37 protein-coding genes, 2 tRNA genes and 3 pseudogenes (1 of these 42 only partly in view) are annotated in these 44,002 nt (G+C 37.7%); 24 read left to right on the top strand and 18 right to left on the bottom strand.

The features are described 5' to 3' along the window. Positions 1-657: amidohydrolase family protein (locus REI64_RS06925; protein ID WP_308849378.1), on the top strand; the 657-nt coding region annotated here is incomplete at its 5' end. Beyond that, positions 650-1,957: an amidohydrolase family protein gene (locus tag REI64_RS06920; protein ID WP_308849377.1), complete on the top strand. Its 1,308-nt coding sequence runs from the start codon at positions 650-652 to the stop codon at positions 1,955-1,957. The genes REI64_RS06925 and REI64_RS06920, both read left to right, overlap by 8 nt. Positions 1,958-2,357: 400 nt before the next feature. On the opposite strand, the gene REI64_RS06915 is transcribed toward REI64_RS06920, so the two are convergent. Both REI64_RS06915 and REI64_RS06910 read right to left on the bottom strand, forming a co-directional pair. Beyond that, positions 2,358-2,502, bottom strand: a tRNA-Asp gene (locus REI64_RS06915). A 75-nt stretch (positions 2,503-2,577) separates the two neighbouring features. After that, a tRNA-Asp gene (locus REI64_RS06910) sits at positions 2,578-2,687 on the bottom strand. 212 nt (positions 2,688-2,899) lie between these two features. Between REI64_RS06910 and REI64_RS06905 the strand changes: the two genes are divergently transcribed. From REI64_RS06905 to REI64_RS06865, 9 genes are all read left to right on the top strand, one after another. Further along, a complete protein-coding gene (locus tag REI64_RS06905; RefSeq protein ID WP_308849376.1) occupies positions 2,900-3,376 on the top strand; it encodes an Lrp/AsnC ligand binding domain-containing protein in 477 nt (158 codons plus the stop codon). Positions 3,377-3,487: 111 nt separating this feature from the next. Then, a complete protein-coding gene (locus REI64_RS06900) occupies positions 3,488-3,868 on the top strand; it encodes a response regulator (protein ID WP_308849375.1) in 381 nt (126 codons plus the stop codon). A gap of 10 nt (positions 3,869-3,878) precedes the next feature. Then, entirely contained in the window at positions 3,879-4,952 is a 1,074-nt protein-coding gene (locus REI64_RS06895; protein WP_308849374.1) for a sugar transferase, read from the top strand. Positions 4,953-4,963: 11 nt separating this feature from the next. Beyond that, the gene (locus REI64_RS06890; protein ID WP_308849373.1) at positions 4,964-5,644 is read left to right on the top strand and encodes a TolC family protein; all 681 of its coding nucleotides are present in this window, start codon (positions 4,964-4,966) and stop codon (positions 5,642-5,644) included. Between the two features lie 3 nt (positions 5,645-5,647). After that, positions 5,648-7,807 (top strand): lipopolysaccharide biosynthesis protein, encoded by a 2,160-nt coding sequence (locus REI64_RS06885; RefSeq protein ID WP_308849372.1) that lies wholly within the window; start codon positions 5,648-5,650, stop codon positions 7,805-7,807. Positions 7,808-7,810: 3 nt separating this feature from the next. Next, entirely contained in the window at positions 7,811-9,268 is a 1,458-nt protein-coding gene (locus REI64_RS06880) for an O-antigen ligase family protein (protein ID WP_308849371.1), read from the top strand. Continuing rightward, positions 9,252-10,451, top strand: coding sequence for a glycosyltransferase family 2 protein (locus tag REI64_RS06875; RefSeq protein ID WP_308849370.1), 1,200 nt, complete (start codon positions 9,252-9,254; stop codon positions 10,449-10,451). Before REI64_RS06880 ends, REI64_RS06875 begins: the two co-directional genes overlap by 17 nt. 103 nt (positions 10,452-10,554) lie before the next feature. Next, a complete protein-coding gene (locus REI64_RS06870) occupies positions 10,555-11,751 on the top strand; it encodes a glycosyltransferase (RefSeq protein WP_308849369.1) in 1,197 nt (398 codons plus the stop codon). A gap of 95 nt (positions 11,752-11,846) precedes the next feature. After that, positions 11,847-12,764, top strand: a complete 918-nt coding sequence (locus REI64_RS06865; RefSeq protein ID WP_308849368.1) for a glycosyltransferase family 2 protein — start codon at positions 11,847-11,849, stop codon at positions 12,762-12,764. Here the strand turns inward: REI64_RS06865 and REI64_RS06860 are convergent. Together REI64_RS06860 and REI64_RS06855 are read right to left on the bottom strand one after the other, a co-directional pair. After that, on the bottom strand, positions 12,761-13,717 hold the full coding sequence (locus tag REI64_RS06860) for a Fic family protein (RefSeq protein WP_308849367.1): 957 nt from the start codon (positions 13,715-13,717) through the stop codon (positions 12,761-12,763). The two genes, REI64_RS06865 and REI64_RS06860, sit on opposite strands and share 4 nt — an antisense overlap. A 48-nt stretch (positions 13,718-13,765) precedes the next feature. Then, complete coding sequence (locus REI64_RS06855) at positions 13,766-14,515, bottom strand: glycosyltransferase family 2 protein (RefSeq protein ID WP_308849366.1); 750 nt, start codon at positions 14,513-14,515, stop codon at positions 13,766-13,768. 111 nt (positions 14,516-14,626) lie between these two features. Between REI64_RS06855 and REI64_RS06850 the strand changes: the two genes are divergently transcribed. Next, positions 14,627-16,153 carry an MATE family efflux transporter gene (locus REI64_RS06850; RefSeq protein ID WP_308849365.1) on the top strand — a complete coding sequence of 509 codons (1,527 nt, stop codon included), beginning with the start codon at positions 14,627-14,629 and terminating at the stop codon, positions 16,151-16,153. Next, positions 16,150-16,878, top strand: a complete 729-nt coding sequence (locus REI64_RS06845) for a glycosyltransferase (RefSeq protein WP_308849364.1) — start codon at positions 16,150-16,152, stop codon at positions 16,876-16,878. The genes REI64_RS06850 and REI64_RS06845 overlap by 4 nt, the downstream gene beginning before the upstream one ends. A gap of 121 nt (positions 16,879-16,999) precedes the next feature. On the opposite strand, the gene REI64_RS06840 is transcribed toward REI64_RS06845, so the two are convergent. Further along, complete coding sequence (locus REI64_RS06840; protein ID WP_308849363.1) at positions 17,000-17,587, bottom strand: hypothetical protein; 588 nt, start codon at positions 17,585-17,587, stop codon at positions 17,000-17,002. Positions 17,588-17,711: 124 nt separating this feature from the next. Continuing rightward, positions 17,712-20,024, bottom strand: coding sequence for a Tex family protein (locus REI64_RS06835; RefSeq protein ID WP_308849362.1), 2,313 nt, complete (start codon positions 20,022-20,024; stop codon positions 17,712-17,714). Positions 20,025-20,510: 486 nt separating this feature from the next. Here REI64_RS06835 and hflX point away from each other — a divergent pair, with 486 nt between their 5' ends. The 5 genes and pseudogenes from hflX (at position 20,511) to REI64_RS06805 (ending at position 24,232) form a co-directional block, all read left to right on the top strand. Next, the gene (hflX, locus tag REI64_RS06830; protein ID WP_308849361.1) at positions 20,511-21,710 is read left to right on the top strand and encodes a GTPase HflX; all 1,200 of its coding nucleotides are present in this window, start codon (positions 20,511-20,513) and stop codon (positions 21,708-21,710) included. A gap of 96 nt (positions 21,711-21,806) precedes the next feature. After that, positions 21,807-22,187: a 30S ribosome-binding factor RbfA gene (gene rbfA / locus REI64_RS06825; RefSeq protein ID WP_308849360.1), complete on the top strand. Its 381-nt coding sequence runs from the start codon at positions 21,807-21,809 to the stop codon at positions 22,185-22,187. Further along, positions 22,180-22,816: pseudogene (locus REI64_RS06815) on the top strand (hemolysin III family protein). Before rbfA ends, REI64_RS06815 begins: the two are co-directional and overlap by 8 nt. A gap of 364 nt (positions 22,817-23,180) precedes the next feature. Next, positions 23,181-23,837, top strand: coding sequence for a TonB family protein (locus REI64_RS06810; protein WP_308849357.1), 657 nt, complete (start codon positions 23,181-23,183; stop codon positions 23,835-23,837). Positions 23,838-23,839: 2 nt separating this feature from the next. Beyond that, complete coding sequence (locus tag REI64_RS06805; RefSeq protein WP_308849356.1) at positions 23,840-24,232, top strand: hypothetical protein; 393 nt, start codon at positions 23,840-23,842, stop codon at positions 24,230-24,232. Here the strand turns inward: REI64_RS06805 and REI64_RS06800 are convergent. Continuing rightward, positions 24,222-25,097: a YegS/Rv2252/BmrU family lipid kinase gene (locus REI64_RS06800; RefSeq protein ID WP_308849355.1), complete on the bottom strand. Its 876-nt coding sequence runs from the start codon at positions 25,095-25,097 to the stop codon at positions 24,222-24,224. The two genes, REI64_RS06805 and REI64_RS06800, sit on opposite strands and share 11 nt — an antisense overlap. 51 nt (positions 25,098-25,148) lie before the next feature. Between REI64_RS06800 and REI64_RS06795 the strand changes: the two genes are divergently transcribed. From REI64_RS06795 to aat, 4 genes are all read left to right on the top strand, one after another. Beyond that, positions 25,149-26,126, top strand: a complete 978-nt coding sequence (locus REI64_RS06795) for an App1 family protein (RefSeq protein WP_308849354.1) — start codon at positions 25,149-25,151, stop codon at positions 26,124-26,126. 2 nt (positions 26,127-26,128) lie between these two features. Next, positions 26,129-26,527 (top strand): META domain-containing protein, encoded by a 399-nt coding sequence (locus REI64_RS06790; RefSeq protein ID WP_308849353.1) that lies wholly within the window; start codon positions 26,129-26,131, stop codon positions 26,525-26,527. A gap of 94 nt (positions 26,528-26,621) precedes the next feature. Beyond that, positions 26,622-26,981, top strand: coding sequence for a hypothetical protein (locus REI64_RS06785; RefSeq protein WP_308849352.1), 360 nt, complete (start codon positions 26,622-26,624; stop codon positions 26,979-26,981). 40 nt (positions 26,982-27,021) lie between these two features. Continuing rightward, positions 27,022-27,657: a leucyl/phenylalanyl-tRNA--protein transferase gene (aat, locus tag REI64_RS06780; RefSeq protein ID WP_308849351.1), complete on the top strand. Its 636-nt coding sequence runs from the start codon at positions 27,022-27,024 to the stop codon at positions 27,655-27,657. A gap of 106 nt (positions 27,658-27,763) precedes the next feature. Here aat and REI64_RS06775 read toward each other — a convergent pair whose 3' ends face one another. The 11 genes and pseudogenes from REI64_RS06775 to REI64_RS06730 all read right to left on the bottom strand — a co-directional run bounded on the left by REI64_RS06775 (position 27,764) and on the right by REI64_RS06730 (position 42,715). Further along, complete coding sequence (locus REI64_RS06775; RefSeq protein ID WP_308849350.1) at positions 27,764-28,336, bottom strand: TlpA disulfide reductase family protein; 573 nt, start codon at positions 28,334-28,336, stop codon at positions 27,764-27,766. Positions 28,337-28,674: 338 nt separating this feature from the next. Beyond that, positions 28,675-29,586 carry a M28 family peptidase gene (locus tag REI64_RS06770; RefSeq protein ID WP_308849349.1) on the bottom strand — a complete coding sequence of 304 codons (912 nt, stop codon included), beginning with the start codon at positions 29,584-29,586 and terminating at the stop codon, positions 28,675-28,677. After that, positions 29,586-30,041 (bottom strand): annotated as a pseudogene (locus tag REI64_RS18300) (outer membrane beta-barrel protein); the annotation flags it as partial. The gene REI64_RS06770 and the pseudogene REI64_RS18300, both read right to left, overlap by 1 nt. 369 nt (positions 30,042-30,410) lie before the next feature. Beyond that, a pseudogene (locus REI64_RS06765) lies at positions 30,411-32,450 on the bottom strand (outer membrane beta-barrel protein); the annotation flags it as partial. Positions 32,451-32,695: 245 nt separating this feature from the next. Beyond that, positions 32,696-33,409 carry a DUF4397 domain-containing protein gene (locus REI64_RS06760; protein WP_308849347.1) on the bottom strand — a complete coding sequence of 238 codons (714 nt, stop codon included), beginning with the start codon at positions 33,407-33,409 and terminating at the stop codon, positions 32,696-32,698. A gap of 134 nt (positions 33,410-33,543) precedes the next feature. Then, on the bottom strand, positions 33,544-34,656 hold the full coding sequence (locus REI64_RS06755) for an ATP-binding protein (protein ID WP_308849346.1): 1,113 nt from the start codon (positions 34,654-34,656) through the stop codon (positions 33,544-33,546). A 126-nt stretch (positions 34,657-34,782) separates the two neighbouring features. Further along, positions 34,783-36,000, bottom strand: a complete 1,218-nt coding sequence (locus REI64_RS06750) for a metallophosphoesterase (protein WP_308849345.1) — start codon at positions 35,998-36,000, stop codon at positions 34,783-34,785. Between the two features lie 230 nt (positions 36,001-36,230). Next, on the bottom strand, positions 36,231-38,117 hold the full coding sequence (gene htpG / locus REI64_RS06745; RefSeq protein ID WP_308849344.1) for a molecular chaperone HtpG: 1,887 nt from the start codon (positions 38,115-38,117) through the stop codon (positions 36,231-36,233). Between the two features lie 836 nt (positions 38,118-38,953). Next, on the bottom strand, positions 38,954-39,694 hold the full coding sequence (locus tag REI64_RS06740) for a DUF4197 domain-containing protein (RefSeq protein WP_308849343.1): 741 nt from the start codon (positions 39,692-39,694) through the stop codon (positions 38,954-38,956). A 134-nt stretch (positions 39,695-39,828) separates the two neighbouring features. Continuing rightward, positions 39,829-41,784 (bottom strand): von Willebrand factor type A domain-containing protein, encoded by a 1,956-nt coding sequence (locus REI64_RS06735; RefSeq protein WP_308849342.1) that lies wholly within the window; start codon positions 41,782-41,784, stop codon positions 39,829-39,831. A gap of 34 nt (positions 41,785-41,818) precedes the next feature. Continuing rightward, positions 41,819-42,715, bottom strand: coding sequence for a DUF4349 domain-containing protein (locus REI64_RS06730; protein ID WP_308849341.1), 897 nt, complete (start codon positions 42,713-42,715; stop codon positions 41,819-41,821). 168 nt (positions 42,716-42,883) lie between these two features. Here REI64_RS06730 and REI64_RS06725 point away from each other — a divergent pair, with 168 nt between their 5' ends. Both REI64_RS06725 and REI64_RS06720 read left to right on the top strand, forming a co-directional pair. Next, complete coding sequence (locus REI64_RS06725) at positions 42,884-43,471, top strand: sigma-70 family RNA polymerase sigma factor (protein WP_308849340.1); 588 nt, start codon at positions 42,884-42,886, stop codon at positions 43,469-43,471. Then, a protein-coding gene (locus tag REI64_RS06720; RefSeq protein WP_308849339.1) for a carboxypeptidase-like regulatory domain-containing protein crosses the window boundary here: on the top strand, positions 43,449-44,002 show its start. 739 nt of this gene lie beyond the right edge of the window; only the first 554 of its 1,293 coding nucleotides appear in the window; it begins with the start codon at positions 43,449-43,451; the stop codon falls past the right edge of the window. The genes REI64_RS06725 and REI64_RS06720 overlap by 23 nt, the downstream gene beginning before the upstream one ends.

Genomic DNA, 44,002 nt, shown 5'->3' with positions numbered 1-44,002 from the left:
CACGTTGCCGATAGTTTAGGTTTCAAAATCAACACTTTTACCCACATTTTAGAAGGTTATAAAGTGGCCGATAAAATGAAAGCGCATGGGATTGCAGCATCAACTTTCTCAGATTGGTGGGCTTACAAATTTGAGGTGGCAGAAGCTATTCCTTACAACGGCAAAATCATGCACAACGTTGGTATCACTACTGCATTTAACTCTGATGATGCTGAAATGGCTCGTCGTTTAAATCAGGAAGCTGGTAAAGCGGTATTGTACGGCGGTGTTTCGGAAGAAGATGCTTTAAAGTTTGTAACCTTAAATCCTGCTAAAATGCTTCATATTGATGATAAAGTAGGAAGTTTAAAAGCAGGTAAAGATGCCGACGTAGTCGTTTGGTCTGATAATCCACTTTCAATTTATGCAAAAGCAGAAAAAACTTTTGTTGATGGTGTTTTATACTGGGATATCGAAAAAGATGCTCAAAAATTGAAGCAACAACAAGTGGAAAGAGCTAGGCTTATCCAAAAAATGTTAGATAGTAAAAATAAGGGAGGAAGAACTCAGCGTCCAATGGGTAACACTTCTACACTATACAATTGCGAAACTGCGAGCGATTACTCAAACGGTTTCGAAGCAATTCACTCAGAAGAAGGAGGACACCACCATGAATAAGAAAATTTTAACCTTGTTTTTAGCACTTGCAGCAAGTGCATCTGCATTTGGGCAAGCCAATATTTCTCCTGCAAAAGCACAAGCTAAAAAGGCAATTTTGATGGGTGCTGTTATCCATATCGGCAACGGACAAGTTATCCAGAATGGATATATGACCTTCGAGAAAGGCAAAATTACTGGCGTTGGCGATGCTACTGTGGTAAAATTGGCACTTACAGATGCTGATGTGATTGATGGGAACGGCAAACACGTTTACCCAGGTTTTATTGCTCCGGTAAATACCTTAGGTTTGGTAGAGTATGAATCGATTAAAGCAACTTTAGACTTTCAAGAGATTGGAAATTTAAATCCGCACATCAGGTCGTTAGTAGCTTACAATACCGACTCTAAAGTGCCTGCAACGTTACGTAGTAATGGTGTTTTGATGGCACAAATTAGACCAAGCGGTGGTGCTATTTCTGGAAGTTCCTCTATCGTTCAGTTAGATGCTTGGAACTGGGAAGATGCGGCTATAAAAACCGATGATGGTATGCACGTAAATTGGCCTGCAACTCCTCGCTTTAGAGGTTTCGGTGGTTTTAGACCAGGTTTTTCTGCGGAATCAATGGCTGAGCGTACCCAAGCTGCAATTGCAGAGCTGAACAGTTTCTTTGCAGAAGCAAAAGCGTATAACGAAGGTGCTAAACCTGCTGAAACGAATACTCGTATGGCAGCAATGGCGAAGTTGTTTAAAGACGAGCAGAAATTATACATCAGTGCAAATACGCAAAAGGATATTGTAGCTGCGGTTAATTTTGCAAAGAAATTTAATATCACGCCAATAATTATTGGTGGTAGCGATGCTTATTTAGTAACGGATTTCTTGAAGCAAAACAATGTGCCTGTAATTGTGAACCAACCACACTCTTTGCCAGGAAACATAGATGATGATGTGAATATGCCTTACAAAAACACAGCAATTTTATTCAATGCAGGTGTGACAGTAGCGGTAAGCATCAACGATTTTTGGCAGCAACGTAACTTGCCGTTTATGGCAGGTACCGTAGCAACGTGGGGCTTAGATAAAGAAAAGGCTTTGCAAACCATTACCTTAAATACCGCTAAAATTTTAGGTATTGATAAAACTACAGGAAGCCTAGAAGTGGGCAAAGATGCGACTTTCTTTATTTCTACCGGTGATGCTTTAGATATGAAAACCAATAAAATCGAAAAGGCTTTTATTCAAGGTAGAGATATCAATTTAGATAACTTGCACAAACAATTGGATAAGAAGTTTAGTGATAAGTATACGATTAAGTAATTGGTTTACGTTGGCGGGGACGCCAACGTGTGCTTCCATTGCCGATGTTGGCGTCCTCGCCAACGTTGAAAAAATTAAGTTAAAGGCGGGTGTTTATCACCCGCCTTTTTTTGTTAAAATGATTTTATACTTCAATATGTTTTGAAATATTATCAGAGTTTTACCTAAAAAAATATATAAATGATTATTTCGTACATTTGACACTGCGTTTGTATATGCTTCACGTCATTGCGAGGCACGAAGCAATCTCTAGATAAAATACAACGCTTTAAGATTGCTTCGTGCCTCGCAATGACGAATTTAGTTTAAACGCAAAGTTTGGTCTTTGAAAAAATAATAGAAATAAAAAAAGCGATTCAATCCAGAACCGCTTCCTTAACTAACTTATTATTTATAAAAATGGCTGTTGGGGAAGGAGTCGAACCTTCAAGGGGTAGTTAGCTACAGTTCAAAAATTAATTTGTGGTCAACCCATAAACTGCGTTTGTCCCATGATCCCCACCACCGAGACAAGGAGGTGTGTCTGCCAATTTCACCACCCAACATTGTTTAATTTTCAATTTTCAAGTTTTCAATCGGCAGTTAGGAACTGCAAACTGTTTACTGAGAACTGCAAATTGCTGTAGGGGAAGGAGTCGAACCTTCATAGAGTGGTTGTACCGTTACCGGATTTCCCATTTCCTCTACCACCGAGACAAGGAGGTGTGTCTGCCAATTTCACCACCCTACATTGTTTTGTAATTTCAAGTTTTCAGTTTCCAATTGGCAGCTGTCAAGACTGCAAATGATTTGTTGGTAACTGTAAATCGCTTATGCCCTCCGGCGTTTGCTTGAAACAAATATAGAACAATTAAATAATTTGTTGCAAATTTTTTAATGATTTAATTTTATTTTTATTATATTTTCATTTATTTTTATAAATGATTAACAAAAATGTAATTTATGCTTAAAAAGGAAACTCAAAATTTAGAAATTGATAACCTCGACATTCAGATACTTACCCAGCTGATGCACGACGCTACTAAACCTTATACCGAAATTGCGAAAGAATTGATTGTTTCTGGCGGTACGGTACACGTAAGAATGAAGAAGCTTGCAGATATGGGCATCATTCGAGGATCACATTTAATTATAGACCCAAGAAAAGCGGGGTATGATATTACTGCATTTTTAGGGATCTATTTAGAAAAAGGATCTCTTTATAAAGATGCCGTTGACCAACTCAGTAGAATTAAGGAAGTGGTAGAACTACATTACACTACTGGAGCTTACAGTATGTTTGCCAAAATTACTTGTAGAGATACAGATCATTTGCGACATGTATTGAACGAAGAAATACAAGCTGTTAAAGGTATTCAGCGCACAGAAACCCTCATTTCTTTGGAAGAAAGTATTAAGCGCCAAATTGAGCTTATTTAGTGCAAAAACTACTGTAATATCACAAAAAGGAGTAAAAATTGAGTTTTTATTAATAGATTAGTTCCGTACTAAGTTATTGTAGAAATTAGCCCAAGCAATGCATTTCTAGGTATGAGGATAGGCCAAGATAAAAAACTGATTTTACTCGTTGATGATGAGATAACCGTATTGAAGCTTTTGGAGTTCATCCTTAAGAAAGATTACGAGTTGGTTATCCATAATAATGGGTTGGAAGCCATCAGCTGGATGGATGAAGGAAACATGCCAGATTTGATTATATCAGATTTGGAAATGCCTTACGTAGATGGACTTGATTTTGTACGTAGTTTAAAAACCAGCGGCTATTATCGAGATATTCCAATCATATTGCTTTCTGCTGCCTACTCTTTAGAAGACTTAGTTGAAAAACTACCTTACAACTTCAATTTATTAATGCCAAAACCTTTTAACCCAACAAAGTTGAAAGAGAGTATTCAAAACCTACTAAACTAGCCAAGCCGATATGCAAGAAAACAGCTCATTTGGTATGCCGCAGTCTAGAGTTAATGTAATCTATTACGCCAATTTATACGATACAGATATTGTTTCTGAATTTGGAAGTGGTGGAACGGCAAAAAAGGCAAGTAGCTTTATTAACCTTTACGAAATTGTAAGCAAGCTGTCGGTTTACGAGCTCGATGTAAGTATTTTGTTAGAAGTGCAACCAGGCCAAATTAGCGAAGCACTTGGATTGGTAGAAACGCTGAGGAAAAACTGGCTGAGTAGAAACTTGGTGGTTATCTTCTTGTTAACAGAAAAAGATCCTGCGGCAACAGCAGCAGCTTTCGAAGCAAGAGTTGCAGATTGCTATTCTCCAGCTATTTCTTTTGCCGATGTAAAACTGCGTATCCAATTCTTGTCTGCCTATAAGATTTTGAACGAGCAACTAAAGAATTTGCCAGAAGCTCCTTTAAAGCAATATAAGGCGCCTTTCTTAAAGCGTTTTCTAGATTTAGCAATTTCGGTTACTGCGCTTATCTTTCTAAGTCCATTCTTTTTAATTATAGCTATCCTAATTAAGCTAGATTCTAAAGGTCCTATTTTTTACACCAGCAAGCGTGTAGGTACTGGCTATAAAATATTCGATTTCTATAAATTCAGATCCATGCGTGCCAATGCCGATAAAGAAGTAGAAGCTTTAAAAGCAACAACGGCAAACCAATACGGCGACTCGGCATTTTTCAAAATGAAAGATGATCCTAGGGTAACCAAACTCGGAAATTTTTTAAGAAATTCGAGCATAGACGAGCTTCCTCAGCTATTTAATGTGGTTAAAGGCGATATGTCTATTGTAGGTAATAGACCTTTGCCGTTATACGAGGCAGAGCAGTTAACCACCAACGAATGGTCAATGAGGTTTTTAGGCCCTGCTGGAATTACTGGGCTTTGGCAAATTATTAAAAGGGGGAAAAGCGATATGTCTGATCGTGAGAGAAAAAAACTGGATAACTTCTACAATAAGAAGTTTTCGGTTTGGCTAGACTTGAAAATTATTTTTATGACTGTGCCTGTGCTTTTCCAAAAAGAAAAGGTATAAATAAGAAATCAATGACAATAAAAAGGCTGACAATCTTATTACTTCTTTTAGTGATTAACGTGAGTGTTAATGCACAAGACGATATCACAAGCCAAATTAATACACCCTTGCTGCAAAAGTATATAGATCTCGCAAAGGAATATTACCCTAAAAAGAAGATGTATAAAGCGAGCGAGTTGAGTGCAAAAGCTAAAATTGGCGTAGCTAAAGCAGGATATTTAGAAGCACTTAATGTTTCTTATTTTTATAGACCGGGTAATGCAGCAATTATAGACGCTACAAACCCCTACTCTATAAATGGATTTCAATTTGGGGTTTACCTCAACCTCGGGATGTTTTTTCGTACGCCATCATTGGTTAAGCAGGCACGGGAAGAGTACAATTCTGCATCTTACTTAACAAAAGAATATGATATTTTGCTTGAAACAGAGGTAAAACAGCTTTATTTTGAGTACTTGCAATGGTTTAGCGATCTTAAGGTGCGAAACCAAGCATATTATGATAACAAAACTTCGAGCGATGGACTGCGTTATAAGTTTGAGAAGGGCGAGGTTTCGCTAGATGTTTATAGCAAAGCGAAATCCTTAACATCACAATCTAATTCTGAGAAACTGACTGCAGAGTTGAATATGTTAAGAGCCAAAAGCTCATTGGAGGCTTTAATTGGGAAAAAACTGGAAGAAGTGAAGTAGCGTATGAATATCAAGGAGTTTTTAAGTTTGGTTGCTAAGTATAAATGGCTAATTATCGCTATCCCAACGATAACGCTTTTTATTACCTATCTTTTTGTTAGAAATCTTCCAAAACAGTATAAATCTCAAGCTAAACTATCTACGGGTTTACTAGATCCATCTAGGCAAGTTGCTCCAGAAGTACCTAATTATTCTGGACCAGATTTGTTGATCAAGATTAACCAGCAGTTCACCAACATCATGGATATCATGGCAATGCCGAAAAACATGAGTATTCTTTCTTATCGATTGATATTACACGATTTGAAAAACCCTCATGATCCTTTTCAGGTACAAAGTGATGATATGAAGGCCCTAAGCGCCGAGCAACGAAAACGAGCGATTGAAGGATTTGAAGAACGATTGATAAAGAAACAAGTGTTGACACCATTTGATAACTATGCAGATGTAAAGTATTATAACCTAGTAAAGTCGATGGGTTATGACGCAGCTACAATTAGCAAAAAACTATCAATTAGTCACGAAGATAATAGCGATTTCATTACCGTTGAATTTACCTCAGAAAATACTTTTATGTCAGTTTTCGTCGTAAATACTTTATCAAACGATTTCATCAATAATTACAGCTTAGACTTAATCAGCAATAAAAATAAATCGATTTTGGTGCTCGACTCTTTGGTGAAAAAGGCAGAAGCGGTGATGAACGCAAAAAATCAAGAACTGAAGGAGTACAAAATTAGTAATCGGGTACTTAATCTGGATAAGCAATCGCAAATCGTATATCAACAGATCATAGACTACGAAAACAAGAAATCGCAAGCTTTGATTGATTTGCAGTCGCTACAATCTGCGTTAAACAATGTAAATAACACACTTAACAACACCTCGCTAGACCGATATTTAGGTGCAGAGCTATCGAGCGATAATCAGGCTGTCATCGCTCTGCGCAACAAACTACAAACAGCAACAGATAAGTATTTGGATGGTGGATTTAATCCGACAGATAAAAGAAAGGTAGACTCGCTTCAGCAATTGCTCACAGAACAGTTAATAAAAACGAACGACCAATATGTGGCAGATCCGGTAATTGCCAAGCAAACTTTAGTACAACGTAGAATTGGTTTAGGTATCGATTTGGAAAAAACTAGAGCTAGTATACAGGATATTGACAAGGAACTAAATAAGCTGAATGCTAAGTTTTCTACCATGGTGCCGTTTGATGCCGGCGTGCAAAAATTTGAGCGTGACGCCGATGTGGCAACTAAAGAGTATTTGGATTTGCTGAACCGCTACAATCAAAACAACCTCGATAAAAATATTGGCTTACGTTTGCAATTAGAGCAAGAGGGTGTGCCTACATTAGCAGAACCTTCTAAAAAATTGATTTTTATGGCGCTTAGTGCCATTGCAAGTTTTGTAATTTGCTTTTGCGTACTGTTTGTCATTCATGTTTTAGATCGTTCTATCAATAATAAAAAACAGCTTGCTGCAGCTACAAAAGGAAAAGTGATAGGTGAGCTCAACTACATTAAGTCCAATAATAGAGATATCGACGAGATTTGGAAAAATGCCGAGCATAGCAGGGAAACGTTAACCTACAAGAATTTACTGCGTGAAGCTCGCTTTGAAATTGATCAATCTTTGGCCAATGGAAAACATAAGATTTTAGGTTTAACAAGATTACATCCCGAACATTTTACTGTTTTTTCTGCCGTAAGTTTAGCCTACGCTTTCGCCAGGTTAGATAAGCAGATTTTGTTAATTGGTAATTCGGAAATAGCCGAAGAAATCCAAAAGTGGAATATACCAACTAACCAATCGTTAAAAACTGTTTTAAAAACGCTTAGTCTCCAAAAAAATAATCTCATTACTTTTTTAAATAAAGATTTGGAAGGTGTTTCCCTACTGGAGAACAAAGATAATTCGAGTGTTAATCAGATTTTCAATAGTTTAAAGAACGAATTTGATTTGATTATTGTTTACCTAGATGCGGTAAATAGTGTTTCTGATGTTAAAGAGTGGATCCAATTTACAGAAAAATACGTTGCCACCTTTATGGCGGGTAATTCCCTAAATGAAAAGGACAAAGAGGCTATTCATTTGCTTAACAAGGATGAGAAATTCATCGGTTGGTTGGTAAATGGTGTAAAAAGAACCAAGTAGGCTATGCTTAAAAATCTGCAACTACATATTGCCGATTCCAAACAGAAAGTGCTGTTTATCCTAATAGCTTTAAGTCTTTCTATTTTGGTGGCAAGCTCTACAGCTAGGTACGGATTTTTAGGTCCCGCTTTTGTTTTGGCAGCCGCTGGTGTTGGCGCATTTCTGATCGCTACTTTCAATAACCCTCGTATAGCTTTTGTGGTCTACTTTGCCTACTGTTTTTTCCTCGGCTTTGTTGGCAAAACTTTCCTTAATATACCTGTAGGCTTAGCAATGGATGCTACTTTACTACTCACTTGGGCTAGTATTTTAGTGAACATGAACCGCTTTAATTGGAAAGCCTTAAAAAACGAACATGTCTTACTTTCCTTAATTTGGTTTGGGATAAGTGTGCTACAGGTACTAAATCCTTATGGCGGCAGTATTACTGGTTGGTTTAACGAATTGCGGTTTACCGCATTAAGTTGGTTGCTCATTGCCCCAATCGTGTTTTTGCTATTTAACCGAATGGCAGATCTTAATCGTTTTATTGCCTTTATTTTCTTTTTTTCTGCTGTGGCTACATTGTATGGCGTGAAGCAGCTGTATGTTGGCTTAACCAACGGCGAGCAGCAATGGCTAGATCTGGGAAATAGTGTTACCCATATTTTAGGCGGCAAGTTAAGGGTGTTCTCTTTTTTTACCGATGCAGGGCAATTTGGTGCTTCTCAGGCAATTATGGCGGTAATGGCAATGGTTTTGGCAATGGGTCCATTTTCGTTATTTAAAAAACTCATATTTGGTGTGCTTGCATTGGTTATGCTTTACGGAATGGGCATTTCTGGAACTAGGGGCGCTTTATTTGCCTTGGTTGCTGGTTTAGCCTTTGCACTTTTTTTAAGTAAGAATTTTAAGGTTTTGATTATAGGTAGTGCTTTTGCTTTAAGTGGCTTAGGAGTATTAAAGTATACAAAAATAGGTGATGAAATTTTCCAAGTAAGGCGCTTGCGCAGTGCCCTAGATCCAAAAGATGCATCCTTTAACGTAAGAATGATCAATCAGAAGAAATTGGCGTATTTACTGAAAGATGCTCCTTTTGGTGCTGGTTTGGGAATGAGCGGTATGAATGGAACCACCTACAATGCAGATAAGCCTATAGCTAATATCCAGCCAGACAGTTACTGGGTAAAAGTTTGGGTAATGTATGGTGTGGTTGGGCTAATTATTTGGTTCGGGATTAACTGTTATATGATAGGCAAATGCAGCGGTATTGTTTGGCAGTTAAAAGATCCGAAGCTTAAAACCAAAATGATAGCACTTACTTCCGGAACAGTAGGTTGTTTTGTTTGCAGTTATGGCAACGAAGTAATGAATGCTGTGCCCTCTTCTGTAATTATGTTTATGTCATGGTCATTTATATTTATCGCCCCTTGGCTAGATACACAAAGAAAACAATTGGAAACCGATGGAGATAGTATATAGCATTATTGATATCTTGTTTTGGGTGTTGGGCATTTATTTAGTGTTTAACTGTGTCTATCTGGCATTTTTCGCCATAGTTGGATTGTTTCCTTTGCCCAAATCAAAAAAACAAGCAGTGCATTATAGAAAGATCGCTGTTTTGTTTCCTACTTATCAAGAAAATGTGGTGATCATCGACAGCGTGAAGACAGCTTTAAAACATCAATATAATGGAAATTTTGAAGTGGTTGTTATCGCCGATGGTTTGCAACAGGAAACACTTTTGACCCTAAGGGAACTAGGAGCGAGGGTAATTGAAGTTTTTTTTGAGAAGAGCACCAAAGGAAAAGCCATGCAATTTGCAATGAACCAATTGGAAGGCGAAGGTTTTGAATTTGCTGTGGTGTTGGATGTAGACAATATCATGGGAGATGATTACTTAAACTACATCAACGGTGCTTTTGAGCAAGGCAGACGAGTGGTACAGGCACATCGGGTAGCGAAGAATATGGACAGCAGTTTTGCCTTTTTAGATGCTTGCAACGAGGAAGTTAATAACCACCTTTTCCGTAAAAGCCATGCTGTTTTGGGCTTATCTCCAGCACTAATTGGTTCTGGAATGGCATTTGAATTTGCTTACTTCCGTAATTTGCTAAACAATATCGGTGAAACGGTTGGAGAAGATAAGCAGTTAGATTTTATGATTGCGAAGGATAAAGTGAACATCGCTTACTTAAATGATGTTTATGTTTATGATGAAAAAATAGAGAATGCAAAGGTATTCACCAAGCAACGCACCAGATGGATTGCCTCGCAAGTAGAGTTCTTGAAAAAATATGCTTTCGAAGGATTTGTGCAGCTTTTTAAAGGTAATGTGGAGTTCTTTAATAAAACCTTGCTGACTTTTTTAGGCCCAAGAATGTTGTTGCTGGCGCTGCTATTTTTATTAGTTGCGCAATCATTTTTTAACCCTTTCGGTCCATCAAAGGAATTTTGGATAGGCCTATTCATCAGCCTTTGCTTAACATTAATTATTTCTATACCAAGAAGATTTTACGCAGATAAAAGAATGTATGTTGCGCTGTTTCAAATACCGAGAGCAATGTGGGGAATGGTAGTTGCTTTACTGAGTATTGGCAAAGCAAAAAAGTCTTTTATGGCAACACCGCACAGTAGTAAACCTGTAGAAAAAGAAAATAGATAGTTATGCCTTTAGAATTATTGATCATCCCTGCTTTAGTTTTCGGTATCCTAGGTTTTGTTAGGGGTGTAAGTGCTTATAAACGAGTTCAAGATAAATCGTAACCATGGCAATTATTAAAAACAGAGATATTATTGTAGTTGGGCAACAACCTTGGGATACTCCTATTGGAAGTAATTGCAAAGATATTGCTGTCGAGTTTAGCAAGCACAATCGAGTGCTCTACATCAATGCGCCTTTAGATCGTAGAACGAAGTTTCAGCAGGCAGAAACAGAAGGTGTTAAAAAACGTGTGAGAGTAATTAAGGGTGAGGAAGATGGTTTGGAGCAAATTGCGCCTAATTTTTGGGTTTTTTATCCTAATGTGATCAATGAATCTATCAACTGGATGCCTACTGCGATCTTTCGTTTGTTCAATAAAATCAATAACAAAAGGTTTGCGAAGTCTATCAAAAAAGCAGTTCAGCGATTAGATTTTAAGAACTTCATTTTATTTAATGATAGCGATATGTTTAGGAGCTATCATTTGAAAGAGCTACTAAAGCCAACAACCAGTATCTACTATTCTCGGGATAACTTATTGGCAACACCTTATTGGGGCAAGCATGGAAAACATTTGGAACCAGAGCTAATTAAAAAGAGCGATTTATGCGTAGCTAACTCTGTTTATTTAGCTAATTACTGCAAGAAGTACAATCCAAATTCGTTTTATGTAGGGCAGGGCTGCGATTTCACCATCTTTAAAAACGATGAAAGGGTAATAGTTCCCGAAAATCTTGCTTCCATTCCAAAGCCAATACTAGGCTATGTAGGGGCTTTACTTTCCATTCGTTTAGATGAAAATATTTTGATCCATTTGGCAGAGCAAAGACCAGATTGGAGTATTGTTTTGGTAGGGCCAGAAGATGATGATTTCAAACGTAGCAAGTTGCATCAGTTGAATAATGTTTATTTTCTTGGTGCGCAAAAGCCCGACACTTTGCCTGCTTACATTAAAGGTTTTGATGTTTGTCTAAATCCGCAGGCATTAAATCCGTTAACCATTGGTAACTATCCGCGTAAAATAGATGAATATCTAGCTATGGGAAAACCAACTTTGGCTACTAGAACCGAAGCGATGAGCGTTTTTGAGGATTACGTTTATATTGCAGAAACAAAAGAGGATTACGTGGCTTTGGCCGAAAAAGCATTAACAGAAAATAGCGAAGAGCTAGCAAATAAACGCATTGCTTTTGCCCATACACATACTTGGGAAAAGAATGTAGAGGAGATATATAGAGCGATTAATGGGGTGACAGCCTGAACATCGTCAGTGTCACACTGAGCTTGTCGAAGTGTTTACAAAGGCTTCGACAAGCTCAGCCTGACAAGAGTCGTCAGATAATAATTTAAATAAGGATGTCATTAACCACCATTATTACCGTCAATTTTCACGAGGCAGAAGTAACTATAGAATTGTTAAAATCTGTAGCAAAATCTTACTCACCTTCGCAAGTGGAAATTATTATTGTAGATAATGGTGCTGATAAAAATATGGAACTGATTTTTCAGCCATATTTCGAGAACATCAAATACATACAATCTAAAGAAAATTTAGGTTTTGCTGGCGGAAATAATTTAGGGATTAAACAGGCTAAAGGCGATTATATTTTCTTGTTAAACAACGATACAGAAATTCCCGCTGGTTGTATTGAAACTATGATTGCCGAACTGGAAGCTAATGATAAAATTGGTTTGCTTTCGCCGCTATTGCTATACTACGATCAAAAGGATTTAGTGCAGTACGCAGGCTTTACACCAATGAACTATTTGGTAGCACGGAATTCGTACATCGGTCAGTTTGAAAAAAATATAGGGCAGTATGATAACCAAACTTACCAAACAGGCTACTGCCACGGCGCTGCGGTAATGTGCCGAAAAGCAGCTTTAAATAATGCAGGTTTAATGGATGAAACCTATTTTCTTTACTACGAAGAGCTAGATTGGTGCGAGAAGTTTATGCGCATTGGTAAACAGATTTGGTTCACAGGTAAAACGCAGGTTTATCACAAGGAATCGGTTAGCGTTGGCAAAGCTAGCGGTCTGAAGATTTACTTTAACACCCGCAACCGGATGTTGTTCATTAGAAAAAATACGGGTTGGTTAAACACTTTTTTCTTTTCAATTTACTTCACGTTGATAGCTTGTCCAAAAGCAGTTTTAAAATATCTACTGGCTGGTCAAGCTAACCTAGCTAAATGGACATTAAAAGGCTTATGGTGGAATTATACGCACAGTAAAAATAGCAAGGAATTGGGCTACGAAATAAAATCCTAGTTCACCTTTTTGTAGATCGAAGTCTTTTTGTCACCAGATTTCTCAATTAAACCCTGAGCAACACCATTTTTTAAATCACGGCTTGCAGTTGCAGTTGAAATATCTGAAAAAAATATCATGTACTGTTTTCTCGTAAATGCTGATCCATTCGATTCGAGAAATATTTCTAGCCTTTCAGTTTCGTTTAGCTTTTTAGTGCCGTTTTTTAAAAGTTCATCTAAGGATTGGTCGATGATGCCCAGCATAAATTCAATGAACTTTGTCGATTGCCCTTCTTTGTCAGAAATTGAAAGCGCATTGTAATATGCTGTTTGGTTTTTAGCAATAAGCGTTTCAAAAGGTAGAAACTCAAATAGTGGGTAATCTGCCATTAACACAACGGTTTGCCATAAACGTCCCATTCTCCCATTACCATCAGTAAAAGGATGAATAAACTCCATCTCGTAATGAAATACGCAACTTTTAATGAGCATTAGTTCCGTTTTGTCCTTTAAATACCTGAACAAATCTTGCATCAAGAATTTCACATTTGCAGCAGGCGGGGCAATGTGTGCTATTTCCGAACCCTTTACAATTCCTACACTTTTTGTTCTATACTTTCCAGGATCTAACACTAACGTATTCATCAAAACTCGATGAGCTTTTAGAAAATCCTTCTCGCTGTCAAACTTCAGTTTTTTTAAATCCTTATAAATCGCTAGTGCATTTAATACTTCTATGATATCTTTTTCGGCCCCTGCTACTCGCTTGTTATCTATAATTGCTGTAATCTGCTCTTCTGAAAGCGTATTTCCCTCAATTTGTAAAGATGATTGTATGGTCTTGATTTGATTTTGCTTTCGAAGTTTGGGGTTTTGCTGTACTAAATATTTCGCATTAATCTCCCCAATTTTTTGTGAAATTGAGGCAATTAACATTAAAATAGTCGAAGTAATTTCGTAGGGAGGTTTCATTATGATAGTATCATTTGATAGTATCAAAGCTACTAAAAATTCTTAATTCTATCTCAATCTCTTCCAAACTGTAGAGAAAGCATATCGCACAAAATGATACATTGATGGGAGTAGCCCTAATTTTTCGCTTTCTCTGTAGATTTTCCAAGTAAAGCCAATCACTTTTAATTTGTTGGAAGAAACTGAGCCTTGTCTTATTCTATACTGCACTAAAGCTTCGTTAATGCCATAGCCGTTAAACGGTTTTTTAAAGATGTCGAGCCAAAAAATCCAATCTTCATGACCTGCTTTTTTGAATTTGGTATCGTCAATTACAGTTTTTAAGGTTAAAGAAGTTGAGAAAATAATCACATTGTGTGATAGTAATTGGCGATAGTTTACGCTATACGGAACTTCAATCTTCTTTGAAATAATTTCACCAGCTTCGTCAATTCTGTGGTAGGCACAAAAAGTCATTGGTAAATTTTTCTCCTCCATGTACGCCACTTGCTTCGCTAATTTCTCTTTCAGCCAAATATCATCACTATCTAAAAAGGCAATATATTTACCTGTAGCACTAGCTAAACCTACGTTTCTGGCGTTGGCAACACCGCCATTCTGCTCCAACTTAATCAGCTTGATATTAGCATGTTTTTGCACAAACTCTTCTGCTACTTTACAGGTTTCGTCCTTAGATTTATCATCAATCAGAATTAATTCCCAGTTGGTATATGTCTGCTCAATAACAGAGTTGATGGTTTGCGCAATAAAGTCGGCAGAATTATAGCAAGGTGTAATAATGCTTACAAGTGGTCCCAAATTATTCTGTTTTAATAATTGATTTGAAAATGATATCCAAAATAAACATATTTTATCACAAATAGCTCTAAGTTTAGGCATAAAACGTACTTTAGTGAAGCTAATAGAAGTATGGATAAAAGACGGTTCGTAGTAAATTTAGTTTCTAATTTTTTCAGTGCACTTTCGGGCGTAGGTATCTCTTTTTTTCTAACGCCATACATAGTAGAGCATCTTGGAAAAGAAGCATACGGGTTTTTTCCATTGTCTAATAACTTCGTGATGTACGCAGGGATCATCACAACGGCGTTAAATTCCATGTCGAGTAGGTACATTACCATAAGCTTAGAGAAAAAGGATATAAAGGAAGCGAATACCTACTTTAATTCAGTACTATTTGGAAACATCTTTATTTCACTAGCTTTTGTGGTAGTAAGTGCGCTGTTTTGTCTTTTCATCGATAAAATCTTGGATATTCCAGGCAATCTAGTTTACGATGTGAGGCTGCTTTTCATTTTCATACTTTTCAGTTTAGTCATCAACGTTTCTTCCGCAGTTTTCCAAGTAACTGCATTTGCACTAAATAGGTTTGATAAGTTGGCTTTCATCAATATCATTTCTAATGTGCTGAAATTAGGAGCGATTATTTTACTGTTCTACTTTTTCACGCCCCGTATTTATTTCTTAGGAGTAACTACGGCCGCAACGGCAATTTATATGCTCGTAGCCAACTATCGGCTCACTAAAAAACTGCTTCCCGAGGTGCAAATAGATTGGTCGTTCTTTTCTAAAAGTGCACTTTACGTAATTGTTGGTTCTGGAGTTTGGAATTCGGTAATGGCTATGTCCAATGTGATCAATACGCAGCTAGACCTCTTGATTGCCAACCATTTTTTTGGCGCTTCTGGCATGGGGTTTTTGTCGTTAACTAAGTTTATACCCAATGCTATCTACATCCTTTTAGGAATAATAGTACCCATATTTTTGCCAGAAATGTTGAAAGCTTATGCAAATAACGATATGGGTAAGCTCAAAAAAACGCTAGACTTATCCTTCAAAGCCATTTTTTTAGTGGTGCTGCTACCGCTTTCTGTGTTTTTCGTTTATGGGGAGGTGTTTTTTCAGCTTTGGCTACCTACACAAGATGCCCATGCGCTGCATATTTTATCGGTAATTACGTTGGTACCGTTTATAGTTCACGGAACAATAGAAACCGTTTACCATATTTTTGTGATTACCAATAAACTAAGGATTGCTTCCTTTTGGGGCATTTTTATTTCTTTTTTCAACTTCATTTTGGTCATCATTCTATGTAAATACAGTTCTTTGGGCGTGTACAGCATACCGGTAGGGGCGTTGGTTAGCGGCGTGCTTAGTCATTTAACATTTACACCGCTATATGCTGCTTATTGCCTAAACGAAAGTAGATGGTATTTCTTCAAAAAAATTGTGAGGGGCTTGGCTGGTTTTTCGCTGTTAATTGCCTTATGTTATGGTTGGAAACAACTTAATTTCTTCACTGTTGATAATTGGTTGATGTTTCTTGTCAATTGTTTTTTAATTGGAATAGCGCTATTGATAGTTACTCTTTTCATCAATTTTGATAGGCATACAAGGGCAGATATTTTTAGGAAAATTAGACAGAAAGTAAATATATGATACCGAAGATTATACATTACTGTTGGTTTGGCAAAGGCACAATGCCAGAATTAGCCCTGAAGTGTTTAGATTCGTGGAAAGAACATCTTCCAGAATATCAAATTGTGGAGTGGAACGAAGAAAATTTCGACGTAAATAGCTATCAGTTTTCCTCGGAAGCATATCAAGAAAGAAAGTTTGCTTTTGTATCAGACGTTTGTCGCCTGTACGCACTTAAAAATATGGGTGGCATTTATCTCGATACTGATGTAGAATTTTTGAAGCCGTTGGATAAAAAAATGCTAAGCGATGCAGCTTTTACAGGTTTTGAAGATAATTTACTACTGTCATCGGCAATTATGGGCAGCGAAAAGGATGGTAGATGGATTAGCGATTTGCTACAGCACTATCATAATCGAAGTTTTTATCTAGCGGATGGTGGTTTCGATGTTAATCCGAATACGGAGATCATCACGGAGTTTATGAGAACTGTAAAAAATGTACAGATCAATGATACCTTTCAGAAACTGGATGATTATTGTACCATTTATCCTAGTGATTATTTCTGCCCTAAAAGTTGGAAGACCTTAAAGATAAAACAAACAGAGAATACTTATTGTATCCATCATTTTGCTGGTTCTTGGATAGACCATAATTATACTTTGTTGGGTAAGGTTGCCAATAGGGTGCTGGGAAAACGACTTTCTAACCTGCTTTCAGAAAAATACCGTAAAATGAAGAGGTAATTTAGAAAGTGTTGAGCTGATTTAAGTTGGTGATATGGTATGACTACTAGCGTTTCGAGATTTGGCTTTCGTTTTCCATCCAAGTTGGGTTTGAGATTATTAATTTTTCATTGTGACTTGGCTATTGATGTTTTGATTTCAAATGTCTGTTAATTTCACTTGCTAAATTTTTGGCTTTTGAATATAATTCTATCTCTAATTTTTGTATTGAAGGTCTAAAAAATCTATTCGTGTTTATAGTAAAAAGTCTTTCGTCTGATTTTCCTTTTAGTTTTGCTGATATTGTGAAATAAGTTCGGGTCATTTTCTGCCCATCGCCAACGGATATTTTTTCATTTTGTCCGCTTACAACAAGATTTTGAATTTCGTTTAAGGAAAATGTTTTTGAAGCAAATGGCGTCTGTCTTGATACTAACGTATTTGTTTCTTTATTAATGACTAATAGATTCCTTGTTGGCTGAAAAAATCTTGAAAGTCCTGAAACTACCAAATAAATAGCAGCAATTGTAAGGATGATTCCTGCTAAAATTAAAATAAAATTAGCTGTTTTAAAACCATGCTGCAGAAATAAATACGTGGATACAGAAGTAAATAATCCTAATATCATCGTGATAAAAGTATCAAACCAGTCTTTGGCGTTTTTGGTATAGTCAACAACCACCCTAGTTGAGGTTTCTGTGATTGTAAAATTGTCAATTTGCTTTATCAAAATTATTGTTTCAGTTTGTCGTCTTTAATCTTCAAAAAATTTCCTCAAGCTCCAATAACTTAAATATATAAGGAAGTTTTTAAACTTAAAACTGACAAGCAATTATTCCAAGAAAAGACAGCAGCTATTTAAACATCCCCTTCAACTTCGCCAATTTTGCTTGCAAATCGCCATCAACTTCTTTTTCTTTTTTAGGTTGATTTTGATTGAACTGCTTACGAGGTTGCTCATTACGTTTCTGCGCTTCGTTCTTGTTCCAATTACCTTTCGAACTTCCAGACTTTTCAGCTTGAGAAGCCCCTTTAGGAGTTTGGGGTTCCTTCATCGATAAAGAAATACGTTTACGCTCTACGTCCACATCGGTTACGGTAACCTGTACCACTTGGCTCACTTTCACTACCTCATTTGGGTTGGCTACAAAACGGTTCGCCAACTGGCTGGTATGCACCAAACCATCTTGATGAACGCCAATATCTACAAAAGCACCAAAATTGGTAATGTTGGTAACAATGCCTTTTAGCTTCATTCCCTTTTTCAAATCGGCAATGCTATTTACGCCATCTGCAAAGCTAAAAGCCTCAAATTGCTCACGAGGGTCGCGACCAGGTTTTGCCAGTTCTTTCACGATATCTTGTAGCGTAGGCAAGCCAACTTCTACACTCACATATTTTTGCAGATTGATTTGCTTTTGCAATTCAGTTTCCTTCATCAGCTGTGCTACAGAAACGCCCAAGTCTTTCGCCATTTGTTTGACTAAATCGTAACGCTCTGGATGCACACCACTGCTATCTAAAGGTTGTTCGGCATTGCGGATGCGTAAGAAACCAGCCGCTTGTTCAAAAGCTTTATCGCCCAAACGAGGCACTTTTTTCAAGCTTGCCCTATTTTTAAAAGCACCATTTGCAGTACGATAATTGATAATATTTTGAGCCAAACTTTCGCCTAAACCAGAAACGTAAGCCAAAATTTGTTTCGAAGCCGTGTTTAGTTCCACACCAACAGCATTTACGCAGCTCATTACCGTATCATCTAAGCTTTGTTGTAATTTACCTTGGTCAACATCATGTTGGTATTGTCCCACACCAATAGATTTCGGGTCAATTTTTACCAATTCAGCCAATGGGTCCATCAGCCTTCGGCCAATAGAAACCGCACCACGAACGGTAACATCATGGTCAGGAAATTCTTCCCTAGCCAAAGGCGATGCCGAATAAATCGAAGCACCACTTTCGTTCACCATCACGATGGTTACGTTCGCTAATTTTAAACCACGCACAAAAGTCTCGGTTTCTCTGCCTGCGGTTCCGTTGCCAATGGCGATGGCTTCAATCTCGTATTTTTCGCAAAGTTGCTGAATTTTCCACTCCGCATCTTTAATATTTCCCTGTCCTGTATGTGGGTAAACCGCTGTGTTTTCTAACAAAGTTCCTTGTCTGTCTAAACAAACCACCTTACAGCCCGTTCTAAAACCTGGGTCAATGGCCATTACATTTTTCTGCCCAAGCGGTGCCGCCATTAACAACTGACGAGCATTTGAAGCAAAAACTCTTATGGCTTCTTCATCTGCCTTTTGTTTAATTGCAGCTCTTAATTCGGTTTCCATTGCAGGGCGAAGCAAGCGTTTGTAACCATCGTAAATAGCTAATTTTACCTGTCCGCTGGCAGCGTTGTTTCCCGTAATAAATTGCTTCTCCAATAACGCTATCGCATCTTCATCTGGCGGAAGCACGTCTAATTTTAACATTCCTTCCTCTTCGCCACGAAGCATTGCCAAAACCCTGTGAGATGGTGCGTTTTTAGCGCTCTCTTCCCATTCAAAGTAGTCTTTATACTTAACGGCTTCAGCTTCTTTACCTTTAGCTACAATTGCTTTATAAGTAGCTTTTTGCTCAAAATACCTGCGCATTTTAGTTCTGGTTTCGGCATCTTCGTTAATAATTTCGGCAATAATATCTCTTGCGCCAGCTAAAGCTTCTTCGGTATTTGCCACACCTTTTTCGGCATCAATATAAGTAGCCGCTTCGCCCTCCACGTCAATTCTACTTTGTGCCAAAATGCGTAAGGCCAAAGGTTCTAAACCTTTTTCTCTCGCTACCGATGCTCTCGTTTTTCGTTTTTGCTTGTAAGGAAGATAGATGTCTTCTAACACAGTTAAACTCTCCGCCGCATTGATTTTTTTCTCCAATTCTGGTGTTAATTTGCCTTGTTCGGCAATCGATTTTAATATGGCTTCCCTACGTTTATCTAATTCCTTTAAAGCCTGCGCTAAATCTCTAATCGCAGCAATCTGCACCTCGTCTAAACTGCCTGTTACTTCCTTTCTGTATCGAGAAATAAAAGGTACGGTAGCGCCTTCTTCCAAAAGGGCTAAAGTTGCATTTACTTGTTTGCTGTTGATGTTTAATGTTGCAGAAATATGTTGTAGATGGTTACTCATAATCATTTTTAAAAGAGGCTAAAATTAACCTAATTAAATTGATTTGGAAAACAAAGTAAACAAGTCTTGGCAATTTCAGTCTTTCTTTTCGTTGCAATCTTTTTCTGTCCTATTGCCGTCATTTCGAACGCATGTGAGAAATCTAAAAGTTAAACGCGACTATTTAACAGATTTCTCCTCGTTCCTCGTCGAAATGACGCACCAAAAAGTATTTTCACTTCGATAAGGTTTATAATCGAAAGTTTGATAGTTCTTGGTAACGTTGCATTTTTCCTAGCCCACGGTTACAACTACTTCCCTCTCCAAAAATCATTCAGCCACAGATGCACAGATTTTAAATTATCAATCGAATGAAATTAATCTGTGTATCTGTGGCTACAAAACTGCTAAAAGATACCTCAAATTAAGATGTTATACAATTTGACAATCAAATCGTAAATCTAAAAATCGTAATTCGTAAATCGGTTTGTATCTTTGTAATAATTAATGGGAAAACAGAAATTTTATGATACAGCGCCCAAGCAAGAACGGGCGGTTTTAGTAGGGGTGGCTTTGCCAGGCGAAAAAGCCGAGCAAACCAAGGAATATTTGGACGAGTTGGCTTTTTTGGTAAATACGGCAGGAGGTGTGGTAGAAAAAACTTTCACCCAGCGTATGCAAAAGCCCGACCGTGCTACTTTTGTGGGTACGGGTAAATTGGAAGAGATACAAGCTTATGTAAAAGCAGAAGAGATTGACATTGTCGTATTTGATGATGAACTTTCGCCATCGCAACTGCGTAATATTGAGCGAGAATTAAAGGTTAAAATCTTAGACAGAAGTAATTTAATCCTAGATATTTTTGCGGGTAGGGCACAAACTGCACAAGCAAAAACACAGGTAGAGTTGGCACAGCTACAATATTTGTTGCCTCGCTTAACACGTATGTGGACCCACTTGGAGCGTCAAAAAGGTGGTATCGGGATGCGTGGTCCGGGTGAGAGCCAGATTGAAAGCGATAGAAGGATGATTTTAGAGAAAATTACCTTGCTTAAAGACCGCTTAAAACTGATTGACCGCCAGAACGAGACACAACGCAAAAACCGTGGACAGCTTATTCGTGTAGCTTTAGTGGGTTATACCAACGTTGGTAAATCTACCATCATGAACATGCTTTCTAAATCTGATGTTTTTGCAGAAAACAAGCTATTTGCAACTTTAGATACAACGGTAAGAAAAGTCGTAATTGACAATTTGCCTTTCTTGCTATCAGATACCGTTGGTTTTATTCGCAAATTACCTCACCATTTGGTAGAGTGTTTTAAATCTACCTTAGATGAAGTTCGCGAGGCTGATATTTTGGTGCACGTTGTAGATGTTTCTCATCCTAATTTTGAAGACCAGATACACACGGTTAACGAAACGTTGAAAGATTTAGGTGCAAGAGATAAAGAAACTATCATGGTTTTCAATAAAATTGATGCCTACGTTGCGCCAGAATTTGATAATTTGGTAGATGTAGATGAACAACGTGAGCCAGTAACTTTAGCAGATTTTAAGAAAACTTGGATGGCACATAACAATGCTCCGGCTATTTTTATCTCGGCTACACAAAAAGAAAATTTAGAAGAATTTAGAACTTTGTTGTACGATAAAGTGAAGGATATTCATACTACGCGTTATCCTTACGACAAATTGCTATATTAAGAATATTAATCGGCTCGTCATGCTGAATTTATTTCAGCATCGGTTTAGCTGACCCTGAAATAAGTTCAAGGTAACGGCAAGAATTGAAAACAAATTATGGAAAGTAACAGACAAAAGAAGTTTGCAGGATTATTACAGGAAGAATTGGCATCGATTTTTCAACGTGAAGGGGCTGCTTACTTGCCAAATACATTGGTAACAATTACTAAGGTTCGTGTATCGCCAGATTTGGCGGTGGCAAAGGTGTACCTTAGTTTCTTAAATACAAACAATACAAGCCTTTCGGTTGCTACGGTAAATTCGCACGCCGGCGAAATTAGGTACAAATTAGGTTCTCGCATTCGTCACCAAGCTAGGGTTATACCAACTTTATCTTTCTTTGTTGATGATACCAACGAATATGTAGAAAGAATGGACCAGATTTTCGATAAAATAGCGAAAGAACGTAAGGATACGGATTTGCCAGGGAATGAATAAATACATCCGGGAACCTGGAAATTTCATTACTCACTTTTTACCTGCAGTTTTGGCCCTGCCGGGGATGTATTTGTTGTTGCAAAAATCATCTACTTTGTTTGAAGAAACTGCTGCTATAGTTTATGGTTTGGGCATTTTTGTGCTATTTAGCGTTAGTGCTATTTACCACAGCGTACCCAAAAACAGAATACGGCATTAGGTTTTGGCAAAAGTTTGACCACTGCTGTATTTACTTAATGATTGCGGGTTCGTTTACACCCACAGCGCTCATTATTTTCGATGGCTGGGTACGTTGGTTACTTTTTGCGCTTGTTTGGTTTGTTGCTATTCTTGGTTGCCTGCTTAAAATCTTCAATAAGTTAAAAAAGGGAAATTTATCTACGGCTTTATACATTGGTATGGGCTGTTTAATTATTCCATTTATGGCAAAAATGGTACAAGCTGTACCTGCAATGGGCTTGTTTTGGTTGTTTTTGGGTGGCGTTTTTTACATTGGCGGCACTTACTACTACGCAAAAGACAAGCTTTTGTATAAGTATTTGCATAGTCACGAATTGTGGCATTTGTTTGTGAACTTCGGGGCGCTATCTCATTTCTTTTATAATTACGTTTACGTTTTTAGGGCTTAGGTGTACCCGCAAATTTTCGCTGATTTCTCCGCAGATTAAAGGGGATTTTCTTTAATGACTTATAGCTTATTGGAATTTATGAAAAATCAGCGCAAATCAGCGGATTTTAAATCTGTGAAAATCTGCGGGTAAAGATTAGACTTTGTAACAACCTCCTTAAATAGTTGAAATGCCCTTATTTAAATAAACCCGGTTGAAGCGAGCACGTAGGGGCAAACCTATGTGTTTGCCCCGAAGTAAAGTGGAAAACGGGACTATCGTAACCTTAGAGCCACTACAATTGCTTTTCAAAAATAAATAAACCATTTGAGTAACAATGCCAATGCAGGTTTTCGACTTTCCTTAATAAATCGTAAATTTAGTTATGAGCAGATTGATTTTAATCTTACTACTAGTTTTTTCGTTACAGCTTAGCGCACAGCAGCGCCCTAGCATTAAAAATGGCTTAGAAAGTTTTGTAAAGTCGAATACAATTTATCCGACATATTCATTGGAAAATTGCATACAAGGTACCATTGAAGTAGCTTTTAAAGTAAACAAAGAAGGAAAGATAACCTACGCAGGCGTAACTAGAGGCATTGGTGCCGATTTAGACGCAGAGGCGTTGCGTTTGATTAAGCTTACCAGCGGAAAATGGACAGTTCCGACGGGCTACGATACGACCTTTCTTATTCGCTCGCCCATGAAGTTTTCTTTGCAAGATTATGGTTGTGAAAACATTAATCCCGGAAGTGTAGGGTTAGCAATTAAACAATATACAGACGACATGAAATCGTTCAGCAAAATTGCCAATTACTATAGGAACATTGAAAAAGGGATTGAAAATTTTGTGAAGGAAGCAGAAATTATCTCTTTAAAAAATGATATGGGCGTTGATGATGATTTTATTTCAAAAAAGATACGGATAGCAGAGAAAAAAATAACTCAGGGCGATTTGGAACACGCTTGCGAAGACCTTAAGTTTGTGAAATATATGGGCTCTACAAAAGCGGATAAACTGCTTGCCAAATATTGTAAATAAACATGCGTATCCTTCTTCGTGCTTTTGCTTTTTTAGATATAATATCACTCGTATTTATGTCGATGCAATTGTGGGCAATATTTAAAAACTACGATAAGTTCTCTTTAATGTCGGAGAAAGTGCAGGGCGTGTTGATGTTTCCGATGTTCGTTTTGGTTTTGGTAGGTGCTTACGGACTGTTTTTCTTCAAGAAGATTGGTTTTATCAGCTATTACATTCAGTTCCCCTTTAGACTTTATTTATGGGTATTTACGCTAGGATTTATTACACTTTTTCCTGAGGCATTGGGTAATTACGACGATAAATGGTTTTCAATCTTATTTAAGGTTTGCTTTGCTGCCGAGTTTATCCGATTGTTTTTAACCGTGAGGGCGCATCAAACTATCAGGGCGTAATTACATTTATCGCCTTTGGCAAAAGTTTAGCAATAACTTTATTGGTTTTGCCCAAATACTCGCCATCTACCTGAAAGTGTGCTTTATATTTGGTGTTAATCTGTACTTCTGAGGCTTGGAAGCTTTCAATTTTTTTAGGGTTCCAAGGTAGTTTGCTTATCCAAATTTTTAAGATTTCCATTACGGCATATTCTTTAATTAGGATGATCTCGAATACATCATCGTCTAATTTTCCATTTGGGTTGATGTTGAAACCAGTACCATATTTGGTAGCGTTGGCAATAACTACCATTGCTGCCTTGGTTTTAATTTGGCGGTCGCCCACTTTAAATTGTACCTGCATTTTGCGATGGTTCCAGAAGGCGTGCCAAGCAGATTTGGCGTAGGTCAACATTCCTCTGGTTGGTAATTCATCGAATTTTTTTACCAAATAGGCATTAAAGCCAATGTCTGATAGGTGAATGCAAAGTTCATCGTTAACTAAAGTGGCGTGTATTTTTTTTGGCGTACCTGTGGCAGCAACTTCCAAAGCTTCTTCAAGATTTAGAGGAATACCGAGTTCTTTTGCCATCCCGTTGGCAGAACCTGTGGGTATAATACCGATGGGAGTTTCTGTGTTGAGCAAGCACTCGGCCACCAGTTTGAGCGTACCATCTCCGCCAACAGCAATTACCCTATCTGCCTTTGCTTTTTCAATAGCTTCTTTAATTTGTTTTGAATTGCATTTTCGAGGAAGTTCGAAGATTTCTATTGCTAAATCGCTCTCGCTGAAATAATTGATAATTTCTTCACTAAGGCTTTGGTCTTTATTGCCCGAGCCTTGATTTACTACGAAGAGTAACCGTTGTTTGTTTTTATAGGTCATATCAAAAATATGATATAAAACAACAATTGTATTAATCTGTTTTAAAATTATATGTCAAAAAAAACTGCCGAAGTAAAAGTATATCATGGTTATGGGCACACGCATAATTTAGTGGTCTATGGACATGTTTTTAAGTACAGAGCAAAGACTAAACAGCGCTTTAAGAATGGGCTTTTTGTCAATTTAATGCACGTTTTTAGATTGTTTGTATTGAAGCCTTATGCCTTTGCAAAAGTTCAACTTAAGTTTAGGGATACGCTGGTGACAACCAATGCTGCTTACGATGGTTTTTTTAAGTTTGAATGGGATGCTGTAGAAACCGTAGCACCAGGTTGGCACGAGGTTGAGGTGATTGCTTTTACCGACGAAGGAAAAGAATTAGCGAAAACTACCGGATCTATTTATGTGCCGCACATTACGCAGTATGCCTTTATATCTGATATTGATGATACCATCATGGTGTCGCATTCTAAAACCATTGCAAAGCGATTGAAGGAGCTGTTGTTGAGAAACCCTCGTACTAGAAAAACATTTCAATCTACCAGATATCATTATGAACTGCTTGCAAAAGCACATACTGCGGCAGAACAGCCGAATCCTTTCTTCTACGTATCAAGCAGTGAATGGAATTTGTACGATTATTTGGTAGAGACTTTTCGTTTTAACGGTTTCCCAGAAGGTACGTTTCTGCTCAACCAGTTAAAAAGATGGAAGGATTTGATGAAAACTGGAAAGACAGGCCATGAAGGAAAACTGCTGCGAATTATGCGGATTATAGATGCTTTCCCTAACCAGAAGTTTGTTTTCTTAGGCGATAATTCACAAATGGACCCAGAGATTTACTACAAAATCGCAGAAAAATATGGAAAGAATGTAATTGCTGTATATATTCGAAATGTAAGAAAATCTAAAATATTCGCAACACAAGAAATATTGAATAAATTAGAGCAGAAAAACATTAGCACTTGCCTATTTGTGCACAGCGAAGATGCAATTGCCCACTCTAAAAAGATTGGCTTAATTAATTAATTATGAAGAGGATTATTATAATACTGCTAGCATTTATAACGTTGCAATCTTGCACAAAAGACCTCAGTAACCTTAAGCAGGGCGATACTAGATGGGAGCTAGCCCGCTGGCCAGGAAAAACTTTGCCTACGGCAGCAAAGGCAACGTTGAACATAAGCGAGGGAAACAAAATTGGCGGCAAGTCCTTTTGCAATAGCTACGGCGGCAATGCTGTTATTAACGGAAATGCTATACAATTCAGCAAAATTTTTGGCACCAAAATGTACTGCGAAGCGGTAGGTGATGCCGAAAATAAATATTACGCAGATTTGGAGAAAGTAACAGCTGGAAACATCTCTGGTAAAAGATTGTATCTATACCAAAATGAAACGTTATTGATGGTTTTTACAAAACTGCCTTAAGTTTTATTTTTTACTGAGGTTGTTACGTATGTGAGGTTTAATTTGGCACTATTAGTGTTTAAGTGTTTGTACACACAATTTAAACCTTACACAAATGAAAAGAACCATCTTATTGGCGGCCATGCTCGCTTGCTTTGCTTATGGCAAAGTTTCAGCTCAAACCATTAACGGAGTTAAGTTATCGGAATTAAAAGAACCATTTCTGGAGCTTCGTGCCTTTAAACAAGACTTTGGAAGCAAGGTAATCGTTCAACTTGAATATGGACAGCGAGTAATAAGCGATAGACAAGCGTCTATTGTAAAGGACGAAAATGGTAAAAATATGGAGTTTAACTCGGCGCTTGATTTCGTAAATAAAATGAAGGCTTATGGTTATGAATTATTTACGGCCTATGGCGTAACGCTTCGCGATGATACCATTTTGAAATATTATGTGCTAAAGCGTAAAGATTAATTTTTATGGCAACCTAAATATCTGTTCTGTATTTTTGAGCATGGTTTTTAGGTTGCCTGATGATGAAATCGTTTTTCCCAATCCAGAATTGGCCGATGAGGACGGCTTGCTTGCCGTTGGTGGCGACCTTAGTGCCGAGCGATTAGTTCTTGCGTACGAACACGGCATTTTTCCTTGGTTTAGTGACGATGACCCAATTTGCTGGTACTCGCCACATGAACGCTGTGTTATTTATCCCGATAGGTTAAAGGTGAGCAAAAGCATGAGGCAAGTGTTGAAAAATGTAGGCTTTAAAGTTACCGCAAACCAAGCATTTGAAAAAGTGATTGCAAATTGTGCAAAAACACCTCGAAAAGACCAACCCGGTACTTGGATTACCAAAGAAATGCAAGATGCTTACATTAATTTGCACCAATTAGGTTGGGCACACAGCGTGGAAGTTTGGCAAAATGAAAGTTTGGTAGGTGGACTTTACGGTGTTGCCATTGGTAAAGTTTTCTGCGGAGAAAGCATGTTCAGTTTGGTAAGTAACGCTTCTAAAGTTGCTATGATTTTTCTCTGCCAACAATCAGATTTTGAGTTGATAGACTGTCAGTTGCCTAACGACCATTTACTAAGCCTAGGTGCGGAAATGATGGATAGGAAGACGTATATGGAGTTTCTTAATAACCAATAATCAAATTACAATATCCAAACCGAAAGGCTCATCCGTAAAATAAGAAGTTACTTTAAAAAATGATTTTCTCTCCCCAAAGGGGAGAGATGCCAAAGGCAGAGAGGGGTTAATTCCGCAACTTCTCCATAAACTCTACAAACTTTTTGCTATTGTAGTTAGCTGCACCTTCATGTTTAAAAGATACACGGCCTTGTTTATCGAAAACTACTGTGGTTGGTAAAGATCCTGCAAAGATCTGTTCAGGAACACTGCTCGCCATTTGATAAACTGGCATATCATACTTTCTAGCGTTCATGTAGCCCAGTGACTTTTCTAAATTGCTGTCAGCATCAACCATAACGAAAATTACATCCTTGTTATCTCTATGTTGCTCATAAAGCTTATTGATAGATGGCATTTCTGCTAAACATGGCGGGCACCAAGTAGCCCAAAAATTGAGGAAGACAACTTTGCCTTTTAAATCAGTCAGTGTAATTATCTTTCCGTTTTGCTCCTTAAATTTTAAATCAAGTGATGTATTGGTCGAAATTGTCTCGGTTTTAACATCAGGATTAAATAAACCAATTTGCATTAAGCCTTGTATTACTAAAGCTTTAGCCGACGGCACAAATAGAATTAGCGCTAATATCAGAATGAAAACCCCATTGGAGATATATTTTTTGATGTTCTTTTTGTTCATCTTTTGAGTTAATGTCTTACTTTTTAGGTATTAAACTATATGAAAGATTGCTTCGTCGCTGCGCTTCCCTCGCAATGACGGACGACTAATAAAAACTGGGACTTCCAATCCTCCAGCTTTAGTTTTTAGAGATTAAATCCCACTTTACTTTTCCCTCAATGTCATTAAGTTAATCGTTGGCGAGGACGCAAACGCTAGATGCTCCCATGTTGGCGTCCCCGCCAACATGTTTAGGCCTTCGCTTAATGACATTTACTTCTCCCTCTAGTGTAAGGTCATGCCCAGTGCAATATCTCTACTTCCTTTTTGAGGGGAAGAGGGAAGAAAGCAACTTCTATTCAGTCAATTTTCAACAAAGCTACATAAATCCCTTCTATAACCTTCGCCATTCGGCGGATGTCCAAAGTTTCCATTTTATCTGTCTTTTTATGGTAATTCTTATTTCTATAGAACGAAGTATCGGTAATCATCATTGCGCTGTAACCAAAATTCCAATAATTTAAATGGTCAGAGAAATCGATACCCGGCAATGCTCTAGGTGCATTAAACTCTTCAGTTTTTATCGTTTTGGAATTTTTGAAGTGCTGGCTAAATTCTTCTACAAACTTTCCTTTTTCTGCAGTAGAAACTAGCGTGATATAATCTCCTTTATTGCCGAACATTTTAGACATCTCTGGCACTGGGTAATTTTGACTATTCGCTTTGTCGCTAAAAAAACCAATCATCTCTACAGATATCATCCCTAAAACATCAATTTTATTGTCTTTTAAGGACTTGGCGTGAACATAACTACCCATATGCTCAGTTCTGAAATAAGGAGGCTCCTCCAGCGTGTAAGCTACCAAATCAATTCTCTTATTTAGTTTCTGCCCTTTTAACTGACGAGCCAATTCTAACAATGCAACTACGCCACTGGCATTATCATCTGCACCTTCTTGGTCGCCGCAAACATCATAATGTGCCCCAACAATAATACGTTGTTTATTTTCAGTGCCGAAAGAGCAAATCACGTTCTTGTAGGTTTTGCCATCTACTTTATGTTCTTGAAAAGAAACCGTGTTGCTGTACTTTGAGAAATCGGTTTTAATGTAATTGGCAATGGCATTTAGCTGTGCAATATTTTCAGGATTACGATAGCCAGCAGTTTTGGTAATATTAGTTAAGTGTTTCTTTACCAAAGTGGTGTCTGTGTTGCCGAAACATACAAAATAACTCAGGCTTAAAATAATTAAGGTCGATATCTTTTTCATCAAAAATCTGGATCTACACGGAAAGTGGTGCCTCTTGCACCAAATTTAGAAACATTGTAGCTTAAACCGAAAGAGAAAACTCTGGTAATTACATTGTTCCTAGAATCAATTACTGAATTGCCCGATACCTGCCTAGAAACCATATTGCCTTGATTTAATAAGTCGCTAGCACTAGCGGTTAAACTCAGCGATTTGTTTTTAAGGAAATTCCTGCTAAAACTTAGTCCTAATAGCAGTGGATTTTGGTTGGCAACGGCAAATCCTGTACTAATTCTTTTTGAGCCATTAAAGCCAATTCTGTAGGTTTTATTAATAAAAGCATTTCCGGCTAATGAGAATGAGAGGTTCTGTAAATCTCGGTTTCCTCCTTGTAAATTGCTGTTTGAATTTGAGCTGTATGAGTAATTGGCATTGCCTGTCATATTGAAATTCTTGATAGTAGCCCGGCCGTTTAAGCTGGCATTAAAGGTTCTAGTAATAAAAAACTGCGTAGTTGTAAATTGTCCGGGGTTAAACGAGGGTAAAACATAGCCAGGGCTTAGGCTACCTGAATCGTAGTTTCCGAGGCTAATATAGTTGCTCTGTAGGTTTTGTACGCTGTTGTTGTTTACTTGATTGTAACCAGCCTTGGCACTTAAACTAGCTTTCTTAAAGTTTAAATTACCCGAAATTTGTTGCGAAAAATTCAACCCACTGTTAAAATAGCGCACATTATTGATAAACAAGGCTCTGTTTGAAACGCCAACAGTACCATTGTAACCTAAAGTGAAAACCTTCTTTTTAATAGGGATGCTAATGTTGTAATTTCCACTGAGATTATAGGTCCCATTAGTGTTTTCATATCGAGTTTCTTGTCTAAAAGCGCCCAAAGTATCAGCCAATAAAATCATGTTATTTACAATTTCATTTTGTGTGGTAGAAAAATTTGCCGAAGCAAACATAGAAGCACCCGACTTTTCTTCGATGTAATTGTAATTGGCATTTAACCTATGTTGAAAAGATGGCTTTAGGTCTGGATTTCCGATGATGATGTTTTGCAGGTTTTCCGTATTGCGAATAGGTTGCAACTGCGCAGGTGTTGGGCTATTGTTGCTACCGGAATATCCCAAGGTTAAAGTTTTACCTTTTTTAAGTGCATTATTGTAATTAATGGTTGGCGAATAGTTAAAAGTGTTGTTGTTTATCTTTTGCCCTAAGTTGATATAATTGTTGTGAAGGATGTTTGGTCTTGCGTTAAAACCAACGGTTAATCGCGTCTTTTTGTTGCTTTGGCTATAACTCACACCCATTGATTGGGTGATGAACAAAGATTTAAGCTCGGAACTTAACGAATCTACAAAGCGGTACTCATTAGTCAGGTTACTCAGCACATTTGTAGCAGAGCGATTGAAAGAATTATTCAACGAAAACGAGTAATTAAAATTGATATGTCTTCGGTTAATCGTATCGGTAACCTTACTAATAGCAGCAGAATAGGCTGTGCTAAACGAAAAACTCTGCGATCGGTTATCGTTGTCGATATTACGGTTCAACACAGAGTCTTTCAATAAGGTTTGATCTTGCTGATTGTAATAAAGTGTATTGGTGTTTACGAGTTGAGCAGAATTTTGATTATTAATTGAAAACCCGAAATTAGTGGAGAAGTGGTTTCTGATGTTCTTTAATTTCTTCGAAAGATTGAAGCTGGCATCTATGTTTGAAGAATTACCATTATTGTCGCTTACGTTTCTAAAATCTTGCTTGGTTACACCACTTTGGTTGTTGATAGAGAAATTATTGTTGTTGTTTCGACCAAAGCCGGCGTTTACAGATCCATTCAAGAACCATACCTTGTTCCTATTGTTAATATCGGCACTAAAACCGTGTCTGCCGTTTTTCGAGTTGCCGTTATTTTGTGAAGCGTTGTAAAAAGTGCCCAAGTCGCTCAAGGTTTCTACAGCTTGCTCTCTGGTAAAAGCATTGTTGTTTTGGTTGGCGTTGTAGTTGAAACCGACACTACCAGTTTTTCCAATTTTGTCTCTGTGGTTTATAGAAAAATTAGCGTTCTGACTGTTTCCTGCACCGTTGTTTTGTGTGGTATAATTTAGCCCTAAACCAGTTTGCTTGTCACTTTTCCAAAGGTTCATCCTGTTTTTAGAGCCAATTTGATCGTTCGATCCGGCGTTAATGGCGAGGCTGCCGAACTGCCCTCTGTCCATGCCAGGTTTGGTTACAATGTTGATCAGTTTTTGCGGGTCCCCAATCTTCAGTCCCGTAAAGTTGGCTTGGTCGCCATAATCATCAATAATTTGAATTTTAGAAACAATGCCGGCAGGTAAAGTGGCTATAAACTCTTTCACGTCATTGGTAAAGAAATCCTTGCCATTCACCCGCAATTTCACCACGTTTTGCCCCATCGACTTTACGTTGTAGTCGTCGTCAACTTCAATGCCCGAAAATTGCTTAATCAGATCGGCCACATTATCACCGTCCAAAACCTGATAGGCAGCGGCATTATATTCTACGGTATCTTGCATTACACGTATGGGGTTGGGTTTAGCTTTAATCACAACTTCCTTTAGTGTGTTGCTTGCCATTTTTAGTCTGATGTTATCTATCTGCAGATTTTTTTTCTTGCCAAAGCTGTAGTCGTTCCTAAAATCATAATAACCGATGATAGAGATACGCAGATTAAAGTTTTCATTTTTTACTTTAGAGAAGCTAAATTGGCCACCGGCATCTGTCTTTGTTCTTAAAGTGTCTTTTTGATCGATGAGCATAACGCTGGCGTCAATCACTGCGACACCGCTAGTATCAGCAACTTTGCCCGTAACTTTTCTGTTGGTCTGTGAAAAGCCATTTATACTGCTAAAAGTTAGCAGCAAGGAGAGCAGAAAAAAAGATAAATTCTTCAAAATTTTGTGTTGCTAAAACAAACTTAATATTTAGTTATCAAGCTTTCTCATTTTAACAAAATTTTAACAAGCTTTAATTGTTAGATGTTTTTCTACATAAATTCCATAATTTCTAACAAAAAAATATCGCCATTGCGATTGAAGAAACCTGTTGCTTAGACATTTTGGTCTCTCCGAAATCGCAATGGCGATAAGGCTTCTTTGTGTTTAGAATATTAATTACCGTTGCTATGCACAAACATTTTTGCAGAAAATCTAGTGTCGTCTGTGTTTGCTTTCAAACCTTTTGCGTAAACTGTATAGATTTTTCCTTCTTCAAGTTTAACAGCGGTAATTGTGGTTTCTACAGCACCACTTGTAGCATTTTTGATGTTTAGCGTAGTGCTTTCTGTAGCGTCTACAACTTCAAAAGCGCTAAATTCTTTAAAAGCTTTGTTCGTAGCCAAATCCGTTGTAGCTCCATTTACATTTAAGCTCAATGAGCCACCATCTGGACTCAAGTTTACAAATCTAATTTTTGCCTTGCCAGCTGCTGGTTTTTCCAAATTATCATCAAGCATTAATAGTTCGATATTCTCTAATTTATTGATTACAAATAATGAATAACCTAGGTTAGGTGTTAAATTGTGTTGTAGACTTTTTAAAGAAGTAAGGTTGTTTTTCTTGGTCACATTAAATACTCTATTTCCCGAGAAAGCACTTAAGTAGCCAATTTTATTTCCAAACTCAAAATCGGTGTTTCCATTAGCTCTGGTGTTGTCTACATAAACATCAAGTAGCTCAGTTGTTGGAGAAGCTTGGATAATGTTTAGCCCAGATACCTGTATAGGTTCATAGTCTCTATCTAATTTAGAACAAGAAAACAAACCTAACGATAACACAGAGAACGTTAACGCAGCAGTAATAGCTTTATACTTAGAAAATCTCATGATGATATAAAAAATTATTTAAACAATACGGCACTTTGCCTTTAACTCACATTCTTAATACGTTATGCTAATTGAAAACGCTACAAATTTTTAATTATTTTTTGTTTGAGGTTGATTTTAAATAGCTTAGCGAATCATAGATGCTCCCAGAAGTTTTCTGAGTTCACTACAAATTGGTTTTCCGGATGATATTTTTCGGTAAACGATTTGGTGAAGTTAACTTTTACTTTAGGGCTATACTTTATCTCATAAACATTGATCTTATTCTCTTGGATTTCTAGAAAGTCTATTTCTGCTTGTTGTGTATTGCGCCAATAGTGCATTTTTCCATAAAAACCATCATAGCTTAATCTTTTGTATTTTTCGCTGATAATGAAGTTCTCAAACAATGCTCCAATATCATTACGGCTTTTTAAAGGGCTGAACTGCCCAATAATCGCATTTCTGATGCCATTATCATAGAAATAGATTTTTGGTTTCGAAGTAATTTCATTTCGCTGGTTTGTAGAATAAGGATGCAGACGAAAAATTACGAAAGCTTTTTCAAGCAAATCAATATAATTAACTACGGTTAACCTGTCTACTCCTAAAATTTTTGCTAATTCATTGTAAGAAACTTCGTTACCTAACTGTAGCGCCAAGGCATTTAGAAGTTTGATGAGCAGGTCGGGCATTTTTATGTTTACCAGTTCCAAAATGTCTTTGTAGAGGTAGCTTCCCGAAAGTTGCAAAAGTACTTTTCTTTTTTGTGTGCTGGTAACTACTTCGGGGTACATGCCATAAATTATAAATTCTTCTAATCGCCCAATTGCATTCGCAAAAGTATATTCGTTTCTAATTTCACGCCATGACAGCGGAAATAATTTGTGCTCCCATTTTCTGCCAGTTAAAGGTTCATTTATTTTATTTCCTAAATCTAAAGAAGAGGAGCCGGTTACAATAATTTGCTTTCCTAATTTAGCATCTATTATCATTTTTATGGCGAGGCCTATGTTTTCAATTCTTTGTGCCTCATCTATAAAAACAACATCGTAATCGCTTATTAAGTTTTTAAGGAAGTTGAAATCTGCATTAGATAATTGAATTCTAGTTTGAGGTTCATCACCATTCAGTTTTAAAACAGATTTGTCCTTTATTAACTCATTGATAAGTGTTGTTTTGCCTACTTGTCTGGGACCTAGCAGGATAATTGCCTTTTTTAAATCCCAATCTTCAAGTATATATGGAATGATTTCTCGCTTTATCATAAAACAAATATATAATATTTTATGATTACGTTCTTAAAAAACTATAATATTTTATGATTATGTTCTTAAAAAACTATAATATTTTGTGGTTTGAAATGTGATGCTTAAGTTTTATTTTCCTTGGTATTATGTCTTTTTAAGCTCAATAACCGTAATTTCTGGCCAAATGCCAATCCTACCAGAAAATCCAATGAACCCAAAGCCCCTGTTTACATTTAAAAATCTGCCATTCTCTTCTTTAACGCCAGCCCAATGCTTGTACCTGAATTGGACAGGGCTCCATTTTAAGCCCAATGCTTCGATGCCAAATTGCATGCCGTGGGTATGTCCAGCTAAGCTAAGGTGTATTTTAGATGGATGATTTTTTACTTGTGCTTCCCAATGTGAAGGGTCGTGTGATAATAGAATTTTAAAATCATCTGTCGCAGTGCCTTTCAAGGCCTTTTCCAAATCACCACGTTCCCCAAAGCCCAAGCCCCAGTTTTCTATGCCTGCTAAAACAATTTTCTGTCCGTTTTTTTCTAGCGTAACATGTTCATCCAGCAATAACTTGAAACCAATTTCTGCATGATAATTCTTCAATTGTTGTAAGTTCTCTCTTTTTACCGCATCACTTTCCCACTTTACATAATCGCCGTAATCGTGGTTGCCCAACACCGAAAATTGCCCAAATGGTGCTTTGATTTGTGAAAAATGATTGATGTAAGGTTTAATTTCTTCCGCTTTGTTATTCACCAAATCTCCAGTAAACACAAACAAATCTGCCTCTTGGCGATTAATCAAATCAATACCTTTTTGTACCGCTTTTGGATTGTTCAAACTCCCTGCATGAACGTCAGAAATTTGCACCAATTTAAAGCCATCAAAGGCAGCTGGTAAATCATCAAAATACAAGCTGTGTTTAATAATACGATAAGCATATTTGCCTTTTAAAATCCCATAGATAAAAACTATGATTATTGTTGACGATAATAGTATTCCTAAATATATGCCATTTAGCGGTCTCTCCGGATAGATGAAATTTCCTTTAGATAAGTAATTTATTCCGCCAGCAATTACTCTGTAAATATCTGTAAGTACTTCGGTTAATACAAAAACCAATAACGAAACAAAGTAAACGAGTAGTACATGCGCACTAATTTTAAACAAGTTTTTTTGTCCGTCTACACTTAATCTGCTTAAACTAAACGAAAATACAATTAGCAACAGTACTGGAAAAACCCATAACCAAGGCAATAGCGGTGCGGCTATAACTGGAGCCAGTGCACTCAACGCATATCCATTAATAAGCAGAAATATTACGGCAAATATTAAGAGCGGTACAAATGGAAGTTTTCTTTTCATGTTTTGAAATTTTGAACCACGTTAGACACCTTAGTGCATTTAAGTTTTTATCAATTCCTAAGGTGTTCTTAGGTGTTTAAGGAGGTAAAATAAAAAGGCATATGGTTAAAATCAAAATTGCGAGGTTCGAAGCAATCCTAAAGCGGTTAAATAATAGCTAAAGTTGTAAGATTGCTTCGTGCCTCGCAATGACGACAATGCCTAAAGTCCCCTTTAGGGGATTTAGGGGTTTAAATCAACTCAACGCTGCGGCTCACAAATGCAGTTAATTCTGCACCCGTTAACATACCTTGCGAAAGTAGTGCTAAATCAACCGCTTGCTTAGCAAATTTGCTTTGCTCTGCTTCATCAGCCGATGCTAAAATTTTGCTTACCAATTTATGGTTTCCATTGATAGCCACTTTGTAACTATCTGGCATGTTGCCGTAGAAACTCATTCCACCGCCCATTTTAGCCATGTCTTTCATTCTACGCATAAACTCATCCATAGTAATCGTTACAGGTGCATCATCTGGACTTAAACCAACAACTTCTACCGTGTAACCTGGTTTGGTAATCGCTTTTTCGAAAATACCTTTAACCGTGGTAGATTGCTCTTCGCTTAATACCGACTCTAACTTCTCGTCTTTTTCAATCAATTGGTTCGCCACCGAAGCATCTACACGTTTCAACAACGTTTTTTCTAACTTCTGCTCAAAACTACTCACAAAGTGACTGTCAATAGCAGAATTCATCACCAAAACATCGTAACCTTTTTTCTCTGCCGCTTGGATAAAGCCATCTTGCTTATCTAAATCTGTAGCATATAGATAAACTACATTTCCATTTTTATCCGTTTGTACTGCACTTACTTTCTCTTTGTACTCCTCAAAAGTGAAAGCCTCTTTTTTAGTATTGGTTAACAAGGCAAAATCTTTCGCTTTATCGTAAAATTTCTCCTCGCTAATCATGCCGTATTTTACGAACAGACCAATATCACCCCATTTTTCTTCAAAACCTTTACGGTCTGCCTTAAACAGTTCGCTTAATTTATCAGCTACTTTTTTAGTGATATAGTTGTTGATTTTCTTCACGTTACCATCAGCCTGCAAGAAACTTCTAGAAACGTTCAAAGGAATATCCGGACTGTCAATCACACCATGTAACAACATCAAGAACTCAGGAACAATATCCTTCACCTCATCAGTAATGAAAACCTGACGAGAGAACAATTTGATTTTGTTGCGCTGCATATCGAAATCTTCCTTCACCTTAGGGAAATACAACACACCCGTTAAATTAAAAGGATAATCAACGTTTAAATGAATCCAGAACAAAGGGTCATCAGAGAACGGGTATAATTGCTTGTAAAAATCCAAGTAATCAGCATCTGACAAATCTGCAGGTGCTTTGGTCCAAATTGGGTTGGTGGTATTTACAATGTTGTCAACCTCAACTGATGTATATTTAGCTTTTCCCTCTTCATCAACACCGTCTTCTACGCTGTCTGTTTTCGTTCCAAATTTAATTGGCACAGGTAAAAACTTAGCGTATTTATCTAAAATCTCTTGTAGTTTGTGCTCGCTTAAAAACTCTTCGCTTTCTGCGTTAATGTGCAAAACTATGTCTGTACCACGAGTAGTTCTAGAACCTTCCGAAATTTCGAAAGAAGTACTACCATCGCAAGTCCATTTAGCAGCTTCAGCACCTTCTTGGTACGATAAAGTGTTGATTTCTACCAAATCAGCTACCATAAATGCAGAGTAGAAACCTAAACCGAACTTACCGATAATCTCGTTGGCATCCTTTGCGTCTTTGAACTTTTCAACAAACTCGCTAGCGCCAGAGAAAGCCACTTGGTTAATGTATTTTTTGATTTCTTCGGCAGTCATACCCAAACCATTATCGCTAATTGTAATGGTTTTTGCTTTTTCATCCAATTTCACTTCTACCAAAGGCTGGCCAACCTCGCCGTTAAACTGACCAAGAGCGCCTAAGCGTTTAATCTTTTGCACCGCATCAACCGCATTAGAAACTAATTCCCTTAAAAAGATTTCATTGTCCGAATACAGGAATTTCTTGATGATTGGGAAAATGTTTTCTGTGTGTATGGAAATACTTCCTTTTTCTGTTGTCATATCTTAAACTAATTTTTTGCTTATACGCTTGTTTATCAATGCTTGTTCCAAAGTAAAATATAGGTCAAAGTGGCAGGGTGTTTCAATTGTATCGGCAATTTTGAAAGTCCCCTTTGGAGCCTGTCCCGACCATTCGGGAGAATTTAGGGGTAAAGCAATTTCAGTAAATCTTCGGTTCCGCTAGTCCCGCTTTACGCTTTACTTTTCCCGATAAAATCCTATCGTGTGGACACAAATAATTGGAAAATATTATTTTCCTCCCCCTGCCCCCTCGGAGAGGGGGATATGCAAAATGCTTAAGCACAGAGTGTCCCCCTTTGGAGGGGGATTCAAGGGGGAGGAACAAGATGTGTCCACACGATAGGATAAAATCGAGATATGTGTTCGCTGCAATCGGGTTTAATTAACCAAAAACTATGCTATTCACATCCACGTCATTCGGAACGCAGTGCAGTCCCGATCGTTAGGTATAGAAATCTTTCGACACGAAATAAGGCTTATATTTCGAAACATTTCCACTTTTTAAAACTCTATTTCTCGTTACATCCGAAATGATGGTGCCCTTAAGCAAAAAAGAAATAGCTAGGTTGCCATTTAACAGTAGCGTAAAATAACCTTTTCATCACATAAATAAACTGCAATAAAAAAAGCACCCAATATTTGGATGCTTTTCGATAGAATTTTAACCTATTTATGCTGTGCCTGCCCTACGCGGATAGCCCACTCACAGGACTTTTTTGTCTTTTCTTAAACGACCTTCGTTTCAGTATAACAAGCTAGCGAAAAATTGGTTTTGTTCCTTTAAATTTTTATTAACAAATCAACAAGTTTGTGAATTACTTCTTGGTGTCGGCATAACCGAATACTTTTTGAAGCAAACCTGTTGAACGTGCGTTTATGTTATCTCTAATTTTTAGTTCCTCTTGAGCAACTTGAACGAACATGCCTTCGATAGCTTTTTCTGCAACGTACTGTGTTAAGTTGGTGTTAACAGGTTTCACTAACGGGATTTTATTATACGCTGCGGCGGCATCTGTCCAATATTTTGTTGCGCCAACTTTGCTCAAACTGTTGCTAATTACCGGAGAAAATCTCTCCATCAGCTGTGCTGTAGTTACTCTTTTAAAGTAAGAAGTAGCGGCATCTTTATTTCCTAAAAGGATATTGGTTGCATCGGCAATAGTCATTTGTTTAATGGCGTTTACAAAGATAGGTTTGGCTTCTTTCGCAGCGTCTTCTGCCGCACGGTTCAAGCTTAAAATCACATTATCTGCCAAAGAATTTAAACCTACGCTGCGTAAGGTGCTTTCTACTTTTTGAGCTTCTTTCGGAAACAAGATTTTAATGGCCATGTTACCAAAAAAACCGTCTTTAACCGAAAGTCTGTCTGCACCAGCCGATGTGCCAATCTCTAAAGCCTGTTTTAAGCCGTTGCTAATTTCCAAACTGCTCGGTGTTCCCATAGCTCCAGTAGCCACCTGACCTAAAATATTACCTAATTTGCCTTGGCTCTGCGCATCGCAACTACTAAGTGAAACGGTAGCTGCTGCCAATAAAAATAATCCTGTTCTTTTCATAAAGTATTGTAATTAAGCTAGGGCTAAAAATATTTAGCGGATTTGCTCGAAAAAATTTGTTGATGGTACGCCAACATAAGAATTTCTCTTGTTGGCGTCTCGTCAAAGTAGAACCAATATTTCGAACGCTCCGATTATTTCTCTTTGCCCGTGGTAGCAAAATTACGCAAATCTTTTGCCATTAGCTGTGCCGATTTAGCTAATTTAACATATTCGGCTCGGTAACCTTCTTTGTCGGTGCCTTTTGCGCCATCGGCCAAAGCAATGGCTTGTTCAAAGGTGCTTTCTTGTACAAATTCCGATTGGCGCAGCAACATGCCAAACATAGCCACCGATGCAGAAAACCTAAAGTTGTCACTGGTTTTGTTCAGCTTATCTTGATAGCTGTCTATTACTGGCTTTTGTAGCAATTTGCTGCTGTCGCCATCTGGTTGTTTGTAGCGCATTTTAACGGTAAGTATTTCATTAGTGTTGTTAGATGATGGAGAGTTCTTGAGAGCATTTTGACGTACATCTTGATATTTGAGCGCATCAACACTTTTGATAAACTTACTTTCTACGCCAACTGGAATAATTTCATACAAGGCGGTTACGGTATGTCCAGCACCCATTTCGCCAGCATCTTTTTTATCGTCGTTAAAATCTTCGTTGTTTAACAAACGGTTTTCATAGCCAATTAAACGGTAAGCTTGCACCTTAGCAGGGTTAAATTCTATCTGTAGCTTTACATCTTTAGCTACGGTAAATAAAGTGCCACCAAATTCATTAATCAATACTTTTCTAGCTTCGCTGATGTTGTCGATGTAGGCATAATTACCGTTGCCTTTGTTGGCCAAAACTTCCATTTTGCTGTCTTTGTAGTTGCCCATGCCAAAGCCGAGAACGGTTAAAAATACACCGCTTTTGCGTTTTTCTTCAATTAGGGTTTGCATATCGCCATCGCTGCTAGCACCTACGTTAAAGTCGCCATCGGTTGCTAAAATGATACGGTTATTACCGCCCTTAATGAAATTTTCTGTAGCTACCTTGTAGGCCAATTTAATACCTGCGCCGCCTGCAGTAGAACCACCCGCACTCAATTTGCTCAATGCTTCTTTAATGGCTTGCTTGTTATCTCCAGAGGTTGATGGTAAAACCAAACCAGAACTACCAGCATAAACCACAATAGCTACTTTATCTTGGTCGCGTAAATTATCTGTAAGTAGACGTAGGGAACTCACTAATAAAGGTAATTTGTTGTAAGATTCCATCGAACCTGAAACATCAATTAAGAAAACCAAGTTAGATGGTGGCAATTTCTCGGTAGGGATGTTTTTCGCTTTTAGCCCAATATGTACCAAACGATGTTGACTGTTCCAAGGAGCGGTACCGATTTCAGTAACAATATTTACTGGGTCGTCGCCTTTTGGTTGTGCATAGCTGTAATCAAAATAGTTGATCATTTCTTCTATACGCACTGCATCTTTTGGAGGCAAGCCGCCGTTATTAATGAACCTGCGCATATTGCTGTAAGATGCGGCATCTACATCGATAGAAAAAGTAGAAAGTGGCTCGTTGGTTACTTTTTTGAAGGCATTTTCGGTTATGTGTGCATAGTTTTCGGTGTTTTGAGGAGCTTGATAAAAGTGTGCGCCATTACCCGTTGCCATTATACTTTTGTTAGCTGAAATACCTACAACCCTACCCGCTAAAGCTTCTGCGACTGGCGGAGCAACCATCTTCATGTCAGCTGATTTGTGCATTCTTTTTTGTTGCTTACCATATCCTACCACGACAAGTTCTTTTAAAGCTTGGTTATCCTCATCCAATTTAATATTGATAACATCAGTTTTTCCTATCGTAATCTTTTTGGTAACGAAACCTAAGTTCATTACTTGCAAATGCGTATCTGTAGACGGAATTACAATTTTATATTTTCCGTTTTTATCAGATGATACGGAAGTTTTACTCGGCAAACTTTTAACCGTTGTACCAGGTAAGGCTAAGCCATCTGATGCGCTAACTATAGTGCCAGAAATTTCTCTGGTTGGGTTGGCTTTATATCCTAAAAGTAGGATTAAAGCGATAATTGAGGTGAATAATGTTTTCATTGTTTAGAGTTTTAAATGTAAAGTCTTTCGATAATTAATTTGTAGCATTGGCTCGTGCTCTGCGAATTTTAATAATCCGTTTAACTACGAAGTACAAGCCAAATAAAATGATGAGATAAGGCCAAATACTCACTGCCCAAAGCACAAAGCCTACAATAGATTGCCATCCGTCATTAAGCGCTACTTTTGTTCTGGTTAAAAAGCCACTTTTTGGTTGCGCTAAGTATTCTTTTTCTTGGTAAAGGCTGATATTTAGAGTGCTAAATGCTACCTGGTCTGCCAAATATTTCAATCGCCCCTGTTGGCTGTCTATTTCTTCTTCTAGCGTTCTAATATTTTCTTCAATGGCCAAAATGTCTTTTACAGTTGCAGCTTTGGCAAGTATTTGTTTGTAACGCAGCAAATACTGACGTTTGGTTGCCAATCGAGTTTCAATATCTACGTACTCCTCTGTTACATCTCTAGCTTGCAAGTTTTTGGCTTCTATTTTATCTTCCCCATTTTCCATGGCGGCTATTAATTGCTCAAAACTTGCCGATGGTATGCGTATTTTCAAATTATAGGCAACACTTTGTTCGTTATTCTGCAAGTCTTCACTTTCATAGTAAGCGTTAAGTTTTTTCAGCAATTGGTCAATTCTCTTTTTGCTATCGCTGATGTTCCGGCTCTTCACCGTCATACTGCCATCTTTAATGATTTTTTGTTTGTTGATGGCTATTTGAGAGTTTGCTGAAGTCACGTTGTTTTCCAGTCGATTATCTTCGTATTTTGAAGATGGAGCAGGAGCCATCAACTTCACTGCAGATGCTTGGTCAGCCACAGCTTCGGTAACAACTATTTCATCTACAGCATCAGATTTGTTTTCTTGTTTATTACCGCAAGCACTCAGCATAAAAACTGCACAGTAAGCTATTAAATGAGGTATTTTCATGTCCTAAGGTTTTTTGGTGATGGTGTTTTATTCGAAAATCTTTTTCGGTCTAATAACTTATCGACTTTTGGACTTATCGTTTAAGGGTAGATGTAGCTATCCACAATTTTCCATACCCATCTCGAAAAATATTTTTATACTTGAAGAAATTTAGGAATTCCGAGACGTTTGAAGTTTATCAAAAATACATCTAGAGTTGGGGAGAATGCGACGCAAGACGATCTCTCGCTAGTTGCAGCTTACCAAGAAAGCGGCGATTTAGAAGTATTGGGTAAGCTTTATAACAGATATATGCACTTAGTTTTTGGGGTGTGCTTCAACTATTTTAAAGATGAAGAGCAAAGCAAGGATGCAGTAATGCAAATTTTTGAAGAACTAGTGAAGAAACTTCGTGTACATCAGGTGCAGAATTTTAAAAGCTGGCTGCATGTGCTCACCCGAAACCATTGCTTAATGGCTTTGCGCAAGTCGAGCAAAAATCCAACGGTAAGTATTGAAGAAAATTTTGTGGAAAATGATGAGTTGGTGCATCTTGATATCGACAACACAAAAGAAACACAGCTTACCATCATGGAAAAGTGTATGGAAACCCTTTCGGAAGAACAACGAAAAAGCGTAGATTTATTCTATCTACAAGAAAAATGCTATAAAGAAGTTGCCGATATTACGGGTTACGATATGCTGAAAGTGAAAAGCTATATCCAAAATGGAAAGCGCAATTTGAAAATTTGTATTGAAAAGAACAGTGGGCAATAACGAATGGTTAGATATTGATGTACTAGACGATTACCTAGAAGGTAAACTCGACCCTCGTACCATGCATAAGGTTGAGCGAATTTCGCTCGAAGACCCTTTTGTTGCCCAAGCTTTAGCAGGTTTAACCGAAGCTAAGAAGCGTACACAAACGCTTTCTCTCCTGCAGAAGCAATTGCAAGAACGCATAGCCGAAAAGCCAGTTGAACGTAAAATGTGGCGAATTACCTCGTTGCGATTAAGCATCGCCGCAACTGCCGCCGTGGTATTTATTGTGGTTAGCGTTTTGTTTTTGATGCGTGAAAATCAACGTAAAATTCAAAGTGATTTTGCGGCACGAAATAAGACAGTAGAGGTAGATTTAAAACCTGAAGTTGCCGCTGTTGCGCCGGTTGATACCTTGTCGAAAACAGCAGCAGAAACATTGCTAGATCAAAAGAAGGTTACGCAAGCATTGGATAACACATTATCGAAAAACGGCCAAGCTATTGCAAAAAATAATAAGGCTGTTCAGGAAGAAGCTGTAGCGGCATC

The sequence above is a fragment of the Pedobacter sp. genome (genome assembly GCF_031119335.1).
GTDB lineage: Bacteria > Bacteroidota > Bacteroidia > Sphingobacteriales > Sphingobacteriaceae > Pedobacter.
Note: the sequence above shows the minus strand (reverse complement) of the source record. Positions and strands in the feature narration are given on the sequence as shown.

Excerpts from the sequence above, each read along its gene's own strand:
- REI64_RS06850 (WP_308849365.1), top strand. The coding sequence starts at position 14,627 with ATGGATAAAAGACGGTTCGTAGTAAATTTAGTTTCTAATTTTTTCAGT.
- REI64_RS06735 (WP_308849342.1), bottom strand. The coding sequence starts at position 41,784 with ATGAAAACATTATTCACCTCAATTATCGCTTTAATCCTACTTTTAGGA.
- rbfA (WP_308849360.1), top strand. The coding sequence starts at position 21,807 with ATGGAAAGTAACAGACAAAAGAAGTTTGCAGGATTATTACAGGAAGAA.
- REI64_RS06750 (WP_308849345.1), bottom strand. The coding sequence starts at position 36,000 with ATGAAAAGAAAACTTCCATTTGTACCGCTCTTAATATTTGCCGTAATA.
- aat (WP_308849351.1), top strand. The coding sequence starts at position 27,022 with ATGGTTTTTAGGTTGCCTGATGATGAAATCGTTTTTCCCAATCCAGAA.
- REI64_RS06785 (WP_308849352.1), top strand. The coding sequence starts at position 26,622 with ATGAAAAGAACCATCTTATTGGCGGCCATGCTCGCTTGCTTTGCTTAT.
- REI64_RS06805 (WP_308849356.1), top strand. The coding sequence starts at position 23,840 with ATGCGTATCCTTCTTCGTGCTTTTGCTTTTTTAGATATAATATCACTC.
- REI64_RS06760 (WP_308849347.1), bottom strand. The coding sequence starts at position 33,409 with ATGAGATTTTCTAAGTATAAAGCTATTACTGCTGCGTTAACGTTCTCT.
- REI64_RS06775 (WP_308849350.1), bottom strand. The coding sequence starts at position 28,336 with ATGAACAAAAAGAACATCAAAAAATATATCTCCAATGGGGTTTTCATT.
- REI64_RS06890 (WP_308849373.1), top strand. The coding sequence starts at position 4,964 with ATGACAATAAAAAGGCTGACAATCTTATTACTTCTTTTAGTGATTAAC.
- REI64_RS06755 (WP_308849346.1), bottom strand. The coding sequence starts at position 34,656 with ATGATAAAGCGAGAAATCATTCCATATATACTTGAAGATTGGGATTTA.
- REI64_RS06900 (WP_308849375.1), top strand. The coding sequence starts at position 3,488 with ATGAGGATAGGCCAAGATAAAAAACTGATTTTACTCGTTGATGATGAG.
- REI64_RS06875 (WP_308849370.1), top strand. The coding sequence starts at position 9,252 with ATGGAGATAGTATATAGCATTATTGATATCTTGTTTTGGGTGTTGGGC.
- REI64_RS06835 (WP_308849362.1), bottom strand. The coding sequence starts at position 20,024 with ATGAGTAACCATCTACAACATATTTCTGCAACATTAAACATCAACAGC.
- REI64_RS06790 (WP_308849353.1), top strand. The coding sequence starts at position 26,129 with ATGAAGAGGATTATTATAATACTGCTAGCATTTATAACGTTGCAATCT.
- REI64_RS06865 (WP_308849368.1), top strand. The coding sequence starts at position 11,847 with ATGTCATTAACCACCATTATTACCGTCAATTTTCACGAGGCAGAAGTA.
- REI64_RS06885 (WP_308849372.1), top strand. The coding sequence starts at position 5,648 with ATGAATATCAAGGAGTTTTTAAGTTTGGTTGCTAAGTATAAATGGCTA.
- REI64_RS06810 (WP_308849357.1), top strand. The coding sequence starts at position 23,181 with ATGAGCAGATTGATTTTAATCTTACTACTAGTTTTTTCGTTACAGCTT.
- REI64_RS06845 (WP_308849364.1), top strand. The coding sequence starts at position 16,150 with ATGATACCGAAGATTATACATTACTGTTGGTTTGGCAAAGGCACAATG.
- REI64_RS06740 (WP_308849343.1), bottom strand. The coding sequence starts at position 39,694 with ATGAAAAGAACAGGATTATTTTTATTGGCAGCAGCTACCGTTTCACTT.
- hflX (WP_308849361.1), top strand. The coding sequence starts at position 20,511 with ATGGGAAAACAGAAATTTTATGATACAGCGCCCAAGCAAGAACGGGCG.
- htpG (WP_308849344.1), bottom strand. The coding sequence starts at position 38,117 with ATGACAACAGAAAAAGGAAGTATTTCCATACACACAGAAAACATTTTC.
- REI64_RS06905 (WP_308849376.1), top strand. The coding sequence starts at position 2,900 with ATGCTTAAAAAGGAAACTCAAAATTTAGAAATTGATAACCTCGACATT.
- REI64_RS06860 (WP_308849367.1), bottom strand. The coding sequence starts at position 13,717 with ATGAAACCTCCCTACGAAATTACTTCGACTATTTTAATGTTAATTGCC.
- REI64_RS06920 (WP_308849377.1), top strand. The coding sequence starts at position 650 with ATGAATAAGAAAATTTTAACCTTGTTTTTAGCACTTGCAGCAAGTGCA.
- REI64_RS06895 (WP_308849374.1), top strand. The coding sequence starts at position 3,879 with ATGCAAGAAAACAGCTCATTTGGTATGCCGCAGTCTAGAGTTAATGTA.
- REI64_RS06795 (WP_308849354.1), top strand. The coding sequence starts at position 25,149 with ATGTCAAAAAAAACTGCCGAAGTAAAAGTATATCATGGTTATGGGCAC.
- REI64_RS06880 (WP_308849371.1), top strand. The coding sequence starts at position 7,811 with ATGCTTAAAAATCTGCAACTACATATTGCCGATTCCAAACAGAAAGTG.
- REI64_RS06800 (WP_308849355.1), bottom strand. The coding sequence starts at position 25,097 with ATGACCTATAAAAACAAACAACGGTTACTCTTCGTAGTAAATCAAGGC.
- REI64_RS06770 (WP_308849349.1), bottom strand. The coding sequence starts at position 29,586 with ATGAAAAAGATATCGACCTTAATTATTTTAAGCCTGAGTTATTTTGTA.
- REI64_RS06730 (WP_308849341.1), bottom strand. The coding sequence starts at position 42,715 with ATGAAAATACCTCATTTAATAGCTTACTGTGCAGTTTTTATGCTGAGT.
- REI64_RS06870 (WP_308849369.1), top strand. The coding sequence starts at position 10,555 with ATGGCAATTATTAAAAACAGAGATATTATTGTAGTTGGGCAACAACCT.